A 57,671-nucleotide genomic window follows, 5' to 3' on the forward strand; every position below is an offset into this window, starting at 1 on the left:
CGGCCCCGAACGGCATCAGAACAAGCGTCGCCACAATCAGCGGCATCACCCAGAACGCCATCACCGGAATGGCAATCAGGTTGGACACGATCCCGATCATCGAAATCCGCCCAAAATGAAACCCGATGATCGGCGCGGTCACCGCCGTAACCAGCAACCCGGTCATCACCAGCCCGGCAAAAAACAGCCAAAGCCGGAATAGCCATGACCGATCCCCCGACTTGTCAAACCATCGCCTGCCCGGGCCATCATAAAACGCCACCAGAACCGACACCGCCGCAAAGGAAAGCTGAAAGCTTGGCCCCAATACCGCATCGGGCCGCAGGATCAGAACAACCAGCGCCGCAAACGCCACCAGCCGCAACGATATCGCCCGCCGATCCAGCAGCAACGCAACCCAGACAATCGTCAACGTCACAAAGGCACGCTGCGTCGGAACACTGGCCCCTGACAGGCCAAGATAGATCACGGCTGCGCCCATCGCCCCGATAGCCGCCCATTTCTTGATCGGAAACCGCAGCGCAAGGGCGGGAATGGCCGCCATGCCAAACCGCAGGAAAAAGAAAACCGTCCCGCTTAAAAGCCCCATATGCAGCCCGGAAATCGCCAGAAGATGCGCCAATCCCGATTTGCGAAGATCATCGGCAATTTCCGCACTGACATCGCCGCGTTCGCCGACAATCAGTGCCTTGGCAATCCCGGCCTCTGCGCCGGTAAGGCTCTGATCGATTGCCGTCATGATCGTCAGGCGCAGACTTTCGATCCGGTCCGAAACCGGCTGCATCATTCCTGTTTCGGCCTTCTTGGTCACACTATATTTATGGCCGAAAACAAACCCGGTCGCCCCGATCCCGTCCAGATATAATCCGCGTGAAAAATCCGGGTCGCCCGGCACGGACGCTGCACGCAACGGAAACAGCCGTGCCGTTGCCACGATATGATCCCCGACGGAAAGCTCATCGCCACCTGGAAGGCTCAATCGCACCTTCCAGTCAAATGCCCGGTCCTCAAGCCCCGCGATCCGCATTGGTGCCACGGTCATGCGCATCCTGCCGCCTCGTGGTTCCAGAAGCGTGATGTCGCCTTCGATCTCTGTCATGTAAAGCGTCTTGGTCAGAAGCCCGGATGGCGCCCTTCCAAGATGGATGGATGCAATCAGCAACCCGCCACAAAAACCCGCCAGCAGCAGAATGCCAAAGAATGGCAAAACCCAGCGTCGCGAAATCCACAATCCGGACAGCAAAAGAATCACCGCAAGGCCGGTTTGCTGTACCGTCAGGCGCGCAGGGAGAGAAAAATACGCCGCACATCCCAACCCGAAGAATATAACCGTGCACAGGATCCAGGAATTTCTGCGCGCGGCCAACAACAATCCTGTTTGCGAAAATATTCTCGCAACATATTGATTTTTATTAATTCCATCACGACTTATTCGACGAATGTACAATAGCCTGCCCGGCGCACAGTTTCTATCTATCATCGGCTGTGGTGCAACACCGCCGCATATGTGTTATAGCGTGCACGCCAAAAGTCATTACGACAAGCAACAACATCCAGCCAACGGATAGAGTGAATGACGGTTGTTACCCGTTTTGCCCCGTCTCCGACCGGGTTTCTGCATATCGGCGGCGCACGCACCGCCCTTTATAACTGGCTTTATGCCAAACACACCGGCGGCAAATTCCTGCTGCGCATCGAAGACACCGACCGGGAACGGTCCACCCCCGAGGCCGTAGAAGCCATTTTCGATGGGCTAAGCTGGCTTGGCCTGACCGCAGACGAAGAACCGACCTTCCAGTTCGCCCGTCGCGACCGCCACGCCGAAGTCGCCCATGAACTGATCAAGGCCGGAAAAGCCTATTATTGCTATTGCTCGCAGCAAGAACTTCAGGAAATGCGCGAAAAGGCCCGCGCCGAAGGCCGCCCGATGAAATATGACGGCACCTGGCGCGACCGCGATGCATCCGACGCCCCGGCTGGCGTCAAGCCTGTCGTGCGTCTGAAGGCACCGCAGGACGGCGATGCCGTGATTTCCGATCAGGTACAGGGCGATGTCCGCGTTGCCAATGAACAGCTTGACGATTACGTTATTCTGCGTGGCGATGGCACCCCGACCTATATGCTGTCGGTCGTTGTCGATGACCACGATATGGGCATTACTCACGTGATCCGTGGCGATGACCATTTGACCAATGCCTTCCGCCAGAAGGCCCTTTATGATGCGATGGGGTGGGATGTCCCGACCTTTGCCCATATTCCGCTGATCCACGGCCCGGACGGCGCAAAGCTGTCCAAACGCCATGGTGCGCTGGGTGTTGATGCCTATCGCGATGAAATGGGTTTCCTGCCCGAAGCGGTAAACAACTACCTGCTGCGTCTTGGCTGGGGTCACGGGGACGAGGAAATCATTTCCCAGGAACAGGCCATTGAATGGTTTGACATCAAAGATGTTGGCAAGGGTGCGGCGCGTTTCGACTTCGCCAAACTGACCAACCTCAATGGCGTTTATCTGCGTCAGGCAGACGATACCCGCCTTGCAAACGACATCGCACCGCTGATCGCAAAACAGATTGGCGTCGATGCAATTGACGCAGCGCAAAAAGAAATCTTGATCAAAGGCATGTCAGGGCTTAAAGAAAGAGCCAAGACACTCATCGAGCTCGCCGACTCTTCGGCCTTCTATGTTACGGACGGCGTCATGTCGTTTAACGAGAAAGCTCAGTCCCTGATTGATAGCGCCCCCGAAGGCCTATTTGCCGAACTGGCAAAGGAACTCGACGCGCTTGAAAGCTGGACCGAAGAGAACGTTGACGCAAGCGTTCGCAACATTGCCGAAAAACTCGATCAGAAGCTCGGCAAAGTCGCGCAGCCCTTGCGGGCCGTGCTCACCGGTTCCAACTCATCGCCTGGCATCTTCGAAGTAATGATCGTGCTTGGCAAATCCCAAACGCTGAAACGCATCCGCAAATTCGATGCCCAATAACAGCGTAAAATAAAAAACTTAAACACTGAATTTGCGCTTTGTGCGCCGCAGCACTATGCTGCACACAACTTGAAAACCGTGTTCGTTCAAACAGGGAAGGAAAAATAGTCATGGCTCAGAATTCCAAGACTTCCCACACCGTGACACTGACCGACAATGCCACTGGCAAGTCGATCGAATTGCCGGTGATCGAGGGTAGCGTTGGTCCGTCTGTAATCGACATTCGGAAACTCTACTCCGAAACCGGATATTTCACCTATGACCCGGGCTTCACCTCGACCGGCTCCTGCCAGTCCGAGCTGACCTATATTGACGGCGATGTCGGCATCCTGCGTCACCGCGGCTATGCCATTGATGAGCTTGCCGAACAATCCGATTTCCTCGAAGTTTGCTATTTGCTGATTTACGGCGATCTGCCGAATGCAAAAGACAAGGCGCAATTTGAAAATGACATCACCATGCACACCATGGTGCATGAGCAGATGCGCAATTTCTATAACGGTTTCCGCCGCGACGCCCACCCGATGGCCATTATGTGCGGTGTGGTTGGCGCGATGTCTGCTTTCTATCATGACAGCACCGACATCAACGACCCGAACCAGCGCCTGATCTCGGCCTATCGCCTGATCGCGAAAATGCCGACCATCGCTGCGATGGCGTATAAATACTCGATCGGTCAGCCGTTCCGTTATCCGAACAACAAACTCGGCTATGCAGAAAACTTCCTGCAGATGATGTTCGGCAACCCGTGCGAAGACTATGAAGTCAACCCGGTCCTTGCGCGCGCAATGGATCGTATCCTGATCCTTCATGCCGACCACGAACAGAACGCATCGACCTCGACCGTCCGTCTGGCCGGTTCTTCGGGGGCAAATCCCTTTGCATGTATCGCTGCCGGTATTGCCTCCCTCTGGGGTCCGGCACATGGCGGTGCGAACGAAGCCGTTCTGAAAATGCTCAACGAAATCGGCGATGTGAAAAACATTCCGGAATTCGTCAACAAGGCAAAAGACAAGAACGATCCGTTCCGTCTGATGGGCTTTGGTCACCGGGTTTACAAAAACTACGACCCGCGCGCCAAGGTCATGCAGGAAACCTGCCACGAAGTTCTCAAAGAACTCAACGTACAGGACCCGCTGCTTGACGTTGCACAGGAACTCGAACGCATCGCACGCGAAGACGAGTACTTCATCGAGAAGAAACTCTATCCGAACGTCGATTTCTATTCGGGCATCATCTTCAAGGCGATGGGCATCCCGGAAAGCATGTTCACCGTGCTGTTCGCAGTTGCCCGTACCGTCGGCTGGATCGCCCAGTGGAAAGAAATGATCGAAGATCCGTCGCAGAAAATCGGCCGTCCGCGCCAGTTGTTCACCGGTGTTTCCGAACGTCCGTTCGTTCCGGTCAACAAGCGTTAATCTGCGCCACGATTGATACAGAAAAGGCCCGGATCATTCCGGGCCTTTTTGCGTTTTGATCAATTGGGTGCTGCGTTACCAGGAGCCGGTGTTTTCCATGCTGGCCCATGGCTCGGCCGGGGCAAGGCTTTCGCCCTTTTGCAGGAATTCAATCGAAATCCCGTCCGGCGAACGGACAAACGCCATATGGCCATCGCGCGGCGGACGGTTAATGGTGACACCCGCATCCATCAGCTTCTGGCAAAGCGCATAAATATCGTCGACCTCATAGGCAAGATGGCCGAAATTGCGCCCGCCGGAATAGCTTTCCGGGTCCCAGTTATAAGTCAGTTCAAGTTCCGGGGCCTTGTTGGCCTTGGCACTGGCTTCATCGGCAGGCGGCGCAAGATAAATCAGGGTGAAACGCCCCTTCTCGCTTTCAATGCGCCGGGTTTCTTTCATGCCAAGCAGTTCGCAGTAGAAACGCATGGATGCATCCACATCCTCGACACGCACCATGGTGTGCAAATAACGCATTGGAAATGCCTCCGTCATTGATTGGTCAATGACGCCAAACTATGCGTTATTGCCCGCTAATGCCAGTCTTGGCAGATGAATTTTTCTCTATGATTTCAAGGATGACGTCCGCGGCCTTCTCGCTCGGCGGCCGGTCGCCAAAGCCAAGCATGGTTGTGGCCGCGTCGAACCCGTCCAGTTGCGCCGCCCGACCTTCGCCGTCGGCCATAAGCGATTTCAGAACCGGCACGATACGGTTCGGCGTGCAATCCTGTTGCAGGAATTCCGGCACAAGCTTTTTGCCAAGCACCAGATTGACGATGGTCACCGTATCAATCCGCAACAATCGCCGTGCAATCCATGCCGTAATCGGGCTTAATTTATAGCCGATCACATGCGGCACCCCCGTTATCGCTAGTTCAAGCGACACGGTCCCGGATGCCGCAAGGGCCGCATGGGACGCGGCAAACGCATCGCGCCTGTCCTGATCCCCGGTCACGACAATCGGGCGCAGCGGCCAGTCGGCAACCGCATCACCGACAACCTGTGCAACCTTGCTCACCGTCGGCACAACAATCCTGGCATCGGGGAAATCCCCGGCCAGCCGTTCGCAGACATCTCGGAAAACCGGCAACAGACGGGCGACTTCCGAATTGCGACTGCCCGGAAGAACCGTCAGGATTTTGCAGTCCGGTGCGATACCGTGCTGTTCACGGAATCGGTCCGCATCGCCGCCATGCCGTTCCTCGACCGCGGAATGCCCGATAAAGCTGGTCGGAAGCCCAACCCGCTCGAAATAGGGCGGCTCGAACGGCAGCAACGCCAACAAATGATCGAGGAAACCCGCAATCTTCTTTGCCCGCCCCGGCCGCCATGCCCAGACCGACGGCGCAACATAATGCACCAGCGGAATGCCCCTTCCTTTCAGCTTCTTGCCAACGCGAAAACTGAAATCCGGGGCATCAATGGTGATCACCACATCGGGTTGCTGTTCAATCGCATATTCCGCCGTCTGGCGGATACGTTTTAACAAATGCGGGATATGCGGCAGGACCTCGGCAAGGCCCATGACCGACATCTCGTCCATCGGAAACAGGCTCTCAAGCCCCTCCCCCGTCATGCGCGGGCCACCAACACCGATGAAACGGATTTCGGGATGACGCGCCTTTATGGCCGCCATTAACCGCCCCCCCAACTGATCCCCGGATGCCTCGCCGGCCACCAGCATGATTTTCGCGGTCTGGATTTTTGGTTTATTCATCCTGTGCCGGTTCCTGCACCGAAATCCCGACAATGAACAATCCAAGTTCATCGGCACGTTTGACGGTTTTCTCGCGATCAATGATCATCGTGCCCCCCACAAGCAAAGCTATGCCGCGCAATCCGGCATCGTGCGCATTTTCCACGGTCGAAAGACCAATCGCCGGAAGGTCAAGACGCCTGTCCTGCTGCGGCTTTGCCGACTTCACCAGAACACCGCCAACACCTTCGCGGCGATAGTCGGCAGATCGCCGGATCATTTCATCCGTGCCCTCGATGGCTTCAAGTGCCAGAACAAGTCCCTGCTGCACGACACAGCCCTGCCCGACATCGGCGGCACCCAAAACCCGGGCAACCTTCAGACCGTGCTGTGCATCGGCCATCGCCTGTGCATCGGGCTTCACCTTGCCCAGAACACCTTCCTCAACCGCGAGGTCGCCCAAAATCTCGTGTGCGCCGACCAGACGGAAACCGTCACGTTCAAGCTCACCGGCAACCAGACGCAGCAAACCATCATCGCCAAGCGACTTCATCCCGACTTTCATCAGCAATTTCGCCGCCCGCCAATCGGGCCGGATCGATGCAAATGACGGACGTTCAACCTTGCCCGCAAGGACAACATCACGGCATTCTTCGGATTTCAGACGATCAAGGATTCTGGCCGCCGCCCCGATGCGAAGCGACGTATGGGGATATGCATCCAATGCCGGATCATCGGCATGGGCATCAAGCTTCACGATAAAAACATCCCGCCCGGCAGCCGTCGCCGCAGCCGCCAAACGGGCGGGAAGCGCCCCCCCTCCGGCAATGATACCAAGCTTTGCTGCGGGGTTATCCTGCGGAGCTGTCATATTTCGGCGTACATACGGAACGCATGCTTTCCGCTTTCAGGAAGGTGATGATTTCCATGACCGGCCCGACATCCTCGAAATCTTTCGAGACTTCCTCAACCCGCTCGGCAAGCGTACCTTCCTGCGCAAACAAAAGACGATACGCCTTGCGAAGCGCATGAATGGTCTCGCGATCAAATCCGCGGCGCTTCAACCCGACAAGGTTAAGCCCCGAAAGATAAGCACGGTTACCAATCACCGAACCATAAGGAATGATATCGCTTTCAACACCGGTCATGCCGCCGATCATCGCATGTTTGCCAATGCGGACAAACTGATGCACCGCTGAAAGGCCGCCGACAATTGCAAAATCGTCGACCATGACATGGCCAGCAAGGGTCCCGTTATTGACCAGAATGCAATGATTGCCAATATGGCAGTCATGCCCGACATGCGCGCCTGCCATAAACAGGCAGTCATCACCAATCGTGGTCTCCATCCCGCCGCCTTCTGTGCCGGGATTAAGGGTCGCCCCTTCGCGGATCTTGTTGCGTTTGCCAATGATCAGACGCGATGGCTCGTTCTTGAATTTCAAATCCTGCGGCGCATGACCAACTGACGCAAACGGAAAGATCGTACTGTCTTCACCGATTGACGTAATTCCGGCGACCACGACATGGCTGTGCAGCTTGACGCGATCACCCAGAACCGCCTGCGGTCCGACAACACAGTACGGACCGATTTCTACATCCTGGCCAATCTGGGCGCCGTCTTCGACAATGGCGGTTGGATGCACTTTTGACATTATCAGTTGCCCCGGATCATCGCGGCGATGGTGGCTTCTGCAACGACCTGATCGTTAACGCGGACTTCACTTTCAAACTTCCAGACCGGGCCACGGCTCTGTTTTTTCTTCACATGAATATGCATGACGTCACCCGGCACAACCGGCTTGCGGAACCGTGCGTTATCAATACTCATGAAATAAACCAGCTTGCCTTCGGCATCCTCACCAAGGGTCTGAACCACAAGAATGGCCGCCGTCTGCGCCATGCTTTCGATGATCAGAACGCCAGGCATGATCGGCTGTTCCGGGAAATGGCCGGTAAATTGCGGTTCGTTCATCGTCACGTTTTTGATGCCAACAGCAGAATCGTCGACAGCAATATCAACAACCTTGTCGATCAGCAGGAACGGATAACGATGCGGAATCATTTCCAGAATGCGCTGAATATCAACACTTACCAATTCGGTCATAGGTATTGCCCTTACTTCTTTTTCCGTATCAGCCGCGATAAGGCCACGGTCTGTTTATGATATTCCATTACCGGCACAGCGGGGCTGCCGCCAACGGTTTCGCCCGCGCCGATATTTTTCATGACACCAGATTGCGCGGCAATTTTCGCGCCATCACCAATTTCAAGATGTCCGGTAATCCCGGCCTGACCCGCGGCAACAACAAAATTGCCAAGCTTGGTCGATCCTGAAATCCCGACCTGGGAAACGATAACACATCCCATGCCAAGTTCGACGTTATGGCCGATCTGAACAAGGTTGTCGATACGGCAACCATTGCCAATCACCGTATCAGGCCCTGCCCCCCGGTCGATTGTCGAATTGGCCCCGACTTCGACATCATTGCCAATCACGACACGGCCAAGCTGTGGCACTTTAAGGTGCCCCTGTGCGCCCATGGCAAATCCGAAACCATCCTGCCCGATGCGAGCACCCGGATAAATCAGGCACAGATTGCCAATCAGGCAATGGCTGATTGTCGCCCCGGCACCGATCCTGCTTCCGGCCCCGATCACGACACCTTCACCGATCACCGCATTGCTGGAAATGATGACGCCATCGCCAATTTCGCAATTCTCGCCAATCACGGCCCCGGCGTCGATCTGAACACCTTTGCCGATCATGGCGGTATCGGCGACAATCGCGTGCGGTGAAACAACACCATTGGCGGCGTCAAACGGATAATATGCCGTTGCCGCCTTGGCATATGCCCGGTACGGATCGCTGGTCGTGAACAGCACCATATCGGCAGGCGCACGATCAACGAACTCTGGCCGGACAAAACACCCGCCGGCAGAACTGCTGACAAAGGCATCAAGATATTTGCGATTGTCAAAGAAGCTCAGGATCGATGCATCCGCATTCTGAAGCGGTGACACATCATCAAAGCGGCGTGACGGATCAGGTGCATTCACCAGTTCCGCTCCGGTCAGTTCGGCAATTTCCTGAACGCTGAACGGTCCCTTGCGTTTGAAAAACCGGGAATCAGCCATCAGGAGGCTTCCTTGAACTCGACGGTAAGGGTCGGCATGGCCTTGTTCACAAGGTCAAATACTTCCTTGGACGCATCCATGGCGTTGGCATGCAGGATCACCTGACTTTTGTGCAGTACCAGCGTTGCCTTGCGCTGCTCGGCAACATCGGCAATTACTTCAATCAGCGTTTTCTGGAATTTCACGCGCGATTCATTAAGCGCCTGATCCAGAATACGGTTGCGCCCCTGTGCAAACTTCTGAAAATCGGCAACTTTCTGCTGAAATTCTTTCTGTTTCTGCTGAATGACATCGGCAGACAGAAGGGTTCGCTGCTGGGCGATTTCCTGCTCTTCCTTCCGCAGGCCCTGCTGGCGCTTTTCGATTTCCTGCTGATAGGCTTCCTGACGCGTTTTGATCTGCTTTGTCATATCCTGCATGGCAGATGCTTCACGCATAATGCCTTCAAAATCGACAATCATCACAACGGCCTCAGTATTCCCGGCGGCATTTTCCTGCGCCGACGCCATTGTTACTGATGCGAATGCCAGAACAATCGCAAGTAAGGCGGTCTGGATAGATTTCATCATTTTCATCAGAATCTGGTTCCGAAACTCAGTCGGAACACTTCCTCTTTGTCGAAGTCTTCTTTGAGAACAGCCTGCGAAAGGTCAACACCAATCGGGCCAAACGGAGATTCCCAGCCTACCCCAAAACCAACAGACGCCCTGAGTGAACCTTCGTCATAGATTTCACCAGGCCGTGCGCCATCAACCCCCTCGGAAGCACCGAAATCACTGAATACACGACCTGTAAGTGCAAATTCGGACGGCAACCCTAACGGGAAGTCCATCTGTACGGTACCTGTATAGAAGAATTTGCCGCCAACCGCATCTTTCGTTGCAATATCGCGCGGCCCGACACCGGCCGATTCAAAACCACGAAGGTTTGCACCACCGGTAAAGAAGCGCTGCGAAATACGCGTATCGTCGCCAATACCAAAGATGTAACCGGTCGACGCCTTGGTCGACAGCACCCACGTCTTTTCGCGATCAAGCGGATAGTAGTACCCGCCATTCACGCGTGTACGAAGATAGGTTTCCGAACCGCCGAGCCCGGCGAAATCGTTAGAAACCTGAACGAAATAGCCTTCTTTCGGCGTAAGCGTGCTGTCGCGCTGATCATAGGTAAGCGTCTGACCAATCGTTGACTCGGAAAACTCGGGGTCTTCTTCACGAAGCAGACGCGATGCGTCGCTATCGATGTCGGAATATTCGTTAACCGCATACCCGTAACGCACCGACTGCGACAATGCTTCGGAATAACGGAAACCGGACCGCAAACCGATACCGGTCTGCTTTTCGTCATATGAACTTTCGTCCTGATTGTCTTCTTCGCGGCGATAGATATCAAAGCCCGCACTGACATCCCGATCAAGGAAGTACGGCTCGGTAAAGGACAGATCGACCTGCTGGCTGGATGACCCAATCGTAAAGCCAAGACGCAGGTCCTGCCCTTTGCCAAGCAGGTTACGTTCGCGGATACCGGCCTGACCGAAGGCACCATCATCCGTGCCGTACCCGGCACCAATCGAAAACTCGCCGGTCGACTTTTCTTCAACATCAACCTCAAGAACCGTCTGGTCGGGCGAACTGCCCGGCAGGGTCTTGACGTCAACCGATTTAAAGAAGTTCAGGTTTTCAACACGCTGGCGCGAACGTTTGAGTTTCGAACTGCTGAACGCGTCACCTTCAACAAGGCGGAATTCACGACGGACAACTTCGTCAAGCGTGCGGACGTTGCCAACCACGTCGATACGTTCGACATAAACCTTCGGACCTTCGGCGATGGTGAAGGTGATATTGATAACGCCGGTCTCGCGGTCACGCTGGATATTCGGGCGAATATCGATGAATGCATAACCCTGGTCACCGATGCTGTTGGTCAGGGCATCAATCGCATCATCAACAAGGTCGGCATTGTACCAGTCGCCTTTTTCAATCTCGATCAGGGGCGTCAATGTCGCCGGATCGATCTTGTCGATCTGCGATACGATATTGATATCGCCAAACTTGTAACGCTGACCTTCGCTGACCGTGTAGGTGATAAAGAAATCAGACCGATCAGGCGTCAGTTCGGCCACGGAAGACAGAACCTGGAAATCGGCATAACCGGCCGAAAGATAGTAACGACGCAAAAGTTCGCGGTCGAACGTGACGCGATCCGGGTCATAGTTATCGTCAGAAGTCAGGATTTTCCACCAGGCGCTTTCGGTTGTCCGGATAACTTCGGACAATTCACCATCGTCAAATGCCTTGTTTCCAACGAAGTTGACCTTGCGCACCCCGGTGGCCTCTCCCTCGTCAATTTCAAAGACAAGGTCGACACGATTCTGTTCAAGCTGAATGACTTTGGGCTCAACGGTCGCGGCAAACCGGCCGGAGCGACGGTACAGCTCAAGAATACGCTGCACATCAGCCTGAACCTTGGTGCGGGTGTAAACGACACGAGGGCGCAACTGAAGTTCCGTACCAAGCACGTCGTCCTTCAGGCGCGTGTTGCCCTCAAAGGCGATACGGTTGATGATCGGGTTTTCAACCACATTTATTTTCAGAACGCCCTGATCAAATCCGATAGACACGTCGGCAAACAGGCCGGTTGAAAACAGCGACTTCAGCGATTCGTTGATTTTTTGCGGATCGTAGGGATCGCCCTCTTTTACCGACAGGTATGCGTTAACCGTCTCGCTTTCGATACGGTTATTGCCGTCAACACGGATCTCGCGAATAACGCTTGATCCCTGCGCGTAGGCCACCATCGGAATTATGGTTGGCGCGGTTCCACCAAGCAAGACTGCTGCTAACGCAGCCGCTTTTACATTACGCAGCAAATTCAACCCCCTGATGCCGTATATCATCAGCCTACCAGGCCTTTGAAGAAATTCCAGACGCCCAACTGCGTCAGGTCGTTCCAAGTTGCAAAGATGATTAAGCTGAATACCAAACCTGCCCCAAGACGGAAACCATATTCTTGTGCTTTTGCGCCCAAGGGCTTACCGCGAATGGCCTCAATCGCATAAAACACCAGATGACCACCATCCAGAACCGGAACAGGCATCAGGTTAATCAACCCAAGGCTGATCGAAAGATACGCCATAAAGAACAGAAGCGGTCCAATCCCCCCCTCGGCAACCTCGCCCGACATCTGCGCGATACGGATCGGACCGCCAAGTTCGGAACTGTCACGTTCGCCCGAAATCATCTCACCCAATGCCGACAATGTCTGCGAAATCAGGTTCCAGGTCGATGAAAACGCCTTGCCGGTCGCATCGATAATTCCATCGCGCTGGGTTTCAAACGCACCGGCGGTCACGCCCAGACGACCGAATGTCTGAACGTCGTCACCTTCACCGGTCGTTACGGCTTCCGGCGTCACCTGAATGTCGATTTCCTGTCCGTCACGCATCACCGAAAGCGAAACCGGCGCACCGGCATTGCCCCGGATCACGTCCGAAAGCTCGCTAAACCACGCAATCGGCTGCCCATTGATCGCATTGATCCGGTCCTGGGGCTGCAATCCGGCAACCGCCGCCGGGCTGCCGTCAACCGCCTCGCCCACCACCGGCAGGGCGCGCTGCTGGCCAACGGCGGCAAACAGAACGGTGAAAACCACAATCGCAAACAGGAAATTGGCCAACGGACCGGCAAAAACGATGGCCGCACGCGCCATCAGGCCTTTGTGATGAAACGCATGCTGGCGTTCTTCTTCATTAAGGTCGTCGCGCTGCCCCGCACTGGCCGGGTTCATGTCGCCAAACATTTTGACATACCCGCCAAGCGGCAAAAGGCTGACTTTCCAGCGCGTGCCCTTTTTGTCGTACCAGCCAAAAAGCTCCGGACCGAATCCGATTGAAAACGCTTCAACCTTTACACCATTGCGGATCGCAACCCAGTAATGCCCATATTCATGAACAAACACCAGGACCGAAAGAACAAACAGAAAAGCAAGAAGGGTTTCCATGAAAGACGTTCCTTTTTCGGGGCAAGCCCCGCATTTTTGGTATTCAAAGACCGGTTTTGATCAGGCCCAGCGTTTCACGACGGATCATATCATCAAGATCAAACATCTGGTCGAGATCTCGTAACGGTGATGCCGCAATCCTGTTCATCATGCGCTCGACCGTTTCGGCAATTTGCAGGAAGGTAAGCTTTCCGCCCAGAAACGCTCCCACGGCAATCTCGTTTGCAGCATTTAATACCGTCGGCACCGTCCCCCCCGCACGCAGCGCTTCGCGCGCCAGACGAAGAGCCGGGAACCGTTTCATATCCGGCGCGGTAAAGTTCAACTGTCCGATAGTGGCAAAATCAAGACGCGCTACATCGACACGTATTCTTTCCGGCCATGAAAGGGCATAGGCAATCGGGGTCCGCATATCGGGCGATCCCAATTGCGCCAGTACCGATCCGTCGGAATATTCCACCATGCTATGCACGACAGATTGCGGATGCACGACAACCTCGATGCGTTCTTCAGGCACCGGAAACAGACGACAGGCCTCGATCAATTCAAGGCCCTTGTTCATCATGGTTGCCGAATCAATGGAAATCTTGGCCCCCATATCCCAGTTGGGATGGGCCAGCGCCTGCTTTGGAGACACCGATTTCATATCGTCAAGCGACCATTCCCGGAATGGCCCGCCAGATGCCGTCAGAAGAATACGGTCAACCTTGTCGACCGACTTCTGTTCAAGCACCTGGAAAATCGCACTATGTTCGGAATCAACCGGGATCAGCGTCGCCTTGTATTTCGCGACTTCCGCCATCATCAGATCACCGGCACAAACCAGCGTTTCCTTGTTGGCAAGGCCAACCCGCGCCCCGCGGCGAATGGCCGCCAGCGTCGCCTTAAGGCCTGCTGCACCAATGATCGCGGCAATGACGATATCAGACGGGCGCGATGCCGCCTCGACCAATGCTTCATCACCGGCCGCGACCAGAATGTCCGTGCCAGACAGGGCGGATTTCAGGTCTTCATAAAGGCTTTCATCGGCGATAACCGCCATCGCAGCACCAAGTTCAATGGCGGCCTTGGCCAACCCTTGAACATTTCGATGGGCCGTAACGGCATCCACGGCATATTTGTCTGAATGTGCTTTCAGGATGTCTACGGTGCTGCTGCCGACCGATCCGGTCACGCCAAGCACGCAGACTGATTTCTTAATTGTCATCAAACACCAGCTTAGCGGATTTCTGCAACCAGGGACCCTGCCCTAGCGCAACGACAATCCAATGAAATACACAATAACAAACGCGACAGGAAAAACCGACAACATCCCATCAGCACGGTCAAGCACCCCGCCATGCCCCGGGATCAGGTGGCTGCTGTCCTTGACCTTGAAATGGCGCTTAAGCGCTGATTCTCCAAGATCCCCGATCTGTGCCACAATCGCCAGAACCCCGCTTGCCAGCACGATGGAAACCTGAATGGCATTGCCGCTGAAATAGGTGATCAGCCCGCCGATCAGCATCGCACACAACATGCCGCCAATAAGCCCCGCCCAGGTTTTCTTGGGGCTGAAACGCGGCGCCAGTTTCGGGCCCCCAATCGCCTTGCCAAAGGCATAGGCCCCCGTATCGGTCGCCCACACAAGAAAGAACAGCCACATGATCAACAGCAGACCATCCCCATGCATGCTGCGCAGCCAGTGCGCCGCCAGTGCCGCAAGCGAGATATAGATAATGCCAAATGCCGCGAGAAACCGATCCTTGCCCGGCCGCAATGCCGCGGTTACCGCCCCGACCAACACCGCCGGAATGATAAGAAGATATTCCCCGGTCGTCATGAACAGCATCGAAACGGCAAGGGATACCGCGGCAACAACCGAAACCGAATTGACATGCCCCGGAACGCACATCCGCGTCCATTCCCACATCATGCCAACCGAAAACAGAAAAACGAGAATCTCGAAATACGGTGACCCGAACCATACCGCCGCAACCGCGACCGGTGTCATCACCAGCGCGGAAACAACCCGTGGCTTCAATCCTGAATTTGTATCTTCCTGGCGTCGGGCTTCAGATGACTGCACCAAAACGCCGCTCCCGTCCGGCAAAGTTTTCTATCGCTTTTTCAAGATGTTCGCGTCCGAAATCCGGCCAAAGGACGTCATCGAACACAAACTCGGTATAGGCCGACTGCCAAAGCAGGAAATTGCTGATGCGCTGCTCGCCACTGGTCCGGATCAGCAGATCCGGATCGGGCATCCCGACCGTCATCAGATGCGCTTCAACCACGCTTTCATCGATGGCATCGGCCTGAATTTCTCCAGCTGCGACTTTTTGCGCGATCTGGCGCATGGCATCGGCAATCTCGGCCCGCGCACCATAGCTTAGCGCAATGGTCAGGTTCAAACGGGCATTGCCCTGCGTGCGTTCCTCGGCATTGGCCAGAAGCACGCGAATATCATCGTCAAAACGGGTCCGGTCACCGATGATACGGATCCGGACCCCGTTTTTGTGCAGGGTCGCCAGTTCACGCTTGATGAACAGGCGAAGCAACCCCATCAGGTCGCTGACTTCACTTTCCGGCCGTTTCCAGTTCTCGGTCGAAAATCCGTAAAGTGTCAGATACTCGATACCGATTTCGGCTGCGGCTTCGACGGTGCGACGCACGGCCTCTACCCCCGAACGATGACCCATCGTACGGGGCTTTCCGCGCAACTTTGCCCAGCGCCCGTTGCCATCCATAATGATGGCAACATGACGCGGCACAGCTCGCAGATCTGAAGGGTTGGGTTGAGATGCCAGCACCGTCATGATCAGACTTGCATGATTTCCTGTTCCTTATGGGCAAGCACTTCGTCGATCTCGCTGATAACCTTGTCGGTCAGCTTCTGGATCTCTTTTTCCTCGTTATGGAGGTCATCTTTCGAGATCACGCTGTCTTTTTCCCATTTTTTGATCTGGTCAATACCGTCACGGCGGACGTTACGAACCGAAATCTTGGCCTGCTCGGCATATTTTCCGGCAACCTTGGACAGCTCCGCACGACGTTCCTCGTTCAATGCCGGGATCGGCACCCGAACAAGCGTCCCGTCGGCCGCCGGGTTCAGGCCAAGGCCCGAGTCACGGATCGCTTTTTCGACCGATTTAACCATGCTCTTGTCCCAGACCTGTACCGAAAGCATCCGCGATTCCGGAACACTGACAGACGCAACCTGGTTAAGCGGGGTCGGCACGCCGTAGGCTTCAACCATGACCGGTTCTAGAAGGCTTGCACTGGCACGCCCGGTCCGAAGTCCGGTAAATTCCTTGTGCAAAACTTCAACAGCCCCTTCCATACGGCGGGCAAGGTCCTTTTTTAGGCCAGCAACGTCAGACACCTTTAGTCTCCATTCGAAATAATCGTAAACTTACCTTTTGCACAAACCACATCGGCAAAGGCGCCGGGATTATGCAAAGAAAATACAATAACCGGAATATCATTTTCTCGTGCCAGAGAAATAGCCGATGCATCCATGACACGCAAATCTTTGGCAAGAACGTCCATATAGGTCAGGGAATCATAGCGTTCCGCGGTCGGGTCGATCTTAGGATCGGCGGTGTAAACGCCGTCAACCTGCGTCCCCTTAAGCAACGCGTCACAGCCCATTTCAACCGCGCGAAGTGCTGCTGCCGTATCGGTGGTAAAGAACGGGTTGCCGGTCCCGGCCGCAAAAATCACCACCCGGCCCTTTTCCATGTGGCGCACCGCACGACGGCGGATATAGGGCTCACAGACCGATGACATCGGAATGGCCGACTGCACACGGGTCTGGACCCCGTGCCGCTCAAGCGCGTTCTGAACGGCCAGTGCGTTCATGATGGTGGCCAACATGCCCATATAGTCGGCCGTGGCACGTTCCATGCCCTGGGAGGCACCCTTGACCCCGCGGAAGATGTTCCCTCCGCCAATCACCATGCAAACCTCGGCACCCATGTCATGAACGGCTTTGATTTCGCTTGCGATCCGGTCAACCGTCTCGGGATCAATCCCGTATTGCTGTTTTCCCAGAAGCCCCTCACCCGAAAGTTTCAGAAGGACACGACGAAATTTCAGTTGGCCGTTTTCTGCCATGTTGGATTGCCTCTTACTGCCGATATTTCAAACTGTCCCGAAACCCGGTTCAGCAAAATTCAGATATAAAAAGACCGGCGAGTAACAGGGCGATTATGCGCTGCCGACCTCGCCGGTCTGGGATCATACACGAAATGGCACGCGACGCACCATTTCGATCAGATGTTTATTTCTTAAGCTGCTCAGCAACTTCTGCAGCAAAGTCTTTTTCTTCGCGCTCGATGCCTTCACCGAGTTCGAAGCGCACAAAGCCCTTAAGGGTGATCGGCTTGCCAGCGTCTTTAGCAGCATTTGCAATCACGTCTTTGACTTTGCTTTCGCCGTCAATTACGAAGGTCTGTTCAACCAGAACGACCTGCTCGTAATATTTACGGATACGACCTTCGATCATCTTTTCGATGATTTCAATCGGGCGGCCCGATTCTTTGGCCTGTTCGGTCAGAACGGATTTCTCGCGCTCGACCAGTTCCGGATCCAGATCGTCAACCGTGGCCGAAGCTGGGTTGGTTGCAGCAATATGCATTGCGATCTGTTTGCCAAGGCCTTCAAGAACGCTCGCATCCGCTTCGGATTCAAGCGCAACCAGAACGCCGATTTTGCCGAGGTTCGGCGCAATCGCGGAATGGATGTAGGACGCAACAGCGCCCTTCTCGACAGAGATACCAGCCGAACGACGCAGGTTCATGTTTTCGCCGATGGTGGCGATCATGTGGGTAACCTGTTCTTCGACGTTGCGCGACGTACCCGGGAACGGGGTTGCTTTCAGCGCATCGATATCACCATTGGCCGAAACGGCCTGGTTTGCGATTTCTGCGACGAATTTCTGGAAGTCTTCGTTACGCGAAACGAAGTCGGTTTCGGAGTTGAGTTCGACAACGGCACCGGAAGTACCGTTAACAGCAACACCCACCAGACCTTCCGCAGCGACACGGCCTGCTTTCTTGGCAGCAGCAGCAAGACCTTTGGTACGAAGCCAGTCAACAGCAGCTTCAAGATTACCTTCGGTTTCGGACAGCGCCTTTTTGCAATCCATCATGCCAGCGCCGGTGGTTTCGCGAAGCTCTTTAACCAGAGCAGCGGTAATAGCCATTTTTAAAGCCCCTATTACGCGATCAGTGAACACCTAAAGAAACGGCGGCATGCTAGCCGCCGTTTCATCAGGTACAAAGTGAAACTTATGCGGAAGCTGCTTCCTGTGCGGCTTCTTCAACAGCAGCGGCTTCAGCCGGGACTTCTTCGGATTCACCGAGGTCCGCGCCAGAAGCAGTCATTTCCTGCTGGATACCGTCCAGAACTGCGCCAACGAACAGGTCGCAATACAGCTGGATCGCACGGATTGCATCGTCGTTACCCGGGATCGGGTATGCAACGTTTGCCGGATCCGAGTTGGTGTCCAGAATAGCAACAACCGGAATATTCAGGTTCTTGGCTTCGTGAACAGCAAGCGCTTCCTTGTTGGTATCGACCACGACGATGATGTCGGGAAGACCACCCATGTCCTTGATCCCGCCAAGCGCGCGTTCAAGCTTGTCGCGCGAACGGGTCAGGTTCAGGATTTCTTTTTTGGTCAGACCTTCTGCGCCGGCAGACAGGATTTCTTCCTGTTCTTTCAGGCGTTTGATCGAGTTGGAAACGGTGTTCCAGTTGGTCAGCATACCGCCGAGCCAGCGATGGTTCACATAGTACTGACCGCAACGCTTTGCAGCTTCTGCGATGACCGGCGAAGCCTGACGCTTGGTACCGACGAACAGAACGCGACCACCACCAGCGGTGACGTCACGAACCGCCTGCATCGCACGATGCAGCATCGGAACGGTTTCCTGAAGGTTCAGGATGTGAATGTCGTTGCGTGCGCCAAAGATGAACTGCTTCATCTTCGGGTTCCAGCGGCGGGTGTGGTGACCAAAGTGGACGCCAGCTTCCATCAGCTGACGCATGGTAAAGGTTGGCAAAGCCATGATAAATTCCTACCTTTTTCCGGTTAATACCTCCGCGGAAGGGAATTTCACGCCGTCTTGCGTGAAACACCGGATGGACGAATTTCCGCATAACGCATTATTCGCCACGCTCCCGCGTGCGATGTTCGGGGCGGGTTTTAGCCCCCTCCTGCAAAGAATGCAAGCCTTAAAGTACGCTCAAACCGCGTGAAAGTGAACCCGAAGCACGATCACAATTTCACAGCACACGCACCAATCAGATTTCCTCGGCCAGTTCGACACCCGGAATGGCCCCGACCGCCCCGATAAGCGACGGTCCGACCTTATAGGTATCTTCAAGCTCGACCTCGGCAATACGGCCATCGGCACAGACAGTCGAAAGACTGACCAGACCGCGCCCTTTCCCCGCTTTTTCAAGCAGTTCGCGGATTTCCACCACCGGATCAGGACGGTTCAGGCGAATGCGAATGCCCTCGGCTGCCCCGGAAACGGCATGCTCAAGGTCTTCGACCTTCTGCCCCTGAATGCGAAGCTGCCCTTCGCGCATTTCGGCCGCCACCACAAGCAATACTGGCCGCCCGGCATTGATGATTTCCTTATAGGCCGCCCATGCCTCGGCCCAGAAGGCGACTTCAAAGCTGCCCGTCGGATCGGAAAACATCACGAAGGCGAATTTCGATCCGTTTTTCTTCGAAATCATTTCACGCGCATTGATCAGCGTCCCGGCAAGCTTGATCGATCCCTTGTTCTGGGCACGCATACGGGCAGGAAGCTCCTTGATCGGCGCAATACCGATCCGCTGAAGACTTTTGCCAAAGGTATCAAGCGGATGCGCCGACAGGTAAAAACCAATCGCCGAAAATTCCTCGGTCAGTTTTTCCATCGGCACCCAGTCGCGTTCATCGGGCAACCGTATGGCATCCTTGCCAAATCCGGTATCCTCGCCAAACATCGAAATCTGGTCATTGTTGCGCGCCTGCATTTCGCGCTGGGCAACCGCCATCACCCGGTCGACATGCTCGAACATGACCTTGCGGTTTGTCGTCAGGCAATCAAGCGCGCCTGCCCGCACAAGGTTTTCAAGCAACCGTTTATTGACCGCACGGCTATCGATGCGCGATGCAAAATCGGTCAGGTCCCGGAACGGGCCATTGGCCTCGCGCTCCGCCACAAGGCTTTCCATTGCCGCATCACCAACGTTGCGCACGGCCGCCAGTGCATAACGGATCTTGCGCACCCCATCATGATTTTCGACCGAAAACGCCACTTGCGAATTATTGATGCAGGGCGGCAGGATTTCGATGCCCAGGCGTTCGACCTCCTGCTTGAAAATCGCAAGTTTTTCGGTGTTGTGCATATCAAGCGTCATCAGCGCGGCCATGAATTCGACCGGATAATTCGCCTTGAGATACGCTGTCTGATACGCCACCAGTGCATAGGCCGCCGCGTGCGATTTGTTAAAGCCATAGGATGCGAACTTGGCCACCTGATCGAAAATGTCCGATGCCTGCCCGCGCGGCACCCCGTTCTTTTCCGCCCCGTCAACAAACAGAGAGCGCTGCAATTCCATTTCCTCGGCGATCTTTTTACCCATCGCACGACGCAAAAGGTCTGCACCGCCAAGCGAATAGCCCGACATCGTCTGGGCAAGCTGCATGACCTGTTCCTGATAGATCATGATGCCATAGGTTTCTTCGAGGATCGGCTGCAACATCGGGTGCATGTAATCCGGCTCTTCCAGACCATGCTTACGCGCGATGTAATGCGGGATATTGTCCATCGGCCCCGGACGATACAGCGCCACGACAGCGATAATATCTTCAATCGTATCGGGCTTCAGGCCGCGCAAAACATCCTGCATGCCCTGGGATTCAAGCTGGAACACACCGACCGTCTCGGCCGCCGAAAGCAGCTTGAACGCCACCCGATCATCAAGGGGAATGGCACTGATATCAAAGTCTTGCGGGACGTCTTTACGAAGCCGCATCAGATTGACGGCCTCGATAATCACCGTCAAAGTCTTAAGACCAAGGAAGTCGAACTTCACCAGACCGGCATTTTCAACATATTTCATGTTGAACTGGGTCACCGGCATATCGGACCGCGGATCACGATACAGCGGCACCAGTTCATCAAGGTCGCGGTCGCCGATCACCACCCCGGCGGCGTGGGTGGACGAGTTACGATAAAGCCCCTCGATCTGCATCGCGATGGAAAGCAGCCGGTCAATATCCGGGTCTTCGCGCGCAATCCGGCGCAGGTCCGGCTCCATGTCGATGGCTTCCTTAAGCGGGATCGGCTTGGCCGGATCACCCGGGATCATCTTACAGATTTTATCGACATAGCCATACGGGATGCTCAACACGCGGCCAACGTCGCGCACTGCGGCCTTTGCCTGCAACTTACCGAATGTGATGATCTGCGCCACACGGTCATGTCCGTATTTGCGCTGAACATATTCAATCACCTCGCCGCGCCGGTCCTGACAGAAATCGACGTCAAAGTCGGGCATGGAAACACGTTCCGGGTTCAGGAAGCGTTCAAACAGCAACGAGAAATGCAACGGATCAAGATCAGTAATCAGAAGTGCATAGGCAACAAGCGACCCTGCACCCGAACCACGCCCCGGCCCCACCGGGATTTCATGGTCCTTCGCCCACTGGATAAAGTCCGCAACGATCAGGAAGTAGCCCGGAAACCCCATCTGATTGATGATGCCAAGCTCGTATTCAAGGCGCTCCCAATAAGGTTTGGCGATTTCTTCCTTCTGCGCGTCCGTCATGTCCTCGGTAAAGACATATTTCGCAAGGCGGCCTTTAAGGCCTTCCTCGGACATATGGCGCAGCTCATCGACCTCGGTGCGGCCTTCGCCGCAATCAAATGGCGGCAGGATCGGGTCGATCTTTTCGACATGCCACGAACACCGCTTGGCAATCGCCAGCGTATTGTCGCAGGCCTCGGGAATGTCGGCGAAAAGATCGCGCATCTCGGCGGCGGTTTTAAACCGGTGTTCGGGCGTTAAACGCCACCGGTCTTCCTGCCCCACAACCGCGCCCTGCCCGATGCAGATGAACACATCATGGGCTTCATACATTTCCGCCTTGGGGAAAAAGCAGTCATTGGTCGCGACCATCGGGATATTATGCTCATAGGCCAGCCGGATCAGCCCCGGCTCGACCTTTTCTTCGATCGGTTCGCCATGGCGCTGCAATTCGATATAAAGCCGGTTGCCAAATATCCCCGAAAGCTTGTTCAGGCAATCGTTCGCCGCCTCGTGCTGCTCCTCGGCAATCAATCGTGCCAACGGCCCGGTCGGCCCGCCGGTCAGGCAGATGATGTCGGAACTGTATTTTTCGATATGATCATAAAGCGCCTTGGGCTCACTGCCCGCTTCACTGGTCATATGCGCGCGTGACACGATCTTAAGAAGGTTGAAATACCCCCGGTCATTCTTCGCAATCAGTACCAGATTGTCCGGGTCCGGTTCGCGTGAAATCTTGCCGATCACCGGCTGATCGCCAAACCGTTCCACCCCGATCTGCACGCCAAGAATCGGCTGGATACCCGACCCGCTCATCACCCCTGAAAAATCGAGCGCGCCGAACATGTTGTTGGTATCGGTCATCGCAACCGCGGGCTGGCCATCCGCCTCGCACAGCTTTGCCAGTTCCTTCGTCGTGATGGCACCTTCGGCAAGCGAATAGTTGGTGTGAACACGAAGATGGACGAAACCGTTTTCCATTGCAGAAAATCCCGGACGATAAATGGCAAAGGCAGGAAACCGGCCACCCCGGATCACTCCGGGGCGCGATGCTCTGCCAACTTAAAGAATTTCGACGGATTACGAAAGAGTATCGGGATCAAGTTCAACCAGATGCCCGTCACGCAGGGTCACAACCCGGTCCATCTGGCGCGCCAGTTCCGGGTTATGGGTCGCAATCAGCGACGCCAGACCGGTTTCGCGCACCAGCGTCATCAACATCCCGAACACCGTTTCCGCCGTATGCGGATCAAGGTTGCCGGTCGGCTCGTCGGCAAACAGCACATCGGGCACATTGGCAAGCGCACGCGCAATCGCCACGCGCTGCTGTTCCCCGCCTGAAAGGCGTGCCGGGCGATGTTCTGCCCGTTTCTCCAGCCCAAGACAGCGCAGCAGTTCAAGCCCGCGTTCGGTTGCATCCGCCCGTTTCAGGCCATTGATCATCTGCGGAATGACGACATTTTCAATCGCCGAAAATTCCGGCAGCAGATGATGATACTGATACACGAACCCGATATGCTTGCGGCGCATTTCGGTGCGCGCCAGATCGGAAAGATCCGTGCTGCGTTTTCCGCCAATCGAAACCATGCCGCCATCGGGCTTTTCAAGCAGCCCCGCAATCTGAAGCAGCGTCGATTTACCCGCCCCCGACGGCCCGACAAGGGCGACGATCTCGCCCTGATGGATTTCCAGATCGACGGATTTCAGGATTTCAAGCTGATCGGGGCCCTGATTGAACACCCGATCAATCTTTTCAAGCCGCAACACGACTTTCTGCGCCCGCTCCCTGGCGGTTGTCTTGATCATGTCACTCATAACGAAGGGCCTCCACCGGATCGAGGCGCGATGCACGCCATGCCGGATAAACCGTCGCCAGGAACGACAGACTAAGCGACATCACACAAACCAGCACCACTTCGCTGATATCCATGTCTGCCGGGAGCTGCGACAGGAAATAGATTTCCGCATTAAACAGATCGGTCCCCGTCAGGGTCTGGATGAACTGGCGGATATTTTCGATATTCAGGCAGAACAAAACGCCAAGGATCAGGCCGCTTAACGTGCCAAGCACCCCGATGGATGCCCCTGCCAGGAAAAAGATGCGCATCACCGATGACCGTGTCGCCCCCATGGTCCGCAGGATCGCGATATCGCGTCCCTTGTCCTTCACCAGCATCACCATGCCCGAAATGATGTTGAATGCCGCCACCAGAATAATCAGTGTCAGGATCAGGAACATCACATTACGTTCGACCTGTAATGCATTGAAAAACCCGGAATTTGACTGCTGCCAATTGACCAGCCGAAGCTGCTCTCCCGAAAGGTTCGACAACAGGTCGTTCATGCTTGATGACAGGCGTGACGGGTCTTCAAGCATCACTTCAAAATGGCTGATTTTTTCCGGCAGGCGGAAATAAATCTGTGCGGCCTGAAGCGGCATGAAGATAAAGCCGCTGTCATATTCATACATGCCGATATCAAACAGCCCGACCACCTTATAGGCTCGCACGCGCGGCACGGACCCGAACGCCGTCACGTTGCCCTTGGGCGAGATCAGATTGACATTATCCCCCACCCCGACGCCAAGTTTCATGGCAAGACGCGCGCCCATGATCACGCTATCGTCCCCCTTGAAATCATCAAGCGATCCGAAAACGATGTTATCGGCAATCGTCTTGCGCTTGGCGATGTCTTCGGCACGGACCCCGCGCACGATGGCCCCGGTTGACCGGCCGTTATTCGATGCCAGCACTTGCCCCTCGACCACCGGGGTCACAAGGGTCACATTGCCGGTTTCCGCGATCTTCTTTTCAATCGCATCATAATTGGGCAGGCCATCGGGGCTTTGCGCGTAAACCGATATATGTCCGTTCAGCCCCAGAATACGTCCAAGTAATTCGGCCCGGAACCCGTTCATGACCGACATGACGATAATCAGGGTCGCAACGCCCAGCATGATGCCAAGCAGCGAAAAGATGGCGATGACGGAAACAAAGCCCTCTTGCCGACGGGGACGCAGGTAGCGGAAAGCCACCAGACGTTCGAACGGACTGAACATGCGCAAAAGATCCTCGTGGAAGCGTGTCGGAAAGAATTCCGGAAATCAGGACGGGGCAGCCAAGGCTGCCCCGTTTGCAAAGTCGTAATCAGGCGCCAATCTGGTTAAGTGCCGCCTCAAGCGTGACTTCCGTCCGCTCGCCCGATTTGCGGTTTTTAAGCTCGACCACACCGGCCTTGATGCCTTTCGGGCCAATCACGATCTGCCACGGCAGACCGATCAGGTCCATATCGGCAAACTTGCCGCCCGCGCGAATGTCGCGGTCATCATAAAGCACTTCGATACCGGCATTATGCAGCTTGGCGTAAACATCTTCGCACGCCGCATCGCATTCATCATCCCCGGTCCGAAGGTTGATCAGGCCAACCTTGTAGGGTGCAACCGATTCCGGCCAGATGATGCCGTTTTCGTCGTGCGATGCCTCGATCAGCGCACCAACAAGGCGCGAAACGCCGATGCCGTAGGACCCCATCTGTACCGGTACTTCCTTGCCATCCGGGCCAAGCACGGTCGCACCCATCGGTTCGGAATATTTGGTCCCGAAATGGAAGATATGGCCAACTTCGATCCCGCGCGTCGCGATCATGTCGTCACCGGAAATCGGGCTGTTGGCCGGATCATGCTTGTCTTCGGTCGCGGCATAATCTTCAAGCGTCGTCTGGACCCAGTTTTCAAGCCCGGTACGATCATTCAGATCAACACCCTTGCCCGTCAGGTCCTTGTCCAGCCACTTCTTGTCGCAGAACACTTCGCTTTCGCCGGTTTCCGCCAGAATGATGAATTCATGGCTAAGGTCGCCGCCAATCGGGCCGGTATCGGCCACCATCGGGATCGCCTTGACGCCAAGTCGTGCAAAGGTCCGGCAATAAGCCAGGAAAATCTTGTTATAGGCGTGCCGCGAACTTTCGTAATCGATATCGAACGAATACGCATCCTTCATCAGGAATTCGCGCCCCCGCATCACGCCAAAGCGCGGGCGGATCTCGTCGCGGAATTTCCACTGAATGTGATAGAGCATCTGCGGAAGCTGCTTATAGGACCGGACATCCTTGCGGAAGATATCGGTGATCGCTTCCTCGTTGGTCGGCCCGAACAGCATGTTACGATCATGACGGTCGGTAATGCGCAGCATCTCAAGGCCGTAATCCTCATACCGCCCGCTTTCCTGCCAAAGCTCGGCTGGCTGGATGGTCGGCATCAGCAATTCGTTAAAGCCAATCGCGTCCTGCTCTTCGCGCACGATCTGTTCGATCTTTTTAAGCACGCGATAGCCAAGCGGCAGCCAGGAATAAATCCCTGCTGAAAGCTGGCGCACCATACCGGCACGCAGCATCAGTCGATGGGAAGCGATCTGTGCTTCTGCCGGCGTTTCCTTGAGGGTCGGCAGAAAGAACTGGGAAAGACGCATCAATGCCTCGTGATGATCAAAGCTGAAAAATATCAGGTATACAAAAGACCTTGCCCGGAAAATGCGACAGCACAGCCCGAAACGCAAGCCGGAACTTGCTTTATATCGGTAACGGGTGATCTAGCGGCCAATCGTGGCAGGTTTGCGAAGACACACGGGCTTTTTCAGGTACAACCTTAACGGAACCCTGCCGCCCGGCACGCCGCGGCCAATTCATCCTGCCCCGCCTCGTTGCCAAGCGGGATATCATTGAAATACACCCGCCCGTTGCGATAGGTAATCCTGCCGATATTGGACTCGCCGCTGATCCCGTCCGGCACGGAAATACCGGCATATTCAAAGAAATCAATCGTCACCGGAAATTCGATTTCCTTGGGCAGCGCATTCAGGATCGGGCTGCCGCCATCCAGATCGGCCGGGGCGACCTTGCGCCCATAAACATCCACACCGGGCTTATAGGCCACATCGTCATCGGGCACATGGCTGACCAGTTGCTGACAGGCCGACCGCGTGACCGTGATGGTGGGCTTCGCCTTCTCAGCATCCGCAGCACCTGCCCCATCCGGCGCGGCATTTTCCCCTGCCGTCGGCCCCGGCAAGGGGGAGTCGCTTTGTGCCAAAACGCCCCCCGCACCGGTCATGATCACGCCAGCAACAAACATCGAAACCATGAGATTCACAGGATAATTCCCGATTTTCATAGGGCGGGTCATTACAAAACTCTTCATATCGCCGGTCCATCCTATTTATGTGCGGTGCAGCATCGATTCATCTGTGAATTTTGGTCAAAACATCTTGCACAAAAGTGAAATATGTGGCTTTTTGATCCTCCGCTAACGGCGCAAGATCGTTGCGGAAGACGTATCGCAGCCGCTCATAAAATTGCGGGAGGCTTTGTTGCCAATAAGCATACAAGAAGCAGGCGCGACGTCGAAATAAAACCTGTGCCAAGTGCCCAGGTCTTAGGAGGAAGCAAAAAAAGATTACGGGAAAACAGCTATAAAAATAGCATCTTAGCAAGATCCTTGTGATCTTGCTTTTTTTTTGGCTTTTCCCGATTGATGCCTTTTCCGCCCCCCTTCCCCGACATTTTGTGCAGTCCGGCCAAACAAAAACCCCGCAACAAATTGTGCGGGGTTTGTTTCTGAATGCCGCCGCCCGATCATTGCGGCGGGCGGACTTCGATCATGCCACTGGTAATCACGAAATACGCCACCAGCCACAAAATCGCCGAAATCAGGCTGGTTGCCAGAACCTTCTTCCACATATGCGGCTTTTGCGGCGCGCCACTATCATGGCCGGGCTGAACATTCTCTTCGCGCTTCACGCCGAACGGCAACACCATGAACAGCACCAGCCACCAGATCACGATGTAAACAAGGATCGCTGAAAACCAGTTCATGCTGCACTCTTTTCTTGGTTGCGGGAAGAAGGGCCGATACGGCGGGAAAGAAACTTAAACCTGTTCAAGCTCAACAAGCGTCCCGTTAAAATCCTTGGGATGCAGGAACAGAACCGGCTTGCCATGCGCCCCGATCTTCGGCTCCCCCGTGCCCAGCACGCGCGCACCGTTTTTCAGAAGCTGATCACGTGCCGCCAGGATATCCTCAACCTCATAGCAGACATGATGAATGCCGCCCGATGTGTTTTTATCAAGGAACCCCTGTATCGGCGATCCCTCGCCCAGCGGATAGAGCAATTCGATCTTGGTATTGGGCAGTTCAACAAAGACCACAGTCACCCCATGATCTGGTTCGTCCTGCGGGTCGGAAACCTTCGCACCTAGCACATCACGATAAAGCCGGATACCTTCCGCAAGGTCCGGCACCGCAATCGCCACATGGTTCAGCCGTCCAATCATGTTCTACTCCTGCAATGTGATCTGCCCGATCACCGCCAATCTAGGATGTACATCACGACAAAGACAACCGCCCATTTGGTCGCATGCCGCCTTCCCAAACTGCCTAGCCCTGCTCGTTCACCCGCACAAGATGCACCTCGATCATTGGCCGCTTGCCAAGCCGCTGACGCACCGGACGACGCAGGGATTGCCTGATCGCAAGGATCACCGCCGCATCGTCAAGCACCTCGTCATCGTCAAGCTGATCAACCCGGTTGCCGATCTCGGCTGCAAAATGATCAAGGCGGACATCATCGCCGACCTCGTCAAACAGGCTCGGTGCCGTAATCATCGGCTCACCGACCATCTCGCCAAACTGGTTCAGCACCACGGTCACAAACATCACACCGTTCCACACGATGCGATTGCGATTGCGGATGGTATCGGAATCCCGTTTCAGCAACCGCCCGCCATCAAGGCAAAGCACGCCGCTTTCGGCCACGCCAATCACATGCGCGCTGCCCGGCGACAGGCGAATGACCGTGCCGTCATGCGGGATCACCTGTTCGGGGATCTGGCATTCGGCGCCAAGGGCCGCCTGTTCACACAGATGGCGGGTTTCGCCATGCACCGGCACAAGGATTTTCGGACGTGTAAGCTGATACATCCGCGCCAGGTCCTGCCGCCCCGGATGGCCAGAAACATGGATCGGCTCATCACGCGCGGTAATCACGCGGATACCCCGCCTAATCAAAAGGTTCTGGATATAACCGATGGATTTTTCATTGCCCGGAATTTCGCGCGCCGAAAACACCACCGTATCGCCCGGATCAAGCTGCACGGTCGGATGATCGCCCTTGGCAATACGCGACATTGCCGCACGCGGTTCGCCCTGCGACCCGGTACAGATCAGCAATACCTGATCCTTGGGGACCTCCATCGCGTCTTCATCGGTCAGAAGGTTCGGATAGGATGTCAGATAGCCAACTGCTCGTGCGGCTTCGGTCACACGGTTCAATGACCGCCCGGCCAACCCGACACAGCGATTGTTTTCATGTGCCGCTTCAACAATCGACTGCAACCGCGCAACGTTGGTCGCAAAGCACGCAACCGCAATCCGGCCCTGCGGCGTTTCGGCAAACAGTTTCGACAGGTTCTTGGCTACATCGCCTTCCGATCCGGCTTTGCCTTCGGAAAAGACGTTGGTGGAATCACAAATCAGCGCCATGACCCCTTCATCGCCAAGCGCCTCAAGCTTCTTGACGTCGGATGCCTCGCCAATCTGTGGCTCGGGGTCAAATTTCCAGTCGCCGGTATGCACCACAAGCCCCTTGGGGGTGCGGATCGCAAGCGCATTGGGTTCAAGGATCGAATGGGTCATGGTGACGAATTCGATGTCAAACGGCCCCTTTTTGAACCGTCCGCCAAGCTCGATCACATGGATCGGCACCTGATCGGCAAAATCGGTTTCCGCCAATTTGGCCTTCAGGAATTCGGCGGCAAACGGGGTGGCATAGATCGGGCATTTCAGCCGCGGCCAAAGATACGGCACCGCGCCAAGGTGATCCTCATGCGCATGGGTCAGTACAAGGCCAAGAAGTTTGTCTTTGCGTTCCTCGATAAAGGTCGGATCGGGCATGACAACATCGACACCGGGCAGACCTTCCTCGCCAAAGGAAACGCCCATATCGACCATCAGCCACTGATCGTCATATCCGTACAAATTGAGGTTCATGCCAATTTCGCCAGATCCCCCCAGCGGCACAAACAGCAATTCGTCTTTCGGCAAATACAAATCCACGGATGATCACCCTTGTCTTTCAGCGGTGAGAAACACGATCACGGGGCGCACCCGCGTCACTTCACAGTCAATGTCGGTTAACAGTCTAATTCGATTTTTCGCTGTTGCGGCGATAAATCATCAAAAGCCCCAGCATGGTCAGATCGCCATGCAGATGTTCGATCTCGTCAACCGCCTTGGTAAATAACGGTGCCAGACCACCGGTCGCGACAACTTTCATGTTATCAACGCCCTGCTGCATGCGAATGCGCGCCAGAAGTCCCTCGATCATCGCAACATAGCCCCAGTAAACCCCGGACTGCATCGCCTCGATCGTATTCTTGCCGATCACATTGCGCGGGGCCTCGATGGCGACCATCGGCAACTGGGCTGCTGCCATATGCAGCGCCTTGATCGAAAGGTTAACACCTGGCGCAATCACACCGCCAAGATAATTGCCTTCTTCATCAATCACGTCAAACGTGGTCGCCGTCCCGAAATCCAGAACCACAAGCGGCCCGCCAAAAAGCTTGTGCGCGGCAACCGCATTGACAAGCCGGTCGGCACCAACCTCGCTTGGCCGGTCCATGATGATCTTCATATCCAGATCAACCGCCGGGTCGCCCACCACCATCGGCTCGACATTGAAATAACGTCGGCACAGGGTTTTAAGGCTGAATTCCGCCGCCGGAACCACGGTTGCGATGATTGCGCCCGTAATTGCATCTTTCGGCACATCCGACAGGGTAAACAGATGATGCAGCCACACGCCAAGTTCATCAGCCGTGCGTTCAACCGTCGTTGAACAGCGCCACTGCCCCTTGATCGTATCGCCGTCAAACACAGCGAAAACGATGTTGGTATTCCCGGCATCAATCGCCAGCAACATGATGTTTCGTCTCCCCGTTATCGTCCCGTATTATTTATGCTTTAAAAAACACTTCGCCAGCGCCGATGCGATGCTCCATCCCGCCCGTTTCTCTTAAAACAAGCGATCCGTCGTCATCAAGCCCGACAAACATGCCCTCAAGCGTCCTTTCGGTCAGGCGCGCAATCACCGGCGCTCCAATCCCGTATGCCCGCCGAAGCCAGGCATCACGCACCGGGGCAAAGCCCTGCGCTTCCCATACGGGCAACCAGTCTGCCACCCGCCCGACATAGGCCGAAATCAGTTCGCCCACCGAAACCGGCGCACCAAGTGCTGAAAGCGACGTCGCCGGGCGTTCGGCATCATCGGGATAAAAGGCAACATTCACCCCGGCTCCGATCACCAGATAATCGGTTTCCGAACCGTTATTCGATGCACTTTCCAGAAGAATACCCGAAATCTTGCGGCCATTGACCATCAGGTCGTTGGGCCATTTGCAATCCGGCCTTACCCGATTGCCTGTCACCAGCTCAATCGCCTCGGCCAAGGCAACCGCAATCAGGAATGTCAGTTTTGCCGCTTCAAAAAGCGGGCAATCCGGACGCAACAAAAGGGAAGAATAAAGATTGCCAACCGGGGATGTCCATGCTCGGCCGCGCCGTCCCCTGCCCGATGTCTGTTGGCGGGCCCAAATAAGGGCGCCACTTGGGGCGCCCTTATCAGCAAGGCGTTTCGCCTCTTCATTCGTACTGTCGATCACTTCCAGTTCATGAAGATAAAAACCTTCAGGAAGCCGGATCGTCGGCTTGGTCATCCTTACTGCCCGAGCAAGGCCGTCGCGGCAACGCCGGCACTATCCATCAACGGGTTCGGGAAGAAGACGAAAGCCAGAAGAATGACCGTCGCAACAGCCATGATCACATTCATCTCGGTGCCGTTCTTGTCGAACGCTTCGACCGGCTCGTCGAAATACATCACCTTGATGATCCGCAGATAGTAATAGGCACTGACGACCGAGGTCACCAGACCGATCACCGCCAGCGTCACAAGACCGGCATCAACCGCCGCCTTGAACACATAGAACTTGCCAAAGAACCCTGCAAGCGGCGGAATACCGGCCATCGAGAACATCAGGATCGCGGTCACCGCCGCCATCAGCGGCTTGGTCTTGGCCAGACCGGCCAGATCGGTGATTTCCTCGACCATGCGGTCATTGCGACGCATCGACAGGATCACGGCAAAGGTGCCAAGGTTCATCACAAGGTAAATCCCCAGATAAACCAGAATCCCCTGCACGCCCTCTGCCGTACCGGCCGCAAGACCGACCAGCGCGAAACCAACGTGACCGATGGATGAATAGGCCATCAGACGTTTGATATTGTCCTGACGAAGCGCCGCGAACGAACCCCATGCCATCGACAGGATCGACACCAGAACGATGATCTGCTGCCAGTCTTCGACAACACCGGCAAACGGGCCAACCGCAACACGCACAAACAGCGCCAGACCGGCAATCTTCGGCGCAACCGCAAAGAACGCCGTCACCGGGGTCGGTGCGCCTTCATAGACGTCCGGGGTCCACATATGGAACGGAACCGCAGAAACCTTGAAGCACAGACCGGCAAACATGAAGGCCAGCCCCACCAGTGTCCCGACCGAAAGGCCGCCATTGCTGATCACATCGCCCAGAACGGCAAAGTTGGTCGAACCGGTAAAGCCATAGACCATCGACATGCCATACAGCAGCATACCCGACGCAATCGACCCCAGAACGAAGTATTTCAGGCCCGATTCCGTGGCGCGAACGGTGTCGCGGCGGATCGCCGCAATCACGTAAAGTGCGAGCGACTGAAGCTCAAGGCCAAGATACAGCGACAGCATGTCGGTCGCCGATACCATCGCCATCATGCCAAGCGTGGCAAGCAGGATCAGGATCGGGAATTCGAACCGCGACATGTTTTCGCGTTCGGCGTAATTCATCGCCATCACGATACCAATCGACGAACCGATCAGGATCATCACCTTGGTGAATTTGGCAAAGGCATCTGCCGTGAACTGGCCATAGAACGCCACCCCGCCGTCACCCAGAACCACCAGCACAAGGGCGATGATCTGGGCTGCAACCGCAAGCCATGAAACGGTGCGGAAAGCCTTGTCCTTACCGGCAAACACGCCAAGCATCAGAAGGGCCAGGGCCGAAACGGCCATAAAGATTTCGGGCAATGCCGCCCCGAGGTTGAGCATAGAAACTCCCATGTTCATTCCCCTCAATTCGCCGCCAGCTGCGCAGCCTGAGCTGCGGCAGCCTGCGCCGTTTCGACCTGGTTGACGAGGTGTTCAACCGAAACATGCATGATGTCGAGGAAGGAGACCGGATAGACCCCCATCCACAGAACGATGATCACAAGCGGTGCAAAGATCAGCCATTCACGCGGGCTCATATCAAGGATCGACTTAAGGTTTTCCTTGGTAAGGGCCCCGAACACGATGCGGCGATAGAGATACAGCGCATAAGCCGCACCAAGGATCAGACCGGTTGCGGCAAAGAATGCCACCCAGGTATTGGCTTCGAACGCGCCCAGCAATGCCAGGATTTCGCCAACGAAACCACCCGTCCCCGGAAGACCGACAGACGCCATCGTAAAGAACATGAAGATAACGGCATAACCCGGCATACGGTGCACAAGACCGCCATACGCATCGATCTCGCGGGTATGCATGCGGTCATAAACCACACCAACACACAGGAACAACGCGCCCGATACCACACCATGGCTCAGCATCTGGAAGATCGAACCTTCGATACCATGCTGGTTAAAGGTGAAGGCACCAATCGTGACAATCCCCATATGGGCCACCGACGAATAGGCAATCAGCTTTTTCATGTCCTGCTGTGCCAATGCGACCAGCGACGTATAGATGATCGCCACAATCGACAGCGTAAACACCAGCGGGGCAAAGGTTTCCGACGCCAGCGGCATCATCGGCAACGAGAACCGCAGGAACCCGTAACCACCCATTTTCAGAAGCACACCGGCAAGGATCACCGAACCTGCCGTCGGTGCCTCAACGTGGGCATCGGGCAACCAGGTATGAACCGGCCACATCGGCACCTTGACGGCAAAGGATGCAAAGAACGCCAGCCACAGCCAAAGCTGCATATTATAGCTGAACCCGTGCGCCATCAGTGTCGGGATGTCGGTGGTGCCTGCTTCGAAATACATCGCAAGCAGCGCCACCAGCATCAGAACGGAACCCAGCAGCGTGTAAAGGAACAGCTTGAAGGCTGCATAAACACGACGCTGACCGCCCCAGACACCGATGATGATGAACATCGGGATCAGAACGCCTTCGAAGAACAGATAGAACAGCAAACCGTCAAGCGCGCTGAACATACCGACCATCATCGTTTCCAGGATCAGGAACGCGATCATGTATTCCTTGACACGTTTCTGGATTGCTTCCCATGCCGACAGAATGCAGATCGGCGTCAGGAAGGTCGCCAGAAGCACGAACAGCATCGAAATGCCATCCACGCCCATGTGATAGGAAATGTTCAGGCCCGGCATCCAGTCGGCTTTTTCAACGAACTGGAAATCGGCCGTGGTGCTATCGAAATTCACCCACAGCATCAACGATGCGAGGAAGGTGAAACCCGACGTCCACAAAGCAACCCATCGGGAGTTGCGGGCGACATTCGCCTCTTCCCCGCGGATCAGCAGCACGAACAGTGCACCGATCAGCGGTAAAAAGGTGACGATCGAAAGAATTGGATAATCGCTCATCGCCCGTTAACCCATCTTCCAAATTGTGTAAGACACCAAGGCGGCAATACCGATCAGCATCGCAAACGCATAGTGATAGACGAAACCGCTCTGAAGGGCGCTGACGCGACGTGCAATGTTACGGCATGCTGCGGCGACACCGTCCGGACCGACACCGTCGATCAGCGCGCCATCGCCCGATTTCCAGAAGCCATAGCCAAGATAGAAGGCCGGCTTGACGAAAATCTTGTCGTAAAGCTCGTCGAAGTACCATTTGTTCAGCGCAAAGCGATACAGACCGTTGAAGGTATTGGCCAACTGCCGCGGCAGCGACGGAACCAGCTTGTACATCACAAGTGCGATGACAAAGCCCGATACCATGGCAACAAACGGTGCCAGTTTGACCCAGCCCGGAACATGGTGTGCATGTTCAAGAGCCTGATGACCTTCGGCCATGAAGATCGCGCCGTTCCAGAATGCCAGCATCTCTTCATAGTCACCACCACCGAACCAGTCCTTGGCGTACCAGCCGGCAAAGATCGCACCGATGGTCAGGAACAGAAGCGGCAGCGTCATGACGGCCGGGCTTTCATGGACATGGGCCATGGTCCGCTCGTCCGCACGCGGGGTGCCAAAGAAGGTCATGAAGATCAGACGCCAGCTATAGAACGACGTCATCAGTGCCGCCAGGATACCGGCCCAGAAGGCATAAGTCCCGACCGCGGTATGTGCGGCAAACGCGCTTTCGATGACAAGGTCCTTGGAATAGAAGCCCGCAAGCCCCGGGAAACCGGTAATCGCAAGCGTACCAACCATCATCACCGCAAAGGTCAGCGGAACCATCTTATAGATGCCGCCCATCTTGCGCATGTCCTGCTCGTCGGACATCGCATGGATGACCGAACCGGCACCAAGGAACAAAAGCGCCTTGAAGAAGCCGTGCGTCATCAGGTGGAACACGCCCGCCGAATAGGCCGACACGCCACACGCAAAGAACATATAACCAAGCTGCGAACAGGTCGAATAGGCGATCACGCGCTTGATGTCGTTCTGAACGCAACCAATGGTCGCGGCAAAGAACGCGGTCGATGCGCCGACAACGGTAATGATCGCAAGCGTGGTTTCGGCATATTCAAAGATCGGCGACAGGCGCGCAACCATGAACACACCGGCCGTCACCATGGTTGCCGCGTGAATAAGGGCGGAAACCGGCGTCGGGCCTTCCATCGCATCAGGCAACCACGTATGCAGGCCAAGCTGTGCCGATTTGCCCATCGCACCGATGAACAGAAGGAAACAGGTGATCTCAAGGGCTGAGAATTCATGACCAAGGAACAAAAGCGTCGTTCCGGCAACTTCTTCGGCATTGCCAAAGATCACGTCGAACTGAACGCTATCGAACAGGACATAAACCGCAAAGATACCCAGCGCAAAGCCAAAGTCACCGACACGGTTAACGACAAACGCCTTGATCGCGGCGGCCGATGCCGACGGCTTGGAATACCAGAAACCGATCAGAAGATAGGACGCAAGCCCCACCCCTTCCCAGCCAAAGAACAGCTGGATCAGGTTGTCGGCAGTCACCAGCATCAGCATGGCAAAGGTAAACAGCGACAGATACGCCATGAAACGCGGCTTGTCGGGATCGTGCGACATGTAACCGATGGAATAGATATGCACCATCGACGATACACCGGTCACAACAATCAGCATGACACAGGTCAGCGTATCAAAACGAAGCGCCCATTCAGCCGTGAAGTTACCCGAAGAAATCCAGGTAAACAGCTGAACTGTCACCGGGTTGCCGCCAATCGCAACATCGACAAAGGCGAAAATCGAAATGATGAAGGCCGTAACGACACCGCCCACCGTAATCAGCTGGGAAATGCGATCAGACGTCGAAACACCATGATGATGGCTGCTGTCATGCTCGGCACCGGACGCGGACGACATGGCGCCGGCCAGCGTAATGATGCCGGCAATCGTGGCAGCGATCAGGGGCAGGAATACAATCAGAGGATACATATCTGCCTTACCCCTTCATCATGTTGATGTCTTCAACCGCAATCGTGCCGCGGTTACGGAAATAGACCACCAGGATCGCAAGACCGATCGCTGCCTCGGCGGCGGCAACGGTCAGGACGAAGATGGTGAAGACCTGTCCGACGAGGTCGCCAAGGAACGACGAGAACGCGACAAGGTTGATATTGACTGCCAGCAGCATCAGCTCGATCGACATCATGATGATGATGACGTTCTTGCGGTTCATGAAGATGCCAAAGATCCCGAGTGTGAAAAGGATCGCCGCGACGGTCAAATAATGTGCAAGACCGATTTCCATCAGATCCCCCTACCGACCGGAACTTTTTTGACTTCAAGCGTGTCAGCGCGATCGCGTTTGACCTGCTCGGAGATTTTCTGACGGCGGACACCCTCGCGGGTACGCAGCGTCAGGACAATTGCGCCAATCATCGCAACAAGCAGCACCAGACCGGCAGCCTGGAAGATGTATGCGTAATCGGTGTAGATCAGTTGGCCAAGCGCCTCGACATTGGTCAGTCCGGCGGGCGTCGGATGCGCCAGAACGGCGATCTTGTCATCTGACAAAGCCCAGCCCGCGCCGACAAAGGCCAGTTCCACAAACAGCACCAGCGCGATCAGAACCCCGATCGGCAGATAGTTGAGGAAACCTTCGCGCATCTCGACAAAGTTGATGTCGAGCATCATGACGACGAACAGGAACAGAACCGCGACCGCGCCGACATAGACGACGACGAGCAGCATGGCGAGAAACTCAGCACCCAGCAGGACGAAAAGCCCGGCTGCGTTAAAAAATGTCAAAATCAGCAGCAGTACCGAATGCACCGGGTTGCGAACGGTCACAACCGCAGTCGCGGACAGAACCGCGACAGTAGCAAACAGGTAAAAAGCCAAAGCCTGTACGACCATAAGGTACCCCCTTGGCGAGCCGCCCTGCCCCAACAGCAGAAAGCGGCCCATGAACTCTCTTTATACGATCAGACGCGACACTTACCGATAAGGTGCGTCTGCCTCCAATCGTGCAGCAAGCTCGGCTTCCCAACGCTCGCCATTTGCCAGAAGCTTATCCTTGTCATAGAGAAGCTCCTCGCGGTTTTCGGTTGCGAACTCGAAGTTCGGACCTTCAACGATTGCATCCACCGGACAGGCTTCCTCGCAGAAACCGCAATAGATGCATTTCGTCATATCGATATCGTAGCGCGTCGTACGACGCGAACCGTCATCGCGCGGCTCAACCTCGATGGTGATGGCCTGCGCGGGACAGATCGCCTCGCAAAGTTTGCACGCAATGCAACGCTCTTCCCCGTTGGGATAACGGCGCAGCGCATGCTCGCCACGGAAACGCGGGCTCAGCGGACCCTTCTCATAGGGATAGTTCAGCGTCACCTTCGGCTTGAACATGTATTTCAGGGTGAGCGCCATACCGGAAACGAGTTCCATCAGCAGGAAGCTCCGGGCCGTCCGATCAATAAATGACATCGTTTACCTCTCTCTCTCCGATGCGCGGCGATCAGGCCGGGACCTTGTCAAAAGCAACCAGGAACGTGGCGACCAGCATGACCCAGGCAAATGACAGCGGCAGGAAGACTTTCCAACCCAGACGCATCAGCTGGTCATAGCGGTAACGCGGGAATGTCGCACGCACCCAGAGGAAAATGAACAGAACGAAGCAGATCTTCAGAATGAACCAGATCGCCCCCGGGATGAATTCCAGCACCGGCAGCGGCGCGGTCCAGCCGCCCAGGAACAGAACAGCGCAAAGACCGCTCATCAGAATCATGTTCGCGTATTCACCCAGGAAGAACAGCGCAAAGGTCATTGCCGAATAATCGACGTTATAACCCGACACCAGTTCGGCTTCCGCTTCCGGAAGGTCAAACGGCGCACGGTTCGTTTCGGCCAGGATCGACACGATGAAGACCACAAACATCGGCAGGTGATAGATGAAGTTCCATTCCCAGATGCCGCCAACCTGACCGCGAACGATATCGCTAAGGTTCAGCGACCCAGTGGTCAGCAGAACCGAAATGATGATCAGGCCAATCGAAATCTCGTACGAAACCATCTGGGCGCCGGAACGCAGCGCACCAAGGAAGGCGTATTTCGAGTTCGACGCCCAACCGGCCATCACGATGCCGTAAACACCCAGCGATGAAATCGCGAACAGGTACAGAATGCCGACATTCAGATCCGCCAGAACCATGCCCTCGTCGAACGGGATAACCGCCCAGGCAATGATCGCCAGAATGAAGGTCAGCATCGGGGCAATGATAAACACGCCCTTGTTGGCACTGGTCGGAACAATCGTTTCTTTCAGAAACAGTTTCAGACCATCGGCCAGCGGTTGCAGAAGACCAAACGGCCCCACAACGTTCGGGCCTTTGCGCAACTGCATCGCACCGATGACCTTGCGCTCGGCATAGGTCAGATAGGCGACAGCAACCAGCAGCGGGACAACAATCGCCAAAATCTTGGCGACGATCCAGACCAGCGGTTCAATATATCCGTCCCAAAGAAGTTCCATCGGTCAAACCGTATCTTTTGCGTTTCGTCCCTGAATTGGGACACCCCCTTGCGGGACGGGCGACGATGTCATCGCCGCCCCCCAAACTCAGGCAACCTTCTCGGCAGCCGCATCCTTGACAAAGGCCTCTGTACATTTGGCCATCGTCACCGATGCACGGCTGATCGGGTCGGTCATATAGAAATTGCGAATCGGCGAGATAAAGCCATCAGACTTCATATCGCCTGCCTTGCCGAAATCGGTCCACTCTGCCTTGGTGACAGCATTCAGCGAGGCGAAAGTCGCGCTGAGTTCAACCATGCGCGAACGCACGGCATCAATGTTGTCATACGGCAGGGCCTGACCAAGTGCGCCTGAAAGCGCACGGACAATCGCCCAGTCTTCCTTGGCCTCGCCAACCGGGAAAACAGCGCGCCAGCCCTGCTGGGCGCGGCCTTCGGTATTGACGTAGGTACCGTTCTTTTCGGTATAGGCAGCACCGGGCAGGATCACGTCGGCAGCCTGCGCACCGGCATCGCCCATCGCCCCCTGATAGACCACAAAGGCCTTCTCAAGTTTCGACATGTCGATTTCATCGGCACCCAGAAGGTAAACAACCTCGACATCGCCTTTTGCCGCGGCATCAAGGATGTCATTGGTCGCAAGACCGCCCTCGCCCGGGACAAAGCCCAGATCAAGGCCACCGACGCGCGATGCGGCGGTGTGCAGAACGTTGAAACCGTTCCATTCGCCCGAAACCATGCCGTATTTTTCGGCAATCGCCCGGACGGTCGCCAGAACCGCATCGCTGTCCTCACGGTTAAGCGCGCCCATGCCAACGATGATCATCGGCTTTTCGGCGGCTTTCAGCACCTTGGCGAAATCGTTTTTGCCATCCAGCACCGCAGAAAGCGTTTCCGCACCGGCACCAAGATAGTCGTGCTTGTAGGTCGGGTCCCAGCTTTCGCCAATGATGCCAACTTTGAAATCACCGGCCGTCGCACGCCAGCGCTTGCGCAGACGCGAATTGATGATCGGCGCTTCGGCACGGATATTCGCACCAACGATCAGGCAGGCATCGGCATCATCAATGCCCGAAATCGTGGTGTTAAAGATATAGGACGCACGCGGACCGCCAATTTTCGATCCGTCCTGACGGCAATCAAGGTTCGGCGACCCAAGGGTACCCATCAGATCCTTTAACGCAGTCATCGATTCACAATCGACCGTATCACCGGCGATTGCGGCAATCTTCTTGCCATCAAGCCCGGAAACCTTTGCCTTGATCGCGGCAAACGCCTCGTCCCAGCTGGCGGCTTTCAGCTTGCCATCAACACGCACATACGGACGATCCAGACGCTGGCGTTTCAGACCGTCAATCGCGTAACGGGTTTTGTCCGAAATCCATTCCTCGTTCACATCGTCATTGGTACGCGGCAGAACGCGCATGACTTCGGCACTGCGGGAATCGATACGGATGTTCGATCCAACCGCATCCATAACGTCGATGCTGTCGGTTTTTTTCAATTCCCACGGACGCGCGGTAAACGCATAGGGTTTGGATGTCAGCGCACCAACCGGGCAAAGATCGACCAGGTTCCCCGAAAGTTCGGAATTGATCGATGCTTCGATATACGGTCCGACCTCGGTATCCTCGCCGCGGTAAACCGCACCCATGGTGCCGACACCTGCGACTTCCTCAGAAAAACGGACGCAACGGGTGCAATGAATGCAACGGGTCATGATCGTTTTGACGATCGGACCCAGTTCCTTGTCCTTCACCGCACGCTTTTTCTCGGCATAACGCGACGCGTCAAAACCATAGGCCATCGCCTGGTCCTGAAGGTCACATTCACCGCCCTGGTCACAGATCGGGCAATCCAGCGGATGGTTGATAAGCAGGAATTCCATCACGCCATTGCGGGCTTTCTTGACCAGATCGGAATCCGTCTTGATCACCATTCCATCTGCCGCAGGCATGGCACAGGACGCGACCGGCTTGGGTGCGCGTTCCATTTCAACCAGACACATACGGCAGTTGCCGGCGATTGACAGGCGCTCGTGATAGCAGAAACGCGGAATCTCCTTCCCGGCCTCTTCACAGGCCTGAAGGACTGTCGCCCCGGCTTCTACTTCAACTTCAATACCGTCAACTGTCAGTTTCGGCATGTCTCAATCCCTCTCAACAGGCCCCTCTCAGGCCGCGATCCGTGCGCGATATTCCTTGATCCGCCGTTCCATTTCGGGACGGAAGCGACGGATCAGACCCTGGATCGGCCATGCAGCTGCATCGCCAAGCGCACAAATGGTGTGGCCTTCGACCTGTTTGGTCACATCCCACAACAGATCAATTTCATCAAGCGTGGCCTGTCCCCGGACCATGCGCGCCATGATGCGCGCCATCCAGCCCGTGCCTTCACGGCACGGCGTACACTGGCCACAGCTTTCATGCTGATAGAATTCCGACAGACGCGCGATGGCGTAAACGATGTCGGTGGACTTATCCATCACGATCACCGCTGCCGTACCAAGGCCCGATCCCACTTCACGCAGGGCATCGAAATCCATCAGCACATCGTCGCAAATGTCTTTGGTCATCAGCGGAACCGACGAACCGCCCGGAATGACCGCCAAAAGATTGTCCCAGCCGCCACGAACGCCGCCACAATGCTTTTCGATCAGCTCACGCAGCGGAATGCTCATGGCTTCTTCGACCGTGCACGGCTTTTCGACATGGCCGGAAATCGCAAACAGCTTGGTGCCGTGGTTGTTTTCACGGCCAAAGCTGGTGAACCATGAACCGCCACGGCGCAGGATTTCCGGCACCACGGCAATCGATTCGACATTGTTCACCGTCGTCGGGCAGCCATACAGACCGGCATTGGCCGGGAACGGCGGCTTCAGACGCGGCTGGCCTTTCTTGCCCTCAAGGCTTTCGATCAGCGCGGTTTCCTCGCCACAGATATACGCCCCTGCACCAAGATGCAGATAAAGGTCATAATCCCAGCCCGAACCGCAGGCATTCTTGCCAAGCAGACCGGCTTCATAGGCTTCGTCGATTGCACGCTGAAGGTTCGATGCCTCGTGATAGAATTCCCCACGGATATAGATATATCCGGCATGGGCATTCATCGCGAAGCTGGCCAGAAGACAGCCTTCAATCAGGGTGTGCGGATCATTGCGCATGATCTCACGGTCTTTGCAGGTACCAGGCTCGCCCTCGTCGGCATTGACCACAAGGTAACTCGGACGACCATCGGATTCCTTGGGCATGAACGACCATTTCAGGCCGGTCGGGAAGCCTGCGCCCCCGCGACCACGCAGACCGGATGCCTTCATCTCGTTGATGATCCAGTCGCGCCCTTTTTCAATCAGGGCCTTGGTGCCGTCCCAGTTGCCACGTGCCTGTGCCGCCTTAAGACCGAAGTCCTGAAAACCGTACAGGTTGGTAAAGATACGATCCTTATCCTGCAACATCTCAGGCCTCCCCTTCGCTTGCATCAGCAGACTGATCGGCAGCGCCGCAGCCACAGAATGCCTTCAGAACCTTGGGTCCACCAATCGGCTCGCAGCCGCGACGACCGATCTGCGGACCGGCTTTCGGCTTTTCACCCTTTTTCAGGGCATCAAGGATCGACTTGGTGCTATCGGCAGTCAGGTCTTCGTAATAATCGTCGTTAATCTGCATCATCGGTGCGTTAACGCACGCGCCAAGGCATTCAACCTCGATCAGGGTAAACTGGCCGTCTTCGGTAGTCTCACCGATTCCGATGCCCAGTTCTTTCTTGCAGGTATCGACAACATCGGCCGAACCGCGCAACCAGCACGGCGTCGTGGTGCAGACCTGGATGAAATTCTTGCCCACCGGGGCAAGGTTATACATCGTATAGAAGGTCGCCACCTCATAGACGCGAATGGCCGGCATTTCGAGCATGTCGGCAATGTAATCCATTGCAACAGTCGGAACCCAGTTACCATCGGTCTGACGTTGTGCCAGATCAAGCAGCGGCATGACCGCGCTCTGCTGGCGGCCTTCCGGATACTTGGCGATAATCTTTTTTGCCCGCTCCATGTTTTCCGGGGAAAACGCAAAGCTGACAGGCTGAAGCTCTCTCGGAGCTGGTCTTCTCAAATGGCTCATCGGTCAATCTCACCGAACACGATATCAAGCGACCCGATATTGGCAACGACGTCGGCCAGCATGTGGCCTTTGGACATGAAGTCGATGCCCTGAAGGTGCGGGAACCCGGGTGCGCGAATTTTGCAGCGATACGGACGGTTCGAGCCATCCGAAATGAGATACACGCCAAACTCGCCCTTCGGGGCCTCGACCGCGGCATAGCATTCGCCCGCCGGAACGTGGAACCCTTCGGTAAAGAGTTTGAAGTGATGGATCAGGGCTTCCATCGAGCGTTTCATTTCTGAACGCGACGGCGGCGCCACTTTGTTATTTTCAACGATAACAGCACCATCAGGCATTTCTTTAATGGCCTGCTTCATGATCCGAAGCGACTGGTTCATTTCTTCGAAACGCACCAGGAAGCGATCATAGCAGTCGCCGTTTTTGCCGATGGGAATATCGAAATCGAAATCTTCGTACGAATCATAGGGCTGCGATTTCCGCAGATCCCACGCCATCCCCGATGCGCGGATGTTCGGCCCGGTAAAGCCCCAGTCAAGCGCCTCTTCGGGCGAAACGATCCCGATATCAACCGTACGCTGCTTGAAGATACGGTTGCCGGTCAGGATACGGTCGAAATCCTTGACGAATTTCGGGAACTGATCGCACCAGGCATCAATATCGGCCAGCAACCCTGCCGGAAGATCGGCAGCAACGCCGCCCGGACGGAAATAGTTGGCATGAAGACGGGCACCGCACGCACGCTCATAGAATTCCATGAGCTTTTCACGTTCCTCGAAGCCCCACAGCAGCGGGGTCATCGCACCAACGTCAAGCGCAAAGGCGGTCAGGTTCAGAAGATGGTTCAGGATACGACCCATTTCCGCGTACAGGACGCGGATATACTGGGCGCGTTTCGGCACCTCGACACCCATCAGCTTCTCGATGGCCAGGCAATAGGCATGTTCCTGGTTCATCGGCGCGACATAGTCGAGACGGTCGAAATACGGCGTCGCCTGAATATAGGTTTTATATTCGATCAGCTTTTCCGTACCGCGGTGCAGAAGGCCGATATGCGGATCGGCGCGTTCGATAACCTCGCCGTCCATTTCAAGAACCAGACGCAGAACGCCGTGCGCCGCAGGGTGCTGCGGGCCGAAGTTCATGGTCATGTTTTTGATTTTCTGTTCCGACATCAGGCCTTGCCCTCCGCCTTTTCATCGCCGGGGAGAACATGCTGGATGCCTTCCCACGGGCTTTCGAAATCAAAGTTACGGAAATCCTGAACCAGTTTCACCGGCTCGTAGACAACGCGCTTCTGCTCGTCGTCATAGCGAACCTCGACATAACCGGTCAGCGGGAAATCCTTGCGAAGCGGATGACCTTCGAAACCGTAATCCGTCAGGATACGGCGCGGGTCCGGGTGATTATCAAAGAAAATGCCGAACAGATCCCACGTTTCGCGCTCGAACCAGTTGGCGGCGCTGTAAACGGAAACGGCACTTGGCACCGGGGTTTCTTCGTCGGTGCTGACCTTGACGCGCACACGCAGGTTATGCTTGAGCGACAGCAGATGATACACGACGTCGAAACGCTGGGCGCGTTCGGGATAATCAACCCCGCAAATGTCAACAAGCTGCTTGAACAGACAGCCCGCATCATCGCGAAGGAATGTCAGAACTTTAAGAATAGCATCGCGTTTGACCGCGATGGTCAGTTCGCCATAACGGTACTGGGTTTCCAGAACCTTGTCGGCAAACTGGGACACCACTAGATCTTTAAGATCTTTCAGCGCGGCGCTGTTATCGCTGAGCACTTCGCTCATGCAAGCCCCCTATAAGGATCAGCGTGTCAGGACACCGGTACGGCGGATTTTCTTTTGCAACTGCATCACGCCGTAAATCAGCGCTTCGGCTGTCGGCGGGCACCCGGGAACATATACGTCCACCGGCACAACGCGATCACAACCGCGCACCACCGAATAGGAATAGTGATAATACCCACCACCATTCGCGCACGAACCCATCGAAATCACCCAGCGCGGCTCGGCCATCTGGTCGTAAACCTTGCGCAATGCGGGGGCCATTTTGTTGGTTAGCGTCCCGGCAACGATCATCACGTCGGACTGACGCGGGCTCGGACGGAACACAAGACCATAACGGTCAAGGTCGTAACGCGATGCGGCGGCATGCATCATTTCCACAGCACAGCAGGCCAGACCGAACGTCATCGGCCACAGCGAACCGGTGCTCGCCCAGCTTGCCAGCTTGTCGAGATTGGCAAGGACAAAGCCCTTGTCATTCATCTCGTCGAACACGCCTTTAAGCAGGGTATCCTGATCCTGACCGGGTGCCAGGGGTGCGCCTGTATTGGTGCTCACTCCCATTCCAAAGCTCCCTTCTTCCATTCATAGACAAATCCGACCGTCAGCACAGCCAGGAAAATCACCATAGAAAAGAAACCGAAGGTGCCAATGTCACCAAGGGTCACAGCCCACGGGAACAGGAACGCAACTTCGAGATCGAAAATGATGAACAAGATGGCGACCAGATAGAACCTGACGTCAAACTTGATGCGCGCGTCCTCAAACGGCGCAAATCCGCATTCGTATGCGGACAGCTTTTCAACATCAGGAGCCTGCTTGGCCAGAACCAGCGACGCGATGACGATAACCGCCGAGAGACCGACGGCGATCCCGATGAAAATCAGGATCGGAAGATATTCCGAAAGAAGCTCTTGCATCTCTCTGACCTCTCAAGAACAGGCCTCTTTTGACCCGACCAGGTCCCCACCCGGCCTATACCGGCGCACCATAACGTATGCACCGCACAAGTTCCAGCCCCGTAAGCGGTTTTAACACCGCCTAAGGCCGGAAACTTCCTAATCTTTTTGCCATTCCCTGCTCTCCGATATCGGACCGCGCAACGCCATGATCAAGTCCCTTTCCTGCAAAGCAACATCGGCTGCGCAGGAAAAAGCGATCGCGGAAAGGACGAAACGCCCGACGAAAGACAACAGATAGGTGATCATGGCGGGAGCGACGGGACTTGAACCCGCGGCCTCCGGCGTGACAGGCCGGCGCTCTAACCAACTGAGCTACGCCCCCAAATGACCAGCTATTGGCGCGCCTTTGTTAGACCAGCACCTATGCCAAGTCAAGCTGATACCAGCGTTTTCAACCATCTCGTCAATTGCGCCAGAGATCATCACCCTGTGAAACATGTCACAGCCCCCGGATTTTCGACAAATATCGTTTTTCCAATCACTTCCATGCATGGTTTCGCCGGTTACCTTTGCATCCTGTGCACGGGTTTTATAGAATTGTTGATAAATAGAATATATTCTTTGCCGTAGGGACAGGAGCCTGAAGACAGGCATGTTCGCGCAAGCGCACAAACCAGACGAATAAACGCAGTGACGGAGAAGACCACCAGTGGGGCGCGTTAAAGAAGAATACAGGTCGCTGGCCGGGCCGGAAAAAGCCGCGATTCTGATGTTGGCACTTGGTGAAGAACACGCCACCAAAATGTTCAGCATGATGGATGACGAGGAAATCAAAGAGATTTCCCAAACCATGTCGGGCCTTGGCACCATCAGCTCCAATATCGTTGAACGTCTGTTTGTCGAATTCGCCGATCAGCTTTCCTCGACCGGTTCGCTTGTCGGGTCTTTCGATACGACCGAACGCCTGCTGTCCAAAGTCCTGCCCGAAGACCGTGTCAACGGCATCATGGAAGAGATTCGCGGCCCCGCCGGCCGCACCATGTGGGACAAGCTCAACAACGTGAACGAAGCCGTTCTCGCCAACTATCTGAAAAACGAATATCCCCAGACCGTTGGCGTGGTGCTCTCGAAACTGAAATCGTCTCACTCTGCGGCCGTTTTGTCGCTATTGCCGGAAAACTTCTCGATGGAGGTCATCATGCGTATGCTGCGCATGGAGGCCGTCCAGAAAGAGGTCCTCGACAATATCGAGAAAACCCTGCGCACAGAATTCATGTCGAACCTTGCGCGCGGCTCGCGCGGCGACAACCACGAACTGATGGCCGATATCTTCAACAGCCTGGATCGCCAAAGCCAGGATCGCTTCCTCACCGCCCTCGAGGAACGCAACCGCGACTCTGCGGAAAAGATCAAGGCGCTCATGTTCACCTTCGAAGACCTGGCCCGTCTCGACAACAACGGCGTTCAGACGCTGCTGCGTCAGGTCGAAAAAGACAAACTCGCACTGGCCCTCAAAGGCTCGACCGATGCGATGCGCGACCTGTTCTTCAAAAACATGTCCGAACGTGCCGGCAAGATGATGCGCGAAGACATGGATGCACTGGGCCCCGTCCGCCTGTCGGATGTCGAAGAATCCCAGATGATGATCGTCCAGCTCGCCAAGGAACTCGCCGCACAGGGTCAGATCGTCATCACCGAAGGGGGTGGCGAGGACGAAATGGTCTACTGACCTCCGGCATCCGGCCTGAACCGCGAGCCAGATTTCCCCCGAAACGGGACGGCAGCTTGTCGTCCCTTTTTTTGTCTTTCATTTTGCGAATTTGACAAACTACTTCCGTAATGACTTTTGCCATTTTCGGGCTTGCGGCCCCTGTTTCGGATGCCTTGAATAACGGCTGGCATCGCGCCGTGACTTTATCTTCCTCCGCTCACATGACAGTCCAATATACCGCTGCATGAAATCTTCATGCCCGCCGGGTTCGGAACGCGGGTTCAACAAACACCCCGCCAGCCCCGCGCCTCGGCCATTGCCCTGACGGCATCACGGCCCTTCGTCATCGACATTCGTGATCATGGCCCTCTTTCCTTTTGGAACAACACATGCGCCGTCCGTTCCGTTTGCACTGCAAATATCCTGTGACGGCGTCATGCCGGAATTGTCTGGGAAATTATTCAGAAGCCTGAAATCAGAAAATTCCGCCCCTCTCGCCCGCGTTTCAGGCGCAATTATCAAGTTGATAAAATACCTTTACCACAACAAAAAAGAACAAATAAAGAACAAAATTAAGAACGATGACAAAGGCAGGATACAAAGCCATTGTAGTGTGCAGGTGCGATGATCGATTTCTATCAGGAAAACAGGGCCATCGAAAAATGTAGCCGCTGCATCCCAGGCGATGAAAATTTCCGACCTTTCGGATCCGATCACCCTGCCCGACCACTCTGCCCGATACTCTAGTCGGCAACCCTATCCGATGATCACATTCGGCACCGGATCAGTAATCGATCTGATTTCCCAGCGCAGCCTGTTCTGCCCGCCTGTCTCAATGAACTCGGCGGCGTTATGGCTGCGAATGCCGGCCGTGGTGCGCAATTCGATCTTGCCGGTCATCTGGTAGCCCAGTGCGGTCAGACGTTCTTCATACTGATCGGGAACAAAGCCGCCGCGTATTTCAACAGTGTTCGAATCTGCGCGGAAAAACATTTCAAGGATTCGCGAATTGCGCCGGACAAACACAAAGCTTTTATCGCGCATGATGTTGCTGCGCCGTTCATAGACGATATTAAATATCCCCTTGCCCTGATAGGTCAGCTGCTTGACGCCGGAATCGCGTTTCAGGTCGGCCAGAACCTTGGCAACCCGTTCCTCTTCCTCGTCGGCATCAATTTCTTCGTTCAGAAGGGCCTCGGTAATTGTCGGCTGAACCAGAAGCCCGCGATAGCTGAACCGGTAATCGCCATTCTGTTCGACATTAAGATCGATGGTGAAGGCTTCGGGAAGATAACAGCTAACCAGCATCAGGGGCGCTATAATCGCCAACAGAGCCCCACGAGCGATTAATTGGCCCCGATGGGCAGCAACCCTGCGCAACGACGCTACAAGCGCGGAAAACGGGATTTTGGAAATCATGGTCATCGCAGCGTCATCCTGACTTTAGGGAGCTTGATCAAGCTTGCCTGTCAGGCGCAATGGCGTCAACCGTTGCATCACGTTCCGATTCTTCAAAAGGATTCGGGGGTGCACTGCGATAGGACGCTGATTCGCAAAAAGAAAATCGAATTGCACAGAAACGCAAAAAGCCGGCACGAAACCGACTTTTGCAAGAATGGTGGGTGATGAGAGATTCGAACTCCCGACCCTCTCGGTGTAAACGAGATGCTCTAACCAGCTGAGCTAATCACCCGTATTTTGATGCTCCGTTTTGCGGAAGCGGGCGGAACATAACATGCTTTTTTGAAAAAGCAATGCCGGTGACGCTCGTCACCGGCATTTTTTTTCAGAACATCGTCAAACTTAGTTGACGGCGTCCTTAAGACCCTTGCCAGCCTTGAATTTAGGCTGTTTCGATGCCGGAATGTCGATTTCTTCACCGGTGCGCGGGTTGCGACCTTTTGAAGCAGCGCGAGCAGCGACAGCGAAGGTACCGAAACCGACGAGACGAACTTCGTCACCGCCTTTGAGAGATTCGGTAATGGAATCGAAAACAGCGTCAACGGCTTTAGCAGCGTCTGCTTTGGACAGATCGGCTTTAGCAGCTACACTTCCAACGAGATCGTTTTTATTCACTTCCTGGCCCCCTTATTTGGACGTTCGGAGTTATGAGGAAATTTGGTTTGCCCCAAACCTGTTGCATCGGCAGTGTAAGCAGGTAGCCAACATCCCGTCAATGCGACAGTCGCAGTTTTCTGCGGTTTCGAACGTTTTTTTGATTTTTTTCGCCTTTACAGCAACACGGCTGTGGATCATTGCCGATTCTGGGCCAAAGTTATCCACAGAAAAGGGGGAATGACAGCGCCATCCCCCCTTGAATTCAGACCTTTTTGACGTCAATCAGTGCGTGGTAACACCACCGACTTCCGATTCTTCGCCGTCCTTGGTTTTGACAGCGACGTCATCCACTTCTTCTTCCCACTCGATGGGAACCAGCGGATTGACCAGCGCATGGCTGAGAACCTCGTCAACATGGGAAACCGGAATGATTTCCATGCCACGTTTGACGTTGTCCGGAATGTCTTCCAGGTCCTTTTCATTTTCCTGCGGGATCAGGACGGTTTTGACACCGCCGCGCAATGCCGCAAGAAGCTTTTCTTTCAAACCACCAATCGCAAGCACACGACCGCGAAGCGTGATTTCGCCCGTCATCGCGACATCCCGGCGAACCGGATTGCCCGTCAGAACCGAAACCACCGACGTCACCATGCCAACACCAGCCGACGGACCGTCTTTTGGTGTCGCCCCTTCCGGAACGTGAACGTGAATGTCACGTTTCTGGAACAGGGTCGGCTTGATCCCGAACTGGGTGGCGCGCGACCGGACAAACGAGGTTGCCGCCTGAATCGATTCTGTCATGACTTCACCGAGCTTGCCGGTGGTTTTCATGTTGCCCTTGCCCGGCACGGTGACCGATTCAATCTGCAACAGATCGCCGCCGAATTCGGTATAGGCCAGACCGGTAACAACACCGACCTGATCTTCGCCTTCAGTTTCGCCATAACGGAACTTGCGAATCCCGGCATATTTGCCAAGCGTGCGCGGCGTTACGCGAACGGTTTTCAGGTTCTCAAGCATGATGCGCTTGGTCGCCTTACGGGCAAGCTTTGCCAGCTCGCGCTCAAGGCTACGCACACCGGCCTCTCGGGTGTAGTACCGGATCAGATCCCGCAATGCGTCGTCCGAAATGCTCCACTCGCCTTTTCTCAGGCCGCTTTCCTTGACCTGTTTCGGGATCAGGTGGCGCTTGGCGATTTCAACCTTTTCATCTTCGGTGTAACCCGAAATCCGGATGATCTCCATACGGTCGAGCAACGGCTGCTGCATGCGCAGGCTGTTGGCGGTCGTAACGAACATCACATCCGAAAGATCGTAATCGACCTCAAGATAGTGGTCGTTAAAGGTCGAATTCTGTTCCGGATCAAGAACTTCAAGCAACGCCGAAGCCGGATCACCGCGGAAATCCGAACCCATTTTTTCAATCTCGTCGAGAAGGAAAAGCGGGTTGGAATATTTCGCCTTTTTCATGCCCTGGATGATTTTTCCTGGCATGGAACCGATATAGGTCCGGCGATGACCGCGAATTTCAGACTCGTCACGCACCCCGCCAAGCGACATGCGCACAAACGTACGACCGGTCGCATTCGCAATCGATTTCCCAAGCGAGGTTTTACCAACGCCCGGAGGACCGACAAGGCACAGAATCGGGCCTTTGACTTTTTTGACGCGCGCCTGAACGGCAAGATATTCAAGGATGTGTTCCTTGACCTTTTCAAGACCGTAATGCTCCTTGTCGAGCACCTTCTTGGCCTTTTTCAGATCAAGCGAAACCCGCGAACGTTTGTTCCACGGAATAGACACCATCCAGTCAAGATAGTTGCGCACCACGGTGGCCTCGGCGGACATCGGGCTCATATTGCGCAGTTTCTTAAGCTCGGCCTGGGCTTTTTCCTTGGCTTCCTTAGGCATCTTGGCCTTGTTCAGCTTCTCTTCGATTTCAGAAGCTTCATCCTTGCCATCTTCGCCCTCGCCCAGTTCCTTCTGAATGGCTTTAAGCTGCTCGTTCAGATAGTACTCGCGCTGGGTTTTTTCCATCTGGCGCTTGACGCGGTTGCGGATTTTTTTCTCGACCTGCAAGACGCCGATTTCCGATTCCATGAAACCGAAAATGCGTTCCAGACGATCCCCGACAAGGGTGGTTTCCAGAAGTTCCTGTTTCTCGGAAATCTTGAGCGACAGATGCGACGCCACCGTATCGGCAAGCTTCGCAGGCTCTTCGATCTGATTAACCGATACCAGAACTTCTGGCGGTATCTTCTTGTTCAGCTTGATATACTGTTCGAACTGGGTCACGACGGAACGCGCAAGCGCTTCAAGCTCGCTATCGTCCTCATCCGCTTCCTCACGAACAGCGGCATAAGCCTGGAAAAATTCAGGATTGTCGACGAAACCGGAAATCTCTGCACGCTTGCCACCTTCGACAAGCACTTTGACCGTCCCGTCCGGCAGCTTCAGAAGCTGCAACACGGTTGCGACAGTACCGATTTCGTACAGATCCTTGACCGACGGATCATCAAGACCCGCGTCTTTCTGGGTAACAAGCAGAATCTGCTTGTCTTCGCGCATCACATCTTCAAGTGCGCGCACTGATTTTTCACGTCCGACAAACAGCGGAACAATCATGTGCGGGAACACTACGATGTCGCGCAACGGCAGTACCGGGTAAATTTCGCCACGCGCCAATTCAACCATTATGTTCTATTCCCTATTCTGAGCCAAAACGTTGCTGGGGTCCTGCCATAGGCCCCGCCAGTAACGCGAACATTCAAAAGATAATCTGAAATCCCCGCACCGCAATAGGATGCCGGTGCGGGATCAGAAATCAGGCACTGTGTTCGACACCTTCACGTCGTTCGGCATGGATCAGCAACGGTTTTGCCTTTCCTTCGACGACATCACGGTTGATCACGATTTCCTCGACGCTTTCAAGGGTCGGCAGATCAAACATGGTATCAAGCAGGATACCTTCCATGATTGACCGCAGGCCACGCGCACCGGTTTTACGCTCGATCGCCTTTTTGGCGATTCCCACCAGCGCATCAGGCTGGAAGGTCAGTTTCACGTCTTCCATATCGAACAGACGCTGATACTGCTTGATAAGCGCGTTTTTCGGCTCGGTCAGAATCTTGACCAGCGCATCCTCGTCGAGGTCTTCAAGCGTTGCCAGAACCGGCAGACGACCGATGAATTCCGGAATAAGGCCGAATTTCAACAGATCCTCGGGCTCGACTTCGCGCAGGACTTCGCCGGTACGACGGTCTTCGGGGCTGCGGACATCCGCACCAAACCCGATCGCACTGCCCTTGCCACGCTGCGAAATCACCTTATCCAGACCAGCGAAGGCACCGCCCACGATGAACAGGATATTGGTAGTGTCGACCTGCAGGAATTCCTGCTGCGGGTGTTTACGGCCGCCCTGCGGCGGAACCGATGCAACCGTACCTTCCATGATCTTCAGAAGGGCCTGCTGCACACCCTCGCCCGACACGTCACGCGTGATCGACGGGTTGTCGGACTTGCGTGAAATCTTGTCGACCTCGTCGATATAGACGATGCCACGCTGTGCACGCTCGACATTGTAGTCAGCCGCCTGAAGCAGCTTGAGAATGATATTCTCGACGTCCTCACCGACATAACCTGCTTCGGTAAGGGTCGTGGCATCAGCCATGGTGAAAGGCACATCAAGGATGCGCGCAAGCGTCTGCGCCAGAAGCGTCTTACCACAACCGGTCGGACCGACCAGCATGATGTTCGACTTGGCAAGTTCGATATCCTCGTTCTTGCTGGCATGATGCAGGCGTTTGTAGTGGTTGTGAACCGCGACAGAGAGAACTTTCTTCGCATGGCCCTGACCGATCACATAATCGTCAAGAACCTTGCAAATCTCTTGCGGAGAAGGCACCCCGTCAGCCGATTTGACGAGATGGGTTTTGTGCTCTTCGCGGATGATGTCCATGCAAAGCTCTACGCATTCATCACAGATGAATACGGTTGGACCGGCGATGAGCTTGCGAACCTCGTGCTGGCTCTTTCCACAGAAAGAACAATACAGAGTGTTCTTGGAGTCCCCGCTATTCGATTTGCTCATACAAACCCCAATTACGTTTGACGTTATCTTTTATCGCCATGTTAGCCGGTAAACGATACCGATCTCAACGTTTAATCTGCGCTTATCGGCCATATGGCCACATGTTTGATATGGGAGCGCACCCAAGGATGCGAAACCCCTGTTCATTATCACCTGAACGTTATGGAATTTCGCATGTTCCAAACAATGTCACAGAACCTACTTATACGTCCTGTCTATGACCAGAGGATGAATGTGCGCAAGCCATAAAAAAAACGCCCCGGCAAAACACCGGGGCGTTTTCATCGGATCGTTATGCAACGATCAATCTTTTTTCGCATCAGACTCCGGCTTCGGACGCGACGTTACCACCTCGTCAATCAGGCCGAATTCCTTGGCCTGATCCGGGGTAAGGAAGTTATCACGCTCCATCGCGTCTTCAATCGTCTTGAGATCACGGCCGGTATGTTCGACATAAATCTCGTTAAGACGCTGACGCAATGCCAGAATTTCGCGGGCATGGATTTCGATATCCGATGCCTGCCCCTGGAACCCGCCGGACGGCTGGTGAATCATGACGCGCGCATTTGGCAGGCAGTAACGCTTGCCCTTTGCACCGGCCATCAGCAACAGCGACCCCATGGAAGCCGCCTGCCCCATGCACACCGTGGAAACATCGCAACGGATGTATTGCATGGTGTCATAGATCGCCAGACCCGACGTCACAACCCCGCCCGGGGAGTTGATATAAAGCGAGATATCCTTGTCCGGGTTTTCCGATTCGAGATGTAGCAACTGCGCGCAGATCAGTGACGACATGCCGTCATGGACCTGGCCGTTGATGAAGACGATCCGCTCCTTGAGAAGACGGGAAAAGATGTCATAGGCCCGTTCACCACGGCTGGTCTGTTCAACCACCATCGGCACGAGCGAGTTCATCTGTGCTTCAATCATCGACTGCAATCTCCTTGCTGCATCCTAAACCGGTATGTCGGACGGATTACTTCTCTTCCGATTTATCGGCTTTTTTCTTGGCAGCTGGCTTCTTGTCAGCAGATTTCTTGGCCGGAGCCTCTTTGTCTGCGTCTTTTTTAGCCGATGCCTTCTTGGCAGCCGATTTCTTCTTCGGAGCTTCGTCTTCCTCTTCCGGTTTCAGAAGGTCTTCGACCGAAACGGTCTTGTCTTCTACCTTGGCGAGTTCGACGATGTAATCCACGACCTTGTCTTCATATACAGGGCCCTGAAGCGCCTGCAAGGCCTGCGGGTTATTTTTGTAGAATTCAATAACCTGCTGTTCCTGACCCGGATATTTCTGGGCCTCGGCAACAAGGACCTTGTTCACGTCTTCCTGGGTAACCTGGATTTCGTTTTTACGGCCGACTTCTGCCAGAAGCAGACCAAGAAGAACACGGCGTTCTGCGATTTCGCGGAACTCGTCGGTCAGTTCTTCTTCGGACTTGCCTTTGGTCTCGTCATCTTCCTGACCCGCATCACGTGCCTGTTTGATCTGGGCAATGATGCCTTCCAGCTCGTTCTCAACCAGACTGGTCGGCAGTTCGAAGCTGTGGTTTTCGGCCAATGCATCAAGCAGCTGGCGTTTCAGTTTCTGACGGGCAACCGATTCGTACTCGCGACCGAAATCCTTGCGGATGGCGTCTTTGAGGGCGTCAAAGCTTTCCTGACCGAGTTTCTTGGCGAGTTCATCGTCAAGAGCAGCCGGTTTCTTTTCCTTGATTTCCTTGACGGTTACGTCGAACTCGGCATCTTTGCCGGCAAGTTCAGCCGCACCATAGGCTTCCGGGAATTTCACTTTGACGACAACTTCGTCACCGGCATTAACGCCGGTAAGCTGGTCTTCGAAACCTTCGATGAACGAACCCGAACCAAGTTCAAGTTCGTAATCTTCGGCTTTACCGCCTTCAAAAGCTTCGCCGCCTATTTTGCCAAGGAAATCGATGACGACAACGTCACCGGCTTTCGACTTGCGCTTGCGTGCGAGCGGCTCGGTGGTGCCCTGCGCTGCTGCAATACGGTCAAGCGTTTCGTTGACTTTCACATCGTCAAGTTCAACGACTTCGCGGGTCAGCTTCAGCTTTTTGAAGTCCATCGGTTCGATGGCCGGAATGACTTCGACAGCAATGGCGAACTCAAGGTCCTTGCCTTCGTCAAACGAGGTCACTTCGATTTTCGGCTGAACGGCCGGACGCAGGTCATTGTCGTTAAGAACCTTGCCGGTGTTTTCGTTTACAGCGGCTTCGAGAACTTCGCCCATGACAGCCTGGCCATAGCGCTGGCGCAGCAGTTTCGCCGGAATCTTGCCCGGACGGAAGCCCGGCAGGCGAACCTGGTCTTTGATCTCGTCGAGTTTGGCGACGACTTTTTCTTCGATCTGAGCGGCGGGCACAACGACTTTGAACTCGCGCGCCAGGCCTTCGTTTTTGGTTTCAGTAACCTGCATAGATAACTCTTTTGCTTGGTTCGAATAATGTCCGTTACGCGACGCAGTCCGGACCTCAGAAAGTCAATATGACTAAACGAATATGCATCCTGGTCTTAATTTATGGTCAGCTTATGGTACGGGCGAAGGGACTCGAACCCCCACGGATTGCTCCACTGGAACCTAAATCCAGCGCGTCTACCAGTTCCGCCACGCCCGCACACAAGCATACCAAACACACCGGAAGTACCGGTGTGGGTGCGCCTTAATACAAACTTCGATCATGTCATGCAAGCATCGCCTTTTAGACAGATGCATTCAGGTGGAAAATTAATTTGAAACGGGCCGGTTTTCTGCGTTTCACAAGATTGTTGGAAGGTTCAAAAAACTGCCAGAAAAAGCATTTTCGCCCATCAAACATCGGCTTCAGGGGTCCGAACGCAGCCGATTTGCGATAGAACTAGCGCCTCATCCAGACATCACTTGGGCACGGCACGCCAAAGCTGCCCCAGCAGAACCGGCAGATGATGCGGAATATCCTCGGCAATCAGACCGGGACCAATATCCCCCCCGGCACGCGCATGAAGCCACGCCCCCATGCAGGCAGCATCAAACATTTCCATCCCCTGTGCCATCAACCCGCCGATAATCCCGGCCAGTACATCCCCCGATCCGGCTGTTGCCAGCCACGGCGCATCGATCGTGTTGATTGCCGCCCGGCCATCTGGGGCGGCAACAACCGTATCCGCCCCCTTGATCAGGACGGTCGCACCGCTTCGCTTGGCTGCGGCCCGCGCCCGGCTTAGCTTGTCGCCTTCGATATCAGGAAACAGACGGGCAAATTCGCCTTCATGCGGCGTTAACACCGTTGGCCCCTGAATGGCAAAAAACAGCGTGCTGGGCTGTTCGGCGAAACTGGTCAGCGCATCGGCATCCAGAACCGTGCACCGACAATAATGCAGCAACGTAATGATCCGGCTGCATGTTTCATCCCCAACGCCGAATCCCGGCCCGATCACCAACGCGTTGTGACGACAATCCTTTAACAGGTCATCAAGGGTCGCAATCGGTGCCGTCATGATGCCGGGGCTATCCGCGGCATAAACCGAAAGGCTTGCGGGTTCTGCCACAACTGTAAGCAACCCTGCCCCGGCACGGCGCGCAGCCCTTGCCACCAGCCGGCCTGCCCCTGTCATGGTCGCCCCGCCAATCACCAGCAAATGCC

Annotated in this window: 51 protein-coding genes and 3 tRNA genes (2 of these 54 only partly in view); 3 read left to right on the forward strand and 51 right to left on the reverse strand. The window is 55.2% G+C overall.

Going from position 1 to position 57,671, the window contains the following annotated elements; all coding sequences use genetic code 11:
* On the reverse strand, positions 1-1,366 hold the 5' portion of the coding sequence (locus tag P8T57_RS19840; protein ID WP_341364084.1) for a ComEC/Rec2 family competence protein. Its footprint begins 686 nt before the window's first position; only the first 1,366 of its 2,052 coding nucleotides appear in the window; the start codon lies at positions 1,364-1,366; the stop codon falls past the left edge of the window.
* A gap of 207 nt (positions 1,367-1,573) precedes the next feature.
* Between P8T57_RS19840 and gltX the strand changes: the two genes are divergently transcribed.
* Both gltX and P8T57_RS19850 read left to right on the forward strand, forming a co-directional pair.
* Positions 1,574-2,983: a glutamate--tRNA ligase gene (gene gltX / locus P8T57_RS19845; protein ID WP_007089448.1), complete on the forward strand. Its 1,410-nt coding sequence runs from the start codon at positions 1,574-1,576 to the stop codon at positions 2,981-2,983.
* Between the two features lie 110 nt (positions 2,984-3,093).
* Positions 3,094-4,401 carry a citrate synthase gene (locus tag P8T57_RS19850; RefSeq protein ID WP_007089447.1) on the forward strand — a complete coding sequence of 436 codons (1,308 nt, stop codon included), beginning with the start codon at positions 3,094-3,096 and terminating at the stop codon, positions 4,399-4,401.
* A gap of 75 nt (positions 4,402-4,476) precedes the next feature.
* On the opposite strand, the gene P8T57_RS19855 is transcribed toward P8T57_RS19850, so the two are convergent.
* The 41 genes from P8T57_RS19855 to P8T57_RS20055 form a co-directional block, all read right to left on the reverse strand.
* Positions 4,477-4,917, reverse strand: a complete 441-nt coding sequence (locus P8T57_RS19855) for a VOC family protein (RefSeq protein WP_007089446.1) — start codon at positions 4,915-4,917, stop codon at positions 4,477-4,479.
* A 46-nt stretch (positions 4,918-4,963) separates the two neighbouring features.
* Positions 4,964-6,157 (reverse strand): lipid-A-disaccharide synthase, encoded by a 1,194-nt coding sequence (gene lpxB / locus P8T57_RS19860; RefSeq protein ID WP_341364085.1) that lies wholly within the window; start codon positions 6,155-6,157, stop codon positions 4,964-4,966.
* Positions 6,150-7,007, reverse strand: coding sequence for a UDP-2,3-diacylglucosamine diphosphatase LpxI (gene lpxI / locus P8T57_RS19865; protein ID WP_341364086.1), 858 nt, complete (start codon positions 7,005-7,007; stop codon positions 6,150-6,152). The genes lpxB and lpxI overlap by 8 nt, the downstream gene beginning before the upstream one ends.
* Positions 6,988-7,791 carry an acyl-ACP--UDP-N-acetylglucosamine O-acyltransferase gene (gene lpxA, locus P8T57_RS19870; protein ID WP_007089443.1) on the reverse strand — a complete coding sequence of 268 codons (804 nt, stop codon included), beginning with the start codon at positions 7,789-7,791 and terminating at the stop codon, positions 6,988-6,990. The genes lpxI and lpxA overlap by 20 nt, the downstream gene beginning before the upstream one ends.
* A gap of 2 nt (positions 7,792-7,793) precedes the next feature.
* Positions 7,794-8,243 carry a 3-hydroxyacyl-ACP dehydratase FabZ gene (gene fabZ, locus P8T57_RS19875; RefSeq protein ID WP_007089442.1) on the reverse strand — a complete coding sequence of 150 codons (450 nt, stop codon included), beginning with the start codon at positions 8,241-8,243 and terminating at the stop codon, positions 7,794-7,796.
* A gap of 11 nt (positions 8,244-8,254) precedes the next feature.
* Positions 8,255-9,274: a UDP-3-O-(3-hydroxymyristoyl)glucosamine N-acyltransferase gene (lpxD, locus tag P8T57_RS19880; protein WP_063091923.1), complete on the reverse strand. Its 1,020-nt coding sequence runs from the start codon at positions 9,272-9,274 to the stop codon at positions 8,255-8,257.
* The gene (locus tag P8T57_RS19885; RefSeq protein ID WP_007089440.1) at positions 9,274-9,849 is read right to left on the reverse strand and encodes an OmpH family outer membrane protein; all 576 of its coding nucleotides are present in this window, start codon (positions 9,847-9,849) and stop codon (positions 9,274-9,276) included. The genes lpxD and P8T57_RS19885 overlap by 1 nt, the downstream gene beginning before the upstream one ends.
* Positions 9,849-12,143, reverse strand: a complete 2,295-nt coding sequence (bamA, locus tag P8T57_RS19890; RefSeq protein ID WP_240478844.1) for an outer membrane protein assembly factor BamA — start codon at positions 12,141-12,143, stop codon at positions 9,849-9,851. Before bamA ends, P8T57_RS19885 begins: the two co-directional genes overlap by 1 nt.
* A gap of 26 nt (positions 12,144-12,169) precedes the next feature.
* The gene (gene rseP, locus P8T57_RS19895; RefSeq protein ID WP_071239936.1) at positions 12,170-13,273 is read right to left on the reverse strand and encodes an RIP metalloprotease RseP; all 1,104 of its coding nucleotides are present in this window, start codon (positions 13,271-13,273) and stop codon (positions 12,170-12,172) included.
* A 43-nt stretch (positions 13,274-13,316) separates the two neighbouring features.
* Positions 13,317-14,480, reverse strand: a complete 1,164-nt coding sequence (locus tag P8T57_RS19900; protein ID WP_037991289.1) for a 1-deoxy-D-xylulose-5-phosphate reductoisomerase — start codon at positions 14,478-14,480, stop codon at positions 13,317-13,319.
* Between the two features lie 42 nt (positions 14,481-14,522).
* Positions 14,523-15,341: a phosphatidate cytidylyltransferase gene (locus P8T57_RS19905; RefSeq protein WP_223305109.1), complete on the reverse strand. Its 819-nt coding sequence runs from the start codon at positions 15,339-15,341 to the stop codon at positions 14,523-14,525.
* Positions 15,328-16,068: an isoprenyl transferase gene (locus P8T57_RS19910; RefSeq protein WP_037991291.1), complete on the reverse strand. Its 741-nt coding sequence runs from the start codon at positions 16,066-16,068 to the stop codon at positions 15,328-15,330. The genes P8T57_RS19905 and P8T57_RS19910 overlap by 14 nt, the downstream gene beginning before the upstream one ends.
* 2 nt (positions 16,069-16,070) lie before the next feature.
* Positions 16,071-16,592, reverse strand: coding sequence for a ribosome recycling factor (gene frr, locus P8T57_RS19915; protein WP_215905855.1), 522 nt, complete (start codon positions 16,590-16,592; stop codon positions 16,071-16,073).
* 44 nt (positions 16,593-16,636) lie between these two features.
* Entirely contained in the window at positions 16,637-17,368 is a 732-nt protein-coding gene (gene pyrH, locus P8T57_RS19920; RefSeq protein ID WP_037991293.1) for a UMP kinase, read from the reverse strand.
* A 166-nt stretch (positions 17,369-17,534) separates the two neighbouring features.
* Positions 17,535-18,458, reverse strand: a complete 924-nt coding sequence (tsf, locus tag P8T57_RS19925) for a translation elongation factor Ts (RefSeq protein WP_007089432.1) — start codon at positions 18,456-18,458, stop codon at positions 17,535-17,537.
* 85 nt (positions 18,459-18,543) lie between these two features.
* Positions 18,544-19,326, reverse strand: coding sequence for a 30S ribosomal protein S2 (rpsB, locus tag P8T57_RS19930; RefSeq protein WP_007089431.1), 783 nt, complete (start codon positions 19,324-19,326; stop codon positions 18,544-18,546).
* Positions 19,327-19,561: 235 nt separating this feature from the next.
* On the reverse strand, positions 19,562-23,047 hold the full coding sequence (dnaE, locus tag P8T57_RS19935) for a DNA polymerase III subunit alpha (protein WP_341364087.1): 3,486 nt from the start codon (positions 23,045-23,047) through the stop codon (positions 19,562-19,564).
* A 99-nt stretch (positions 23,048-23,146) separates the two neighbouring features.
* Positions 23,147-23,881: an ABC transporter ATP-binding protein gene (locus P8T57_RS19940; protein ID WP_341364088.1), complete on the reverse strand. Its 735-nt coding sequence runs from the start codon at positions 23,879-23,881 to the stop codon at positions 23,147-23,149.
* A complete protein-coding gene (locus P8T57_RS19945; RefSeq protein ID WP_007089427.1) occupies positions 23,874-25,124 on the reverse strand; it encodes a lipoprotein-releasing ABC transporter permease subunit in 1,251 nt (416 codons plus the stop codon). The genes P8T57_RS19940 and P8T57_RS19945 overlap by 8 nt, the downstream gene beginning before the upstream one ends.
* Before the next feature lie 88 nt (positions 25,125-25,212).
* Complete coding sequence (gene proS / locus P8T57_RS19950) at positions 25,213-26,532, reverse strand: proline--tRNA ligase (protein WP_007089426.1); 1,320 nt, start codon at positions 26,530-26,532, stop codon at positions 25,213-25,215.
* A 176-nt stretch (positions 26,533-26,708) separates the two neighbouring features.
* The gene (locus P8T57_RS19955; RefSeq protein WP_240478852.1) at positions 26,709-27,203 is read right to left on the reverse strand and encodes a hypothetical protein; all 495 of its coding nucleotides are present in this window, start codon (positions 27,201-27,203) and stop codon (positions 26,709-26,711) included.
* Between the two features lie 491 nt (positions 27,204-27,694).
* A complete protein-coding gene (locus tag P8T57_RS19960; protein ID WP_007089424.1) occupies positions 27,695-27,934 on the reverse strand; it encodes a DUF1467 family protein in 240 nt (79 codons plus the stop codon).
* A 54-nt stretch (positions 27,935-27,988) separates the two neighbouring features.
* A complete protein-coding gene (gene mce / locus P8T57_RS19965) occupies positions 27,989-28,393 on the reverse strand; it encodes a methylmalonyl-CoA epimerase (protein ID WP_037991302.1) in 405 nt (134 codons plus the stop codon).
* A 103-nt stretch (positions 28,394-28,496) separates the two neighbouring features.
* Complete coding sequence (locus tag P8T57_RS19970) at positions 28,497-30,173, reverse strand: ribonuclease J (protein ID WP_341364089.1); 1,677 nt, start codon at positions 30,171-30,173, stop codon at positions 28,497-28,499.
* Positions 30,174-30,258: 85 nt separating this feature from the next.
* On the reverse strand, positions 30,259-31,041 hold the full coding sequence (locus P8T57_RS19975; RefSeq protein WP_007089421.1) for a type III pantothenate kinase: 783 nt from the start codon (positions 31,039-31,041) through the stop codon (positions 30,259-30,261).
* A gap of 34 nt (positions 31,042-31,075) precedes the next feature.
* Positions 31,076-31,834, reverse strand: a complete 759-nt coding sequence (locus P8T57_RS19980; protein WP_007089420.1) for a biotin--[acetyl-CoA-carboxylase] ligase — start codon at positions 31,832-31,834, stop codon at positions 31,076-31,078.
* 2 nt (positions 31,835-31,836) lie between these two features.
* Positions 31,837-33,276, reverse strand: coding sequence for an NADH-quinone oxidoreductase subunit NuoN (nuoN, locus tag P8T57_RS19985; RefSeq protein ID WP_071239929.1), 1,440 nt, complete (start codon positions 33,274-33,276; stop codon positions 31,837-31,839).
* A gap of 11 nt (positions 33,277-33,287) precedes the next feature.
* Entirely contained in the window at positions 33,288-34,805 is a 1,518-nt protein-coding gene (locus P8T57_RS19990) for an NADH-quinone oxidoreductase subunit M (protein WP_007089418.1), read from the reverse strand.
* A 6-nt stretch (positions 34,806-34,811) separates the two neighbouring features.
* The gene (gene nuoL, locus P8T57_RS19995) at positions 34,812-36,809 is read right to left on the reverse strand and encodes an NADH-quinone oxidoreductase subunit L (protein ID WP_037991317.1); all 1,998 of its coding nucleotides are present in this window, start codon (positions 36,807-36,809) and stop codon (positions 34,812-34,814) included.
* 7 nt (positions 36,810-36,816) lie between these two features.
* Entirely contained in the window at positions 36,817-37,125 is a 309-nt protein-coding gene (gene nuoK / locus P8T57_RS20000) for an NADH-quinone oxidoreductase subunit NuoK (protein ID WP_007089416.1), read from the reverse strand.
* On the reverse strand, positions 37,125-37,733 hold the full coding sequence (locus P8T57_RS20005) for an NADH-quinone oxidoreductase subunit J (RefSeq protein WP_007089415.1): 609 nt from the start codon (positions 37,731-37,733) through the stop codon (positions 37,125-37,127). The genes nuoK and P8T57_RS20005 overlap by 1 nt, the downstream gene beginning before the upstream one ends.
* A gap of 81 nt (positions 37,734-37,814) precedes the next feature.
* Positions 37,815-38,303 carry an NADH-quinone oxidoreductase subunit NuoI gene (gene nuoI, locus P8T57_RS20010; protein WP_341364090.1) on the reverse strand — a complete coding sequence of 163 codons (489 nt, stop codon included), beginning with the start codon at positions 38,301-38,303 and terminating at the stop codon, positions 37,815-37,817.
* A gap of 31 nt (positions 38,304-38,334) precedes the next feature.
* Complete coding sequence (gene nuoH, locus P8T57_RS20015) at positions 38,335-39,348, reverse strand: NADH-quinone oxidoreductase subunit NuoH (protein ID WP_007089413.1); 1,014 nt, start codon at positions 39,346-39,348, stop codon at positions 38,335-38,337.
* A gap of 87 nt (positions 39,349-39,435) precedes the next feature.
* Complete coding sequence (nuoG, locus tag P8T57_RS20020) at positions 39,436-41,496, reverse strand: NADH-quinone oxidoreductase subunit NuoG (RefSeq protein WP_341364091.1); 2,061 nt, start codon at positions 41,494-41,496, stop codon at positions 39,436-39,438.
* A gap of 27 nt (positions 41,497-41,523) precedes the next feature.
* Positions 41,524-42,804 (reverse strand): NADH-quinone oxidoreductase subunit NuoF, encoded by a 1,281-nt coding sequence (gene nuoF / locus P8T57_RS20025; RefSeq protein ID WP_007089411.1) that lies wholly within the window; start codon positions 42,802-42,804, stop codon positions 41,524-41,526.
* 1 nt (position 42,805) lies between these two features.
* On the reverse strand, positions 42,806-43,468 hold the full coding sequence (gene nuoE / locus P8T57_RS20030; protein ID WP_052268365.1) for an NADH-quinone oxidoreductase subunit NuoE: 663 nt from the start codon (positions 43,466-43,468) through the stop codon (positions 42,806-42,808).
* The gene (locus tag P8T57_RS20035; RefSeq protein ID WP_037991326.1) at positions 43,465-44,643 is read right to left on the reverse strand and encodes an NADH-quinone oxidoreductase subunit D; all 1,179 of its coding nucleotides are present in this window, start codon (positions 44,641-44,643) and stop codon (positions 43,465-43,467) included. The genes nuoE and P8T57_RS20035 overlap by 4 nt, the downstream gene beginning before the upstream one ends.
* A complete protein-coding gene (locus tag P8T57_RS20040; RefSeq protein WP_007089408.1) occupies positions 44,643-45,272 on the reverse strand; it encodes an NADH-quinone oxidoreductase subunit C in 630 nt (209 codons plus the stop codon). The genes P8T57_RS20035 and P8T57_RS20040 overlap by 1 nt, the downstream gene beginning before the upstream one ends.
* Positions 45,273-45,290: 18 nt before the next feature.
* Complete coding sequence (locus P8T57_RS20045; RefSeq protein ID WP_007089407.1) at positions 45,291-45,833, reverse strand: NADH-quinone oxidoreductase subunit B; 543 nt, start codon at positions 45,831-45,833, stop codon at positions 45,291-45,293.
* Positions 45,824-46,189: an NADH-quinone oxidoreductase subunit A gene (locus P8T57_RS20050; RefSeq protein WP_007089406.1), complete on the reverse strand. Its 366-nt coding sequence runs from the start codon at positions 46,187-46,189 to the stop codon at positions 45,824-45,826. Before P8T57_RS20050 ends, P8T57_RS20045 begins: the two co-directional genes overlap by 10 nt.
* A 287-nt stretch (positions 46,190-46,476) precedes the next feature.
* A tRNA-Asp gene (locus tag P8T57_RS20055) sits at positions 46,477-46,553 on the reverse strand.
* 327 nt (positions 46,554-46,880) lie between these two features.
* On the opposite strand from P8T57_RS20055, the gene fliG reads away from it, so the two are divergent.
* Positions 46,881-47,900 (forward strand): flagellar motor switch protein FliG, encoded by a 1,020-nt coding sequence (gene fliG, locus P8T57_RS20060; protein WP_063091910.1) that lies wholly within the window; start codon positions 46,881-46,883, stop codon positions 47,898-47,900.
* Between the two features lie 738 nt (positions 47,901-48,638).
* On the opposite strand, the gene P8T57_RS20065 is transcribed toward fliG, so the two are convergent.
* The 9 genes from P8T57_RS20065 to P8T57_RS20105 all read right to left on the reverse strand — a co-directional run.
* Entirely contained in the window at positions 48,639-49,190 is a 552-nt protein-coding gene (locus P8T57_RS20065; RefSeq protein WP_341364092.1) for a hypothetical protein, read from the reverse strand.
* A gap of 308 nt (positions 49,191-49,498) precedes the next feature.
* Positions 49,499-49,575, reverse strand: a tRNA-Val gene (locus tag P8T57_RS20070).
* 110 nt (positions 49,576-49,685) lie between these two features.
* Entirely contained in the window at positions 49,686-49,958 is a 273-nt protein-coding gene (locus tag P8T57_RS20075; protein WP_007089403.1) for an HU family DNA-binding protein, read from the reverse strand.
* Between the two features lie 264 nt (positions 49,959-50,222).
* Entirely contained in the window at positions 50,223-52,634 is a 2,412-nt protein-coding gene (gene lon, locus P8T57_RS20080; RefSeq protein ID WP_007089402.1) for an endopeptidase La, read from the reverse strand.
* 130 nt (positions 52,635-52,764) lie between these two features.
* Complete coding sequence (gene clpX, locus P8T57_RS20085; protein ID WP_007089401.1) at positions 52,765-54,030, reverse strand: ATP-dependent Clp protease ATP-binding subunit ClpX; 1,266 nt, start codon at positions 54,028-54,030, stop codon at positions 52,765-52,767.
* A gap of 303 nt (positions 54,031-54,333) precedes the next feature.
* Positions 54,334-54,963: an ATP-dependent Clp endopeptidase proteolytic subunit ClpP gene (clpP, locus tag P8T57_RS20090; protein ID WP_007089400.1), complete on the reverse strand. Its 630-nt coding sequence runs from the start codon at positions 54,961-54,963 to the stop codon at positions 54,334-54,336.
* Between the two features lie 46 nt (positions 54,964-55,009).
* Complete coding sequence (gene tig / locus P8T57_RS20095) at positions 55,010-56,467, reverse strand: trigger factor (RefSeq protein WP_007089399.1); 1,458 nt, start codon at positions 56,465-56,467, stop codon at positions 55,010-55,012.
* Between the two features lie 114 nt (positions 56,468-56,581).
* Positions 56,582-56,666, reverse strand: a tRNA-Leu gene (locus P8T57_RS20100).
* A 259-nt stretch (positions 56,667-56,925) separates the two neighbouring features.
* Positions 56,926-57,671: the 3' portion of an NAD(P)H-hydrate dehydratase gene (locus P8T57_RS20105; protein ID WP_341364093.1), read on the reverse strand. 712 nt of this gene lie beyond the right edge of the window; only the last 746 of its 1,458 coding nucleotides appear in the window; its start codon lies off the right edge, out of view — the gene reads right to left on this strand; its stop codon occupies positions 56,926-56,928.

Source organism: Thalassospira sp. SN3W, from assembly GCF_038070535.1.
Lineage (GTDB): Bacteria > Pseudomonadota > Alphaproteobacteria > Rhodospirillales > Thalassospiraceae > Thalassospira > Thalassospira xiamenensis.

Coding starts and splice junctions, on each gene's coding strand:
- gltX (WP_007089448.1), top strand. CDS start 1,574: ATGACGGTTGTTACCCGTTTTGCCCCGTCTCCGACCGGGTTTCTGCAT.
- P8T57_RS19850 (WP_007089447.1), top strand. CDS start 3,094: ATGGCTCAGAATTCCAAGACTTCCCACACCGTGACACTGACCGACAAT.
- P8T57_RS19855 (WP_007089446.1), bottom strand. CDS start 4,917: ATGCGTTATTTGCACACCATGGTGCGTGTCGAGGATGTGGATGCATCC.
- lpxB (WP_341364085.1), bottom strand. CDS start 6,157: ATGAATAAACCAAAAATCCAGACCGCGAAAATCATGCTGGTGGCCGGC.
- lpxI (WP_341364086.1), bottom strand. CDS start 7,007: ATGACAGCTCCGCAGGATAACCCCGCAGCAAAGCTTGGTATCATTGCC.
- lpxA (WP_007089443.1), bottom strand. CDS start 7,791: ATGTCAAAAGTGCATCCAACCGCCATTGTCGAAGACGGCGCCCAGATT.
- fabZ (WP_007089442.1), bottom strand. CDS start 8,243: ATGACCGAATTGGTAAGTGTTGATATTCAGCGCATTCTGGAAATGATT.
- lpxD (WP_063091923.1), bottom strand. CDS start 9,274: ATGGCTGATTCCCGGTTTTTCAAACGCAAGGGACCGTTCAGCGTTCAG.
- P8T57_RS19885 (WP_007089440.1), bottom strand. CDS start 9,849: ATGAAAATGATGAAATCTATCCAGACCGCCTTACTTGCGATTGTTCTG.
- rseP (WP_071239936.1), bottom strand. CDS start 13,273: ATGGAAACCCTTCTTGCTTTTCTGTTTGTTCTTTCGGTCCTGGTGTTT.
- P8T57_RS19900 (WP_037991289.1), bottom strand. CDS start 14,480: ATGACAATTAAGAAATCAGTCTGCGTGCTTGGCGTGACCGGATCGGTC.
- P8T57_RS19910 (WP_037991291.1), bottom strand. CDS start 16,068: ATGACGGTGCTGGCATCTCAACCCAACCCTTCAGATCTGCGAGCTGTG.
- frr (WP_215905855.1), bottom strand. CDS start 16,592: ATGGAAGGGGCTGTTGAAGTTTTGCACAAGGAATTTACCGGACTTCGG.
- pyrH (WP_037991293.1), bottom strand. CDS start 17,368: ATGGCAGAAAACGGCCAACTGAAATTTCGTCGTGTCCTTCTGAAACTT.
- tsf (WP_007089432.1), bottom strand. CDS start 18,458: ATGGCTATTACCGCTGCTCTGGTTAAAGAGCTTCGCGAAACCACCGGC.
- rpsB (WP_007089431.1), bottom strand. CDS start 19,326: ATGGCTTTGCCAACCTTTACCATGCGTCAGCTGATGGAAGCTGGCGTC.
- dnaE (WP_341364087.1), bottom strand. CDS start 23,047: ATGGAAAACGGTTTCGTCCATCTTCGTGTTCACACCAACTATTCGCTT.
- P8T57_RS19940 (WP_341364088.1), bottom strand. CDS start 23,881: ATGAGTGACATGATCAAGACAACCGCCAGGGAGCGGGCGCAGAAAGTC.
- P8T57_RS19945 (WP_007089427.1), bottom strand. CDS start 25,124: ATGTTCAGTCCGTTCGAACGTCTGGTGGCTTTCCGCTACCTGCGTCCC.
- proS (WP_007089426.1), bottom strand. CDS start 26,532: ATGCGTCTTTCCCAGTTCTTTCTGCCGACCCTCAAGGAAACGCCGGCA.
- P8T57_RS19955 (WP_240478852.1), bottom strand. CDS start 27,203: ATGGTTTCGATGTTTGTTGCTGGCGTGATCATGACCGGTGCGGGGGGC.
- P8T57_RS19960 (WP_007089424.1), bottom strand. CDS start 27,934: ATGAACTGGTTTTCAGCGATCCTTGTTTACATCGTGATCTGGTGGCTG.
- mce (WP_037991302.1), bottom strand. CDS start 28,393: ATGATTGGACGGCTGAACCATGTGGCGATTGCGGTGCCGGACCTTGCG.
- P8T57_RS19975 (WP_007089421.1), bottom strand. CDS start 31,041: ATGTTGCTGGCGATTGATGCCGGGAATACCAACATCGTTTTCGCTGTG.
- P8T57_RS19980 (WP_007089420.1), bottom strand. CDS start 31,834: ATGACCAAGCCGACGATCCGGCTTCCTGAAGGTTTTTATCTTCATGAA.
- nuoN (WP_071239929.1), bottom strand. CDS start 33,276: ATGGGAGTTTCTATGCTCAACCTCGGGGCGGCATTGCCCGAAATCTTT.
- P8T57_RS19990 (WP_007089418.1), bottom strand. CDS start 34,805: ATGAGCGATTATCCAATTCTTTCGATCGTCACCTTTTTACCGCTGATC.
- nuoL (WP_037991317.1), bottom strand. CDS start 36,809: ATGTATCCTCTGATTGTATTCCTGCCCCTGATCGCTGCCACGATTGCC.
- nuoK (WP_007089416.1), bottom strand. CDS start 37,125: ATGGAAATCGGTCTTGCACATTATTTGACCGTCGCGGCGATCCTTTTC.
- P8T57_RS20005 (WP_007089415.1), bottom strand. CDS start 37,733: ATGGTCGTACAGGCTTTGGCTTTTTACCTGTTTGCTACTGTCGCGGTT.
- nuoI (WP_341364090.1), bottom strand. CDS start 38,303: ATGTCATTTATTGATCGGACGGCCCGGAGCTTCCTGCTGATGGAACTC.
- nuoH (WP_007089413.1), bottom strand. CDS start 39,348: ATGGAACTTCTTTGGGACGGATATATTGAACCGCTGGTCTGGATCGTC.
- nuoG (WP_341364091.1), bottom strand. CDS start 41,496: ATGCCGAAACTGACAGTTGACGGTATTGAAGTTGAAGTAGAAGCCGGG.
- nuoF (WP_007089411.1), bottom strand. CDS start 42,804: ATGTTGCAGGATAAGGATCGTATCTTTACCAACCTGTACGGTTTTCAG.
- nuoE (WP_052268365.1), bottom strand. CDS start 43,468: ATGAGCCATTTGAGAAGACCAGCTCCGAGAGAGCTTCAGCCTGTCAGC.
- P8T57_RS20035 (WP_037991326.1), bottom strand. CDS start 44,643: ATGTCGGAACAGAAAATCAAAAACATGACCATGAACTTCGGCCCGCAG.
- P8T57_RS20040 (WP_007089408.1), bottom strand. CDS start 45,272: ATGAGCGAAGTGCTCAGCGATAACAGCGCCGCGCTGAAAGATCTTAAA.
- P8T57_RS20045 (WP_007089407.1), bottom strand. CDS start 45,833: ATGGGAGTGAGCACCAATACAGGCGCACCCCTGGCACCCGGTCAGGAT.
- P8T57_RS20050 (WP_007089406.1), bottom strand. CDS start 46,189: ATGCAAGAGCTTCTTTCGGAATATCTTCCGATCCTGATTTTCATCGGG.
- P8T57_RS20065 (WP_341364092.1), bottom strand. CDS start 49,190: ATGCTGGTTAGCTGTTATCTTCCCGAAGCCTTCACCATCGATCTTAAT.
- lon (WP_007089402.1), bottom strand. CDS start 52,634: ATGGTTGAATTGGCGCGTGGCGAAATTTACCCGGTACTGCCGTTGCGC.
- clpX (WP_007089401.1), bottom strand. CDS start 54,030: ATGAGCAAATCGAATAGCGGGGACTCCAAGAACACTCTGTATTGTTCT.
- clpP (WP_007089400.1), bottom strand. CDS start 54,963: ATGATTGAAGCACAGATGAACTCGCTCGTGCCGATGGTGGTTGAACAG.
- tig (WP_007089399.1), bottom strand. CDS start 56,467: ATGCAGGTTACTGAAACCAAAAACGAAGGCCTGGCGCGCGAGTTCAAA.